Annotated in this window: 48 protein-coding genes (2 of these 48 running past the window's edge); 33 read left to right on the forward strand and 15 right to left on the reverse strand. The window is 57.5% G+C overall.

Annotated elements, in window-relative coordinates:
* Positions 1–2,370, reverse strand: the 5' portion of a protein-coding gene (locus tag BKD70_RS15635; RefSeq protein ID WP_047274332.1) for a DNA translocase FtsK. It extends 33 nt beyond the left edge of the window; only the first 2,370 of its 2,403 coding nucleotides appear in the window; it begins with the start codon at positions 2,368–2,370; its stop codon lies beyond the left edge, outside the window.
* A gap of 425 nt (positions 2,371–2,795) precedes the next feature.
* On the opposite strand from BKD70_RS15635, the gene aat reads away from it, so the two are divergent.
* From aat to infA, 3 genes are all read left to right on the forward strand, one after another.
* Positions 2,796–3,482: a leucyl/phenylalanyl-tRNA--protein transferase gene (gene aat, locus BKD70_RS15640; RefSeq protein ID WP_047274331.1), complete on the forward strand. Its 687-nt coding sequence runs from the start codon at positions 2,796–2,798 to the stop codon at positions 3,480–3,482.
* 108 nt (positions 3,483–3,590) lie between these two features.
* Positions 3,591–4,298, forward strand: coding sequence for an arginyltransferase (locus BKD70_RS15645; RefSeq protein ID WP_047274330.1), 708 nt, complete (start codon positions 3,591–3,593; stop codon positions 4,296–4,298).
* 100 nt (positions 4,299–4,398) lie between these two features.
* Positions 4,399–4,617, forward strand: coding sequence for a translation initiation factor IF-1 (gene infA, locus BKD70_RS15650; RefSeq protein WP_002553999.1), 219 nt, complete (start codon positions 4,399–4,401; stop codon positions 4,615–4,617).
* 120 nt (positions 4,618–4,737) lie between these two features.
* Here infA and clpA read toward each other — a convergent pair whose 3' ends face one another.
* Together clpA and clpS are read right to left on the reverse strand one after the other, a co-directional pair.
* The gene (gene clpA, locus BKD70_RS15655; RefSeq protein ID WP_047274328.1) at positions 4,738–7,008 is read right to left on the reverse strand and encodes an ATP-dependent Clp protease ATP-binding subunit ClpA; all 2,271 of its coding nucleotides are present in this window, start codon (positions 7,006–7,008) and stop codon (positions 4,738–4,740) included.
* Between the two features lie 29 nt (positions 7,009–7,037).
* Positions 7,038–7,400, reverse strand: a complete 363-nt coding sequence (gene clpS / locus BKD70_RS15660; protein ID WP_047274327.1) for an ATP-dependent Clp protease adapter ClpS — start codon at positions 7,398–7,400, stop codon at positions 7,038–7,040.
* A gap of 224 nt (positions 7,401–7,624) precedes the next feature.
* Between clpS and BKD70_RS15665 the strand changes: the two genes are divergently transcribed.
* Positions 7,625–7,897, forward strand: coding sequence for a cold shock domain-containing protein (locus BKD70_RS15665; protein WP_139047502.1), 273 nt, complete (start codon positions 7,625–7,627; stop codon positions 7,895–7,897).
* Positions 7,898–7,970: 73 nt separating this feature from the next.
* On the opposite strand, the gene icd is transcribed toward BKD70_RS15665, so the two are convergent.
* Complete coding sequence (icd, locus tag BKD70_RS15670) at positions 7,971–9,227, reverse strand: NADP-dependent isocitrate dehydrogenase (RefSeq protein ID WP_047274325.1); 1,257 nt, start codon at positions 9,225–9,227, stop codon at positions 7,971–7,973.
* Positions 9,228–9,693: 466 nt separating this feature from the next.
* Between icd and BKD70_RS15675 the strand changes: the two genes are divergently transcribed.
* The 27 genes from BKD70_RS15675 (at position 9,694) to BKD70_RS15800 (ending at position 41,686) form a co-directional block, all read left to right on the forward strand.
* Positions 9,694–11,916, forward strand: a complete 2,223-nt coding sequence (locus BKD70_RS15675; RefSeq protein ID WP_047274324.1) for an NADP-dependent isocitrate dehydrogenase — start codon at positions 9,694–9,696, stop codon at positions 11,914–11,916.
* 148 nt (positions 11,917–12,064) lie between these two features.
* Complete coding sequence (locus BKD70_RS15680) at positions 12,065–12,511, forward strand: NUDIX hydrolase (RefSeq protein ID WP_047274322.1); 447 nt, start codon at positions 12,065–12,067, stop codon at positions 12,509–12,511.
* A 59-nt stretch (positions 12,512–12,570) separates the two neighbouring features.
* Positions 12,571–13,704, forward strand: a complete 1,134-nt coding sequence (mnmA, locus tag BKD70_RS15685) for a tRNA 2-thiouridine(34) synthase MnmA (RefSeq protein WP_047274320.1) — start codon at positions 12,571–12,573, stop codon at positions 13,702–13,704.
* Positions 13,701–14,321, forward strand: coding sequence for a high frequency lysogenization protein HflD (gene hflD / locus BKD70_RS15690; RefSeq protein ID WP_047274318.1), 621 nt, complete (start codon positions 13,701–13,703; stop codon positions 14,319–14,321). Before mnmA ends, hflD begins: the two co-directional genes overlap by 4 nt.
* A 129-nt stretch (positions 14,322–14,450) precedes the next feature.
* Positions 14,451–15,821, forward strand: coding sequence for an adenylosuccinate lyase (gene purB, locus BKD70_RS15695; RefSeq protein ID WP_047274316.1), 1,371 nt, complete (start codon positions 14,451–14,453; stop codon positions 15,819–15,821).
* 83 nt (positions 15,822–15,904) lie between these two features.
* Positions 15,905–17,071, forward strand: coding sequence for a cupin domain-containing protein (locus BKD70_RS15700; protein ID WP_047274315.1), 1,167 nt, complete (start codon positions 15,905–15,907; stop codon positions 17,069–17,071).
* Positions 17,064–17,486 (forward strand): GNAT family N-acetyltransferase, encoded by a 423-nt coding sequence (locus tag BKD70_RS15705; protein WP_047274314.1) that lies wholly within the window; start codon positions 17,064–17,066, stop codon positions 17,484–17,486. Before BKD70_RS15700 ends, BKD70_RS15705 begins: the two co-directional genes overlap by 8 nt.
* Before the next feature lie 150 nt (positions 17,487–17,636).
* Complete coding sequence (locus BKD70_RS15710; protein ID WP_047274313.1) at positions 17,637–18,380, forward strand: secretin N-terminal domain-containing protein; 744 nt, start codon at positions 17,637–17,639, stop codon at positions 18,378–18,380.
* A gap of 231 nt (positions 18,381–18,611) precedes the next feature.
* Positions 18,612–19,937 (forward strand): isocitrate lyase, encoded by a 1,326-nt coding sequence (gene aceA, locus BKD70_RS15715; protein WP_047274311.1) that lies wholly within the window; start codon positions 18,612–18,614, stop codon positions 19,935–19,937.
* Positions 19,938–20,477: 540 nt separating this feature from the next.
* Positions 20,478–20,891, forward strand: coding sequence for an NADH-quinone oxidoreductase subunit A (locus BKD70_RS15720; RefSeq protein WP_003446990.1), 414 nt, complete (start codon positions 20,478–20,480; stop codon positions 20,889–20,891).
* A gap of 10 nt (positions 20,892–20,901) precedes the next feature.
* The gene (locus BKD70_RS15725) at positions 20,902–21,576 is read left to right on the forward strand and encodes an NADH-quinone oxidoreductase subunit B family protein (protein WP_019412096.1); all 675 of its coding nucleotides are present in this window, start codon (positions 20,902–20,904) and stop codon (positions 21,574–21,576) included.
* A gap of 73 nt (positions 21,577–21,649) precedes the next feature.
* Positions 21,650–23,434, forward strand: coding sequence for an NADH-quinone oxidoreductase subunit C/D (gene nuoC, locus BKD70_RS15730; RefSeq protein ID WP_047274306.1), 1,785 nt, complete (start codon positions 21,650–21,652; stop codon positions 23,432–23,434).
* 2 nt (positions 23,435–23,436) lie between these two features.
* Positions 23,437–23,934, forward strand: coding sequence for an NADH-quinone oxidoreductase subunit NuoE (gene nuoE / locus BKD70_RS15735; protein WP_047274305.1), 498 nt, complete (start codon positions 23,437–23,439; stop codon positions 23,932–23,934).
* The gene (gene nuoF / locus BKD70_RS15740; protein WP_047274304.1) at positions 23,931–25,286 is read left to right on the forward strand and encodes an NADH-quinone oxidoreductase subunit NuoF; all 1,356 of its coding nucleotides are present in this window, start codon (positions 23,931–23,933) and stop codon (positions 25,284–25,286) included. Before nuoE ends, nuoF begins: the two co-directional genes overlap by 4 nt.
* A 132-nt stretch (positions 25,287–25,418) precedes the next feature.
* A complete protein-coding gene (gene nuoG, locus BKD70_RS15745; RefSeq protein ID WP_047274303.1) occupies positions 25,419–28,133 on the forward strand; it encodes an NADH-quinone oxidoreductase subunit NuoG in 2,715 nt (904 codons plus the stop codon).
* A complete protein-coding gene (nuoH, locus tag BKD70_RS15750; RefSeq protein ID WP_047274301.1) occupies positions 28,130–29,137 on the forward strand; it encodes an NADH-quinone oxidoreductase subunit NuoH in 1,008 nt (335 codons plus the stop codon). Before nuoG ends, nuoH begins: the two co-directional genes overlap by 4 nt.
* A gap of 12 nt (positions 29,138–29,149) precedes the next feature.
* Positions 29,150–29,698 (forward strand): NADH-quinone oxidoreductase subunit NuoI, encoded by a 549-nt coding sequence (gene nuoI, locus BKD70_RS15755; RefSeq protein WP_016780194.1) that lies wholly within the window; start codon positions 29,150–29,152, stop codon positions 29,696–29,698.
* A 9-nt stretch (positions 29,699–29,707) separates the two neighbouring features.
* The gene (gene nuoJ / locus BKD70_RS15760) at positions 29,708–30,211 is read left to right on the forward strand and encodes an NADH-quinone oxidoreductase subunit J (protein ID WP_047274300.1); all 504 of its coding nucleotides are present in this window, start codon (positions 29,708–29,710) and stop codon (positions 30,209–30,211) included.
* A 1-nt stretch (position 30,212) separates the two neighbouring features.
* A complete protein-coding gene (nuoK, locus tag BKD70_RS15765; RefSeq protein ID WP_047274298.1) occupies positions 30,213–30,521 on the forward strand; it encodes an NADH-quinone oxidoreductase subunit NuoK in 309 nt (102 codons plus the stop codon).
* Complete coding sequence (gene nuoL, locus BKD70_RS15770; RefSeq protein WP_047274296.1) at positions 30,518–32,371, forward strand: NADH-quinone oxidoreductase subunit L; 1,854 nt, start codon at positions 30,518–30,520, stop codon at positions 32,369–32,371. The genes nuoK and nuoL overlap by 4 nt, the downstream gene beginning before the upstream one ends.
* Positions 32,372–32,409: 38 nt before the next feature.
* Positions 32,410–33,942: an NADH-quinone oxidoreductase subunit M gene (gene nuoM, locus BKD70_RS15775; RefSeq protein WP_047274294.1), complete on the forward strand. Its 1,533-nt coding sequence runs from the start codon at positions 32,410–32,412 to the stop codon at positions 33,940–33,942.
* Between the two features lie 7 nt (positions 33,943–33,949).
* A complete protein-coding gene (nuoN, locus tag BKD70_RS15780) occupies positions 33,950–35,419 on the forward strand; it encodes an NADH-quinone oxidoreductase subunit NuoN (RefSeq protein WP_047274292.1) in 1,470 nt (489 codons plus the stop codon).
* 433 nt (positions 35,420–35,852) lie between these two features.
* A complete protein-coding gene (locus tag BKD70_RS15785) occupies positions 35,853–36,704 on the forward strand; it encodes an alpha/beta fold hydrolase (RefSeq protein ID WP_047274291.1) in 852 nt (283 codons plus the stop codon).
* Positions 36,705–37,105: 401 nt separating this feature from the next.
* Entirely contained in the window at positions 37,106–37,237 is a 132-nt protein-coding gene (locus BKD70_RS25415; RefSeq protein ID WP_255164158.1) for a hypothetical protein, read from the forward strand.
* Between the two features lie 52 nt (positions 37,238–37,289).
* Positions 37,290–38,522 carry a YcaO-like family protein gene (locus BKD70_RS24365; RefSeq protein WP_080960320.1) on the forward strand — a complete coding sequence of 411 codons (1,233 nt, stop codon included), beginning with the start codon at positions 37,290–37,292 and terminating at the stop codon, positions 38,520–38,522.
* A gap of 4 nt (positions 38,523–38,526) precedes the next feature.
* Positions 38,527–39,483 carry a trans-aconitate 2-methyltransferase gene (locus BKD70_RS15795; protein WP_052892154.1) on the forward strand — a complete coding sequence of 319 codons (957 nt, stop codon included), beginning with the start codon at positions 38,527–38,529 and terminating at the stop codon, positions 39,481–39,483.
* Between the two features lie 85 nt (positions 39,484–39,568).
* The gene (locus BKD70_RS15800) at positions 39,569–41,686 is read left to right on the forward strand and encodes a TonB-dependent receptor domain-containing protein (protein ID WP_047274290.1); all 2,118 of its coding nucleotides are present in this window, start codon (positions 39,569–39,571) and stop codon (positions 41,684–41,686) included.
* On the opposite strand, the gene BKD70_RS15805 is transcribed toward BKD70_RS15800, so the two are convergent.
* Positions 41,683–42,765, reverse strand: coding sequence for an AI-2E family transporter (locus BKD70_RS15805; RefSeq protein ID WP_047274288.1), 1,083 nt, complete (start codon positions 42,763–42,765; stop codon positions 41,683–41,685). The two genes, BKD70_RS15800 and BKD70_RS15805, sit on opposite strands and share 4 nt — an antisense overlap.
* 160 nt (positions 42,766–42,925) lie before the next feature.
* Here BKD70_RS15805 and yegQ point away from each other — a divergent pair, with 160 nt between their 5' ends.
* On the forward strand, positions 42,926–44,281 hold the full coding sequence (yegQ, locus tag BKD70_RS15810) for a tRNA 5-hydroxyuridine modification protein YegQ (RefSeq protein WP_047274286.1): 1,356 nt from the start codon (positions 42,926–42,928) through the stop codon (positions 44,279–44,281).
* A gap of 30 nt (positions 44,282–44,311) precedes the next feature.
* On the opposite strand, the gene BKD70_RS15815 is transcribed toward yegQ, so the two are convergent.
* Together BKD70_RS15815 and htpG are read right to left on the reverse strand one after the other, a co-directional pair.
* Positions 44,312–45,040 carry a dienelactone hydrolase family protein gene (locus BKD70_RS15815; RefSeq protein WP_047274284.1) on the reverse strand — a complete coding sequence of 243 codons (729 nt, stop codon included), beginning with the start codon at positions 45,038–45,040 and terminating at the stop codon, positions 44,312–44,314.
* Positions 45,041–45,098: 58 nt separating this feature from the next.
* Positions 45,099–47,003, reverse strand: coding sequence for a molecular chaperone HtpG (gene htpG / locus BKD70_RS15820; protein WP_047274282.1), 1,905 nt, complete (start codon positions 47,001–47,003; stop codon positions 45,099–45,101).
* 336 nt (positions 47,004–47,339) lie between these two features.
* Between htpG and BKD70_RS15825 the strand changes: the two genes are divergently transcribed.
* Positions 47,340–47,618, forward strand: a complete 279-nt coding sequence (locus tag BKD70_RS15825; RefSeq protein WP_047274280.1) for a hypothetical protein — start codon at positions 47,340–47,342, stop codon at positions 47,616–47,618.
* Between the two features lie 67 nt (positions 47,619–47,685).
* Here BKD70_RS15825 and BKD70_RS15830 read toward each other — a convergent pair whose 3' ends face one another.
* The 8 genes from BKD70_RS15830 to BKD70_RS15865 all read right to left on the reverse strand — a co-directional run.
* Positions 47,686–48,087, reverse strand: coding sequence for an MAPEG family protein (locus BKD70_RS15830; RefSeq protein ID WP_047274278.1), 402 nt, complete (start codon positions 48,085–48,087; stop codon positions 47,686–47,688).
* Positions 48,084–48,824 (reverse strand): DUF599 domain-containing protein, encoded by a 741-nt coding sequence (locus tag BKD70_RS15835; protein ID WP_047274276.1) that lies wholly within the window; start codon positions 48,822–48,824, stop codon positions 48,084–48,086. Before BKD70_RS15835 ends, BKD70_RS15830 begins: the two co-directional genes overlap by 4 nt.
* Positions 48,825–48,976: 152 nt before the next feature.
* Entirely contained in the window at positions 48,977–50,290 is a 1,314-nt protein-coding gene (brnQ, locus tag BKD70_RS15840; protein WP_047274274.1) for a branched-chain amino acid transport system II carrier protein, read from the reverse strand.
* 577 nt (positions 50,291–50,867) lie between these two features.
* A complete protein-coding gene (sucD, locus tag BKD70_RS15845; RefSeq protein WP_047274272.1) occupies positions 50,868–51,749 on the reverse strand; it encodes a succinate--CoA ligase subunit alpha in 882 nt (293 codons plus the stop codon).
* Complete coding sequence (gene sucC / locus BKD70_RS15850) at positions 51,749–52,915, reverse strand: ADP-forming succinate--CoA ligase subunit beta (RefSeq protein WP_047274270.1); 1,167 nt, start codon at positions 52,913–52,915, stop codon at positions 51,749–51,751. Before sucC ends, sucD begins: the two co-directional genes overlap by 1 nt.
* Positions 52,916–53,141: 226 nt before the next feature.
* On the reverse strand, positions 53,142–54,578 hold the full coding sequence (gene lpdA / locus BKD70_RS15855) for a dihydrolipoyl dehydrogenase (RefSeq protein ID WP_047274268.1): 1,437 nt from the start codon (positions 54,576–54,578) through the stop codon (positions 53,142–53,144).
* A gap of 106 nt (positions 54,579–54,684) precedes the next feature.
* On the reverse strand, positions 54,685–55,905 hold the full coding sequence (gene odhB, locus BKD70_RS15860) for a 2-oxoglutarate dehydrogenase complex dihydrolipoyllysine-residue succinyltransferase (RefSeq protein ID WP_047274266.1): 1,221 nt from the start codon (positions 55,903–55,905) through the stop codon (positions 54,685–54,687).
* A 39-nt stretch (positions 55,906–55,944) separates the two neighbouring features.
* A protein-coding gene (locus BKD70_RS15865; protein WP_047274264.1) for a 2-oxoglutarate dehydrogenase E1 component crosses the window boundary here: on the reverse strand, positions 55,945–57,671 show its 3' portion. The gene runs 1,105 nt beyond the window's last position; only the last 1,727 of its 2,832 coding nucleotides appear in the window; its start codon lies off the right edge, out of view — the gene reads right to left on this strand; the stop codon is at positions 55,945–55,947.

Consider the following 57,671-nt stretch of genomic DNA (forward strand, 5'->3'; position numbering starts at 1 on the left):
ACGCGAGCCATTGGTGTTCATGGAGGTTACAACCCCGGCCATTTCCATGGATTCAATCATGCGGGCCGCGCGGTTGTAGCCGATTTTCAATTTTCGCTGAACGGCTGAAATAGAGGCGCGACGGCTTTCCAGTACAAACTGGACAGCTTCGTCATACAAGGCGTCGGTTTCTGCATCATCACCGCCTTCGCTACCACCGCCCTCAAAGCCGCTGCCTGCTTCTTCCACCCCGCTGAGGATGTCGTCGTTGTAATCCGGGCTGCCGCGCAGCTTCCAGGCTTCAACCACACGGTGCACTTCTTCGTCGGACACAAACGCGCCATGCACGCGAATCGGCAAGCTAGTGCCAGGCGGCATGTAGAGCATGTCACCGTGCCCCAGCAGTTGCTCGGCACCGCCCTGGTCGATGATGGTCCGGGAGTCGATCTTGCTCGACACCTGAAACGCCATGCGGGTCGGAATGTTGGCCTTGATCAGACCGGTGATCACATCCACAGAAGGACGCTGGGTCGCGAGAATCAAGTGAATGCCCGCCGCCCGGGCCTTTTGCGCAATGCGGGCAATCAGCTCTTCCACCTTCTTGCCGACGATCATCATCATGTCGGCAAATTCGTCGACCACCACGACGATGGTCGGCAATTTGGTCAGCAGCGGCGCTTCGTCGTGGATGCTTTCGCGCTTGTACAGCGGATCGGTCAACGGCTCGCCCGCTTCTTGGGCGTCCTTGATCTTCTGGTTGAAGCCCGCGAGGTTACGCACGCCCATCTTGGCCATCAGCTTGTAGCGACGCTCCATCTCCGCCACGCTCCAGCGCAAGGCGTTGGCGGCGTCTTTCATGTCGGTCACTACTGGGCACAGCAAGTGCGGGATGCCTTCGTAAATCGACAGTTCGAGCATTTTCGGGTCAATCATGATCAGCTTGGCGTCTTCCGGGCCCGACTTGAACAGGATCGACAGAATCATTGCGTTGACGCCAACCGACTTACCGGAACCCGTAGTACCGGCTACCAGCAAGTGCGGCATTTTCGCCAGATCGGTAATCACCGGTTTGCCGCCGATGTCATGCCCCAGGGCCAGGGCAACGGGCGACTTGGCATTATCAAATTCGGGGGTCGACAGCACTTCGCTGAAACGCACGATCTGGCGGTCTTCGTTAGGGATCTCGATACCCACGGTGGTTTTACCCGGAATGACTTCAACCACCCGCACGCTGGTTACCGCCAGAGAACGAGCAAGGTCCTTGGCCAGGTTGGCAATGCGACTGACTTTGACGCCTGCTGCGGGCTGAATCTCGTAACGGGTAATGACCGGGCCCGGGTGGATGGAGTCCACCGAGACCTCTACGCCGAACTCCTTGAGCTTGATCTCGAGCAGATGCCCCACCGCCGCCAGTGATTCAGGGGAGTAGTTGAGCTGCTTCTTTTCGGCCGGGTCGAGAATCGAGATCGGTGGCAGCGTGCCTTCAACCGCACTGTCGACAAACAGCGGCACCTGCTTCTCTTTCTGCACGCGCTTGCTGGGCTCCGGCGCCTTGGTGGGCACTGGGGTAATCACGGCCGGCACGTGTTTTTCACGTTCAGACATGTGCTTGCTCAGGGCCTGTTCGCGCTCGATCAGGCGCTCCTTGGCCTTGGCCTGCTCGCGCTTGTCGGAAACGCTGGGAGCCACCACTTCACTGACACGGGTGTCGACTTCTCGCAATTGCGCTTGCAGTTGCTTGCGTTCAGCACGATCTGACCACCAGCGATTGGCTGCGCCCTGAATCAACTCAAACAGATCAAGGGTGATCTTGCCCGTCAGATCCATCACCTTGAACCACGACAAGTCCGTGAATACGGTCAGGCCAAACAGGAACAACGCAATCAGCAGCAGCGTACTGCCCTGCACGTTCAACGCGTTCCTGGCCAGATCCCCCAGGCTTTCGCCCAGTGCACCACCGGCACCTGCCGGCAGGCCGGAAGCCGAGTGAAAATGAATGTGGGCCAGGGCCGCGCCGGACAGCACCAGAAACACCAGCCCGATCAGACGCCACGAAAACAGCCAGCCGCTCCACTGCCAGGGCTGATGCCGCTCACGGAAGATCTGGTAAGCCTTGACCGCCAGCAGCAGCGGAAAGATGTAGGCGAAGTAGCCCAGCACCATGAACAGGATGTCCGCGCTGTAAGAACCGGCAGGCCCGCCGAAGTTCTGCACATCCACCACGCGGCTGTTATGACTCCAGCCGGGATCGTCTTTGGCATAGGTCAGCAACGCCATCATCAGGAACAGGCAAAGGGCGCCAATCGCAATCAACGCACCTTCCTTGAGCCGGTAGTGCAATTGCTGACGCCAGAGAGGAACTTCTTTAGGTGCTGCTGTGGATTTCTTCAAAACGCGTGTTTTCCTGCGCCTGTGGCGCGCCCTACTATGGATTGACTGCAAAAATACTGCTCACGGCGAGCAGGTGACAAGTTCAGACATGAAACTGGACTAGCCTTACACACAGCCTTGTACTATTACGTGTTTTTTCATGACCAGCCCGCCATGTAAAACAGTGAATACTGTGCAGCTTAGAACAGCTCAAACAGGCGGGCCATTGTACGGGTTTGAGCCGCCGATGCCATGCTGGCACCCGAGGTTACAGAAATTGTCTTGTGCTACGCCCCAAAGCGCCAATTTGAGCATGCATTGCCTTGTGTGACAAAGACTTATAACAGGCGCCGCACAGCCCCTGAATTGACTGCCAGATCGACTGAGACCGCACTTGCGCGACAGAGTTGCAGCCGCCCTCCCCTTCTACTGTAAGACTCAATGCCATGCTGACCTGGTTGAAACGCGACTCCCTGACATTCCCCCCCTTGGCCAACGCCATGCGCGAGCCCAATGGTTTACTTGCCGCAGGCGGCGATTTGTCGGCCGACCGCCTGGTCCAGGCCTATCGTCATGGCTGTTTTCCGTGGTTTTCCGAAGGCCAGCCCATCCTGTGGTGGTCGCCAGACCCGCGCACGGTGCTATTTCCGGATGAGCTGCATGTTTCACGCAGTTTGGGCAAAGTGCTGCGCCAGCAGCGATACACCGTTACCTACGACCGGGATTTTGTGGCGGTCATCCAGGCCTGCGCGGCACCACGCGCCTACGCCGATGGCACGTGGATCACGGACGACATGCAAAATGCTTACATCGAACTGCACGAACGTGGACACGCCCATTCTGTTGAGGTGTGGGAGAACGATGAACTGGTGGGCGGGTTGTACGGCCTGGCGATGGGCCAGCTGTTTTTTGGCGAATCCATGTTCAGCCGCGCCGACAACGCGTCCAAAGTCGGATTTGCCGCCCTGGTCAAACAGCTTCAGGCCTGGGGATTTGTCTTGATTGACTGTCAGATGCCTACCCGCCATCTCGAAAGCCTCGGCGCACGCTCCATCCCGCGCGCGCAGTTCGCCGATTACCTGCACAACCATCTCGACCAACCGACAACCGCCTGCTGGCCCCGCCAAGCATGACCGTAGCGCAAAGTTGCCCGCGCCGAGTGCGGGAGAACACTCCAGGTTTAACGGGCGAGTTTTCCGAGCTGGCTTACACTTAATTCAAGGATTCACCGAGGGCCGATCATGACCGAGCTGGCGCGTTTGAAGTTTTATGCCACTCAACCTCACGCTTGCAGCTACCTGCCCGACGAACAAGCCACGACGCTGTTCCTCGATCCCAGCCAGCCGATGGACGTGCAGGTGTACGCCGACTTGTCCGAAATGGGCTTTCGCCGCAGTGGCGACCACCTTTACCGCCCACACTGCCTGCGATGCGATGCATGCACGGCAACACGCATCCCTGTGGCGCTTTTTAACCCGAGCCGTCAGCAAAAGCGCATCTTCAAGCGCAATGCAGACCTGCACGTGCAGGTGGCCAGGCCGGGGTTCAGCGAAGAACACTTCGACCTGTATCAGCGCTACATCGAGCAACGCCATGCCGATGGCGATATGTACCCGCCCAGCCGCGATCAATTTTCGACGTTTCTGGTGCGCGACCTGCCATTTTCCAGATTCTATGAATTCAGGCTCGACGGACGGCTGCTGGCAGTGGCCGTAACAGATGTGCTGCCTAACGGCCTGTCTGCGGTTTACACCTTTTATGATCCCGACGAAGAGCGGCGCAGCCTGGGCCGCTATTGCATCCTGTGGCAAATCACGGAAGCCGAGCGCCTTGGACTGGAAGCCGTTTACCTCGGTTACTGGATCAAAAACTGCAAAAAAATGAATTACAAGACCGAATACAGGCCTATTGAACTGCTGATTAACCAAAGATGGAGCACTCTTTACTGAACCCCCTTGGCGTGAACCCCACTTTTCGGGCACAATGCACGCCGCTTTTGCCTGGCGCAGTTGCACCGGGCCATTCACTGGACACCGAGGGCTTTACTGCATGTCGAAAGAAGACAGCTTCGAAATGGAAGGCACTGTCGTCGACACCCTGCCCAACACCATGTTTCGCGTGGAGTTGGAAAATGGGCACGTCGTAACCGCGCATATCTCCGGCAAGATGCGCAAGAACTACATTCGTATTCTTACCGGTGACAAAGTGCGCGTCGAGCTGACGCCCTATGACTTGAGCAAAGGGCGCATCACTTACCGCGCTCGCTAATCAAGTCAATACAAAACGCCCGGTTCTGCCGGGCGTTTTTGTTTGCCTGCGATTTGTCAGCATCCGGATCACCACGCCATAAAAAAAGCGCCTTTCGGCGCTTTTTTATGCTGGGCTGCTTTATGCCATTTCAACCGCGGTTTCAAACTCGAAGGTCAACTCGCCGTCTTTCAGGTCGATGTGAACCACTCCGCCATGATCGGCCAATTCGCCAAAGAGGATCTCTTCCGCCAGCGGGCGCTTGATCTTGTCCTGAATCAGACGCGCCATCGGGCGCGCGCCCATCAGCACATCGTAACCACCCGCTGCCAGCCAGCCACGTGCCGCGTCTGTGACATCAAGCTGCACGTGTTTGTCTTCCAGCTGCGCCTGAAGCTCGGTAAGGAACTTGTCCACCACACTTTTGATGACCTCGTGACTGAGGCGACCAAACTGAATAATGGTGTCCAGGCGGTTGCGGAACTCCGGCGTGAAGCTTTTCTTGATCGCTTCCATGGCATCGGACGAGTGATCCTGGAAGGTAAACCCGATCGAAGCCCTGGAAGCGGTCTCGGCCCCGGCATTGGTGGTCATGATAATGATCACGTTACGGAAGTCGGCCTTACGTCCGTTGTTGTCGGTGAGCGTCCCGTGGTCCATGACCTGCAACAAAAGGTTAAAGACTTCAGGGTGCGCCTTCTCGATTTCATCGAGCAGCAACACGCAATGCGGCTGCTTGGTGATTGCCTCCGTCAGCAACCCCCCCTGATCAAACCCTACGTACCCGGGAGGAGCGCCGATCAGACGCGAGACGGTGTGCCTTTCCATGTACTCGGACATGTCAAAGCGCACCAGCTCAACCCCCAGCGCCTTGGCCAGTTGACGGGCCGCTTCGGTTTTACCCACGCCCGTCGGGCCTGCGAACAGGAAGGAACCGACCGGTTTGTCAGGCGATTTGAGTCCTGCACGCGAGAGCTTGATAGCCGTCGACAACGAATCAATGGCCGCATCCTGACCAAATACGGTCAGTTTCAAGTCACGCTCAAGGTTGCGCAGGAGTTCTTTATCGGAACTGGACACATGCTTAGGCGGAATTCGGGCGATTTTCGCCACGATGTCTTCCACCTGCTCGACCTCGATACGCTTGACGCGCTTCTCAACCGGCTGCAGGCGCTGGTAAGCACCCGCCTCGTCGATGACATCAATGGCCTTGTCGGGCATATGGCGATCGTTGATGTAGCGTGATGCCAGCTCAGCCGCGGCACGCAGCGATTCGTCGCTGTATTCGATGCTGTGGTGCTGCTCAAAACGCCCTTTCAGCCCGCGCAGAATGCCGATGGTGTCTTCAACCGACGGCTCGGACACGTCCACTTTCTGGAAGCGACGCGCCAGTGCACGGTCCTTCTCGAAAATGCCACGAAATTCCTGGAACGTTGTGGAACCGATGCAGCGGATGTCCCCGGAAGACAGGAGCGGCTTGAGCAGATTGGACGCGTCCATCACGCCACCCGATGCAGCGCCAGCACCAATAATGGTGTGGATCTCATCGATAAACAGGATGGCTTGCGGGCGCTTCTTCAGCTCACCCAGCAACGCCTTGAACCGCTTCTCGAAATCGCCACGGTATTTGGTACCGGCCAGTAACGCACCCAGGTCCAACGAATAGACGATGCTATTGGCCAGCAAGTCCGGCACTTGATTATCAACAATACGCTTAGCCAGGCCTTCAGCAATTGCGGTTTTACCCACCCCGGCCTCACCGACCAGCAACGGATTATTTTTACGGCGACGCGCAAGGATTTGAGCCACGCGCTCGACTTCGTGCTCACGCCCAACCAGCGGGTCAATGCGACCCTGACGAGCCAGCTCGTTCAAGTTGCTGGCATAGGCGTCCAGCGGATTGCTCGAAGAGGAGGTTTCACCCCCTTCCTCATCTTGCATGTCCTGTTCGCCGTCGGAATGTTCACCGTGGCCCGGCACTTTGGAGATGCCGTGTGCAATGAAATTCACCACATCGATGCGGGCAACGCTTTGTTGCTTGAGCAGGAATACCGCCTGGCTTTCCTGCTCGCTGAAAATGGCCACGAGCACGTTGGCGCCGGTCACTTCACGCTTGCCCGAACTTTGGACGTGAAATACCGCACGCTGCAGGACCCGTTGAAAACCGAGCGTAGGCTGGGTTTCCCGGTCTTCATCGTGAACGGGGATCAGAGGGGTTGTGGAATCAATAAACTCTTGCAGGTCATGCTTGAGTTTGTCGAGGTTTGCGCCGCAGGCGCGTAGAACGGTTGCGGCTGCCTCATTATCTAAAAGCGCAAGAAGGAGGTGCTCAACCGTCATGAACTCATGACGCTTGGAGCGGGCTTCCTTGAAGGCAAGATTGAGGGTGACTTCGAGCTCGCGGTTTAACATGGCTTCACCTCATACCCAAGTGGTCGGCGTTAACCGTCCTTCTCGATTTCACAGAGTAGCGGATGCTGGCTTTCGCGTGCGTACTGATTTACCTGCATGGCCTTGGTCTCGGCAATGTCGCGGGTAAAGATGCCGCACACTGCCCGTCCTTCTGTATGAACGGCCAGCATGACCTTGGTCGCCAATTCGCGATTCAAGTTAAAAAACACCTCAAGTACTTCGACGACGAAATCCATGGGTGTGTAGTCATCGTTGAACAAAACCACCTTGTACATCGGCGGCGCCTGAAGTGCGGGCTTAGCCTCTTGCACAGCCAAGCCAGCGGAGTCGTCGTCATCAAAATCGGGTCGATCCTGATTGAATGTTAGTCGAATCTGGCTGATTGCATGCATGGAAAGAAAGGTTCGTCGTTGTGCGGTTACAGTGATGGAGGCAGGCGCGTCAAATTTCAACAGCGCCGCCGCGTGACCTTGACTATCGGTAAAACGGTGTTACAACCATTGGTACCCAATGTGGGGAGTAAAGGTCCGCACAGTCAACCACTTTCAGGGTCGATGTGCGAGTGAACTGGATGATACTCCAGTGATGGAGTCGTTTGCAGCAGAGGGATATGAGTATGCAAGGCACGGTCAAGTGGTTCAACAATGCCAAAGGCTTCGGCTTTATCAACACGGACGCCAAGGAAGGCAAAGATGAACAAGGAGACAAGATCGACTTTTTCGCCCACTTTTCAGCCATTGAAATGGACGGCTACAAGACGCTCAAAGCGGGCCAGCCAGTCAATTTCGAAATCACTCAAGGCCCCAAAGGCCTGCACGCAGTGAAGATCACCAGCAATAAAGTCACCTCCCCCACGACTGCGACAGAGGCCAACACCCTCTCGGTCTGACCCGCCGATCCCACAGTCAGTGCAAAAAAAGGCCGATTCACTCACATGAATCGGCCTTTTCTGTCATTGAACGCTACATATGAGCGATCAGCGCATCGCCAAAACCTGAAGACGACACCAACGTGGCGCCTTCCATCAGGCGTTCGAAGTCATACGTCACGGTTTTGGCCGAAATTGCACCATTGGTGCCTTTGATAATCAGGTCCGCTGCTTCGGTCCAGCCCATGTGTCGCAGCATCATTTCAGCAGACAGGATGAGCGATCCGGGGTTGACCTGATCCTTGCCCGCGTACTTGGGCGCCGTGCCGTGGGTGGCCTCGAACATTGCGATGGTGTCCGATAGGTTGGCGCCCGGCGCAATACCGATACCGCCCACTTCTGCTGCAAGCGCATCGGACAGGTAGTCACCGTTGAGATTAAGCGTGGCGATCACGTCATATTCGGCGGGACGCAGCAGAATCTGCTGGAGCATGGCGTCGGCAATGGCGTCCTTGACGATGACATTGCGCCCGGTTTTAGGGTTCTTGAATTGCATCCACGGGCCACCGTCGAGCAGGGTTGCACCGAACTCCTCGGCCGCCACTTCATAGGCCCATTCCTTGAAGGCACCTTCAGTGAACTTCATGATGTTGCCTTTGTGCACGATGGTCAGCGACTCGCGGTCGTTGTCCACCACATATTGCAAGGCTTTGCGCGCCAGACGCTTGGTGCCTTCTCGGGAGACCGGTTTGACGCCGATGCCGCAGTCCTGGTCGAAACGGATTTTGGTCACACCCATTTCTTCTTTCAGGAACTTGATCACCTTGTTCGCTTCAGGCGAACCGGCTTTCCATTCGATGCCGGCATAAATGTCTTCGGAGTTCTCGCGGAAGATGGTCATGTCGACGTCGCCCGGCTTTTTGACCGGACTGGGCACGCCTTCAAACCAACGCACGGGGCGCAGGCAGACATACAGATCGAGTTGCTGGCGCAGGGCTACGTTCAAGGAGCGAATACCGCCACCAACCGGCGTGGTCAGCGGGCCCTTGATCGACACGACGTATTCCTTGACCGCATCCAGTGTTTCCTGAGGCAGCCACGTGTCCTGATCGTAAACCTGAGTCGCCTTCTCGCCCGCATACACCTCCATCCAGGAGATGTTGCGCTTGCCGCCGTAGGCCTTGCTCACGGCAGCATCCACCACTTTGATCATGACCGGGCTGATATCGACACCGATGCCGTCACCTTCGATGTAAGGAATGATCGGGTTGTCGGGCACGTTCAGGGAGTGGTCTGCATTGACGGTGATTTTTTCACCTGCGGCTGGAACCTTGATCTTGTTGTATCCCATGCTGAACTCCATATGTGGGTTTAACATCTATGCCGCTCTCGAGCGTAACCCAGTTGAATGGGGACGCAAACCGAATGTTCTACATACCCGGTTACATGCCTGCCACAACCCTCCTGACAAGCCCGGATACAAAGGGGTTAGCGCCAAAATACAGGGCGATATGCGAACGCTTCTTAGACCAATGGATGACCGCTGATCCACCTCAGCCCTCGCCGGAACATTAGTGACCTATGTATACTGCGCCGGTGACCGCGGAGTCATCGCGAAGCACCACACTGCAATGAGTCTTTCAGGCCTAGAAAGGCTGAGCCGTTACCCCGGCTCGACCGCTTGACGCTCTACTGATGCATTCACATCACCGCGAAGAACCTCGACTTTCGGCTCATTGTTCACTGTGAACGAAAGCGCCTACCCTGCGCATCTCGAGAATCTGAGCACGCTCAGCAAAGAAGAGAGTTAATCCGAAATGCCCACCCGTTCGAAGATCATCTATACCTTCACCGACGAAGCTCCGGCCCTCGCCACCTATTCACTGCTGCCTATCATCGAAGCGTTCACCGCTCCGGCTGATATCGCTGTTGAGACGCGCGACATCTCTCTGGCAGGCCGAATTCTTGCCAGCTTCCCCGAGCAATTGGGTGCCAAGGCCGTAGCGGACCACCTCGCCGAATTGGGCGCCCTGGCCGTTACCCCTGAAGCCAACATCATCAAGCTGCCTAACATCAGCGCCTCGGTCCCGCAATTGCAGGCCGCGATCAAAGAACTGCAAGCGCAGGGCTTCGATATCCCGGATTACCCCGAGTCAGTCACCACTGATGCCGAGAAAGACGTCAAAGCGCGTTACAGCAAAGTCATGGGCAGCGCCGTAAACCCGGTACTGCGCGAAGGCAACTCCGACCGCCGCGCACCGCTGTCGGTGAAAAACTACGCACGCAAGCACCCGCACAAAATGGGCGCCTGGGCCGCAGACTCCAAGTCCCACGTGGCTCACATGAGCGAAGGCGACTTCTACGGCAGCGAAAAAGCAGCCCTGATTGAAGCCCCGGACAGCGTCAAAATCGAATTGATTGCTCAAGACGGCACGACCACCGTCCTGAAAGAAAAAACGGCCGTACAGGCCGGCGAGATCATCGATTGCTCCGTCATGAGCAAAAAAGCCCTGCGCCAGTTCGTAGCGGCCGAAATCGAAGACGCCAAGAAACAAGGCGTACTGTTCTCGGTTCACTTGAAAGCCACCATGATGAAGGTCTCCGACCCGATCATGTTTGGTCAGATCGTGGCCGAGTTCTACAAGGACGCGCTGGAAAAACACGCTGACGTCCTGAAAGAAATCGGTTTCAACCTGAACAACGGCATCGGCGACCTGTACGCCCGCATCAAGGCCCTGCCGGCGGACAAGCAAGCCGAAATCGAGGCGGACATCCAGGCGGTCTACGCCATTCGCCCTGCGCTGGCGATGGTTAACTCCGACAAAGGCATCACCAACCTGCACGTGCCGAGCGACGTCATCGTCGACGCGTCGATGCCAGCCATGATCCGTGACTCCGGCAAAATGTGGGGCACTGACGGTCAACTGCACGACGCCAAGGCCGTGATCCCGGATCGCTGCTACGCAACCATCTACCAGGCGGTTATCGAAGACTGCAAGCAACACGGCGCCTTCGATCCGACCACCATGGGCAGCGTGCCAAACGTTGGCCTGATGGCCCAGAAAGCCGAAGAGTACGGCTCCCACGACAAGACTTTCCAGATCAAGACCGATGGCGTGGTTCGCGTGAGCGACAGCAACGGCAACGTGTTGATGGAACAAAAAGTCGAAGCGGGCGATATCTGGCGCATGTGCCAGGCCAAAGACGCGCCGATCCGCGACTGGGTCAAACTGGCCGTCAACCGCGCTCGCGCCAGCAACACCCCTGCTGTTTTCTGGCTGGACCCGCAACGTAGCCACGACGGCGTGATGATCGAGAAAGTTCAGGCTTACCTGAAGGATCACGACACCAATGGCCTGGACATTCGCATCATGCCTCCGGTCGAGGCCATGGAGTTCACGCTGGAGCGCACCCGCAAGGGTCTGGACACTATCTCGGTGACCGGTAACGTTCTGCGCGACTACCTGACTGACCTGTTCCCGATCATGGAACTGGGCACCAGCGCCAAAATGCTGTCGATCGTTCCGCTGATGAATGGCGGCGGCCTGTTCGAAACCGGCGCAGGCGGTTCGGCACCCAAGCACGTGCAGCAACTGCTGGAAGAAAACTTCCTGCGTTGGGACTCGCTGGGCGAATTCCTGGCACTGGCTGCTTCCCTGGAGCACCTGGGCACGACCTACAACAACCCGAAAGCGTTGGTGTTGGCCAAAACCCTGGACCAGGCCACTGGCCAGTTCCTCGACAACAACAAATCGCCATCGCGCAAAGTCGGCAATATCGACAACCGCGGTAGCCACTTCTACCTGGCTCTGTACTGGGCACAAGCCCTGGCAGCCCAGACCGAAGACAAAGACTTGCAAGCCCAGTTTGCCCCAGTGGCAAACGCCATGGCCGAGAACGAAGCAACCATCGTTGCCGAACTCAACGCCGTTCAGGGCAAGCCGGTCGACATCGGTGGTTACTACCACGCCGATGCCGACAAGGTCAGCAACGTTATGCGCCCTAGCGCCACACTGAACGCGATCATCGCTTCGGTGTAAGAGCAACACCGCAACACCACAAACCCCGGCCCACGACGCCGGGGTTTGTGTTTTTGGGCTCCCCACTGCCGACACTTGCAGAGGTTGGGGTTGGCACACACTTTCTGTAGGATCCAGATCCCACCCTCCTTCAAGCCGAGCACATTTTATGGAATGGAAACCCCACATCACAGTTGCCACGGTCGTCGAAGACCATGGTCGCTTCCTGATGGTCGAAGAGCTCAAGCACGAGCGCGCTGTGCTTAATCAGCCTGCCGGGCATCTGGACCCCAATGAAAGCCTGATCCAGGCCGCGATTCGCGAGACCTTCGAAGAAACCGGCTATGACGTTGAATTGACTGGCGTGATCGGCATTTACCTGTACACCGCCCCCAGCAATGGTGTGACGTATCAGCGCGTGTGCTTTGCAGGCAAAGCGCTCAAGCATCACCCCGACTCACCGCTCGATACCGGGATTATCGGCCCGCGGTGGTTGACCCGCGACGAGTTACTCGCACAACGCGACCGCTGGCGCAGCGAACTGACCTTGCTGTGCATCGACGATTATCTGTCCGGCAAATTGTTTGACCTCTCGTTAATCCGCCCTTCGGTTTAGCCTTGAGCGCTCGGGCCTGCTAGAATCGCGTCCTTTTTCAAGACACTCATTGAAACCCTATGCGTGATCCAGCCTTAGTCGCCCCCGAAAAACAGCGCGTCATTGTCGGCATGTCCGGCGGTGTTGACTCTTCCGTTTCCGCCGTTCTGCTCATGGAGCAGGGCTATCAGGTGGAAGGCCTGTTCATGAAGAACTGGGAGGAAGACGACGGAACGGATTACTGCACCGCCATGGATGACCTGGCAGACGCCCAGGCCGTGTGCGACAAAATCGGCATCAAGCTGCACACCGCCAATTTTGCCGCCGAATACTGGGACAACGTGTTTGAACACTTCCTGGCCGAATACAAGGCCGGACGCACTCCTAACCCGGACATCCTGTGTAACCGTGAAATCAAGTTCAAAGCGTTTCTCGACTACGCCCTGATGCTTGGCGCCGACCTGATTGCCACCGGCCACTACGTGCGCCGTCGCGACATCGACGGCCGCACCGAGCTGCTCAAGGGCCTGGACCCAAACAAAGACCAGAGCTACTTCCTGCACGCAGTGGGCGGCGAGCAAATTGCCCGCACCCTGTTCCCGGTCGGTGAACTGGAAAAACCCGAAGTGCGCAAGATTGCCGAGCAACATGGCCTGGCGACCGCCAAGAAGAAAGACTCCACCGGTATTTGCTTCATTGGTGAGCGCCGTTTCAGCGATTTCCTCAAGCAATACCTGCCCGCTCAACCGGGCGAGATCAAAACCACCGACGGCGAAGTCATCGGCCGCCACCACGGCCTGATGTATCACACCATTGGCCAGCGGCAGGGCCTGGGTATCGGCGGCCTGAAAGACGCCAGCGACGAGCCGTGGTACGTGCTGCACAAAGACCTCGAAAACAACGAACTGATTGTCGGCCAGGGTAACGATCATCCCTGGCTGTTTTCGCGCGCCCTGCTCGCGTCGGAGATTTTCTGGGTCAACCCGATCAACCTCGACAGCCCGCTGCGCCTGACCGCCAAAGTGCGCTATCGCCAGAGCGATCAGCCCTGCACGCTGGAAAAAACCGCCAGCGGCTACCGCGCGACCTTCGATGACCCGCAACGCGCCGTTACACCCGGCCAGTCAGTGGTGTTCTACGATGGCGAAGTGTGCTTGGGCGGCGGCGTGATCGAAGTGGCCGAACCCTGGAACCACAAGGGCGAACAGGCATGAATGCCACCCAGGAACAACTGATCGCACTCGGCGGGGTTTTTCTGGCTGCCGTGCTGGTGGACAAAATCGCCCGCACCGGTCAGGTCGGGGAAGCGGATCTGGCCTGCATGCTTGGCACATTGCTGGTGCGCGACCCGAAAGACACGCTGGAAGTGTTTGGCGGTGACGACATCAACCTGCGCGAAGGTTACCGGGCCCTCATTGGCGCCCTTGAACGCGACCCCAATACGTTGCAGCGCGAGCCTTTGCGCTACGCCCTGTCGATGCTCAACCTGGAGCGCCAGCTGGCCAAGCGTGACGACATGCTTGAACTGATCGGCAAACGCTTGCCGCAGATCCAGTCCCAGGTCGAGCACTTCGGTCCGGCCCATGAAAACGTCGTGGCGGCCTGTGGCGCACTGTATCAGGACACCCTGAGCACGCTGCGCCAGCGCATTCAGGTCCACGGCGACATGCGCAACCTGCAACAACCCAGCAACGCCGCCAAAATTCGCGCACTGCTGCTGGCCGGGATCCGCTCGGCACGCTTGTGGCGCCAATTGGGCGGTCATCGCTGGCAACTGGTATTCAGCCGTCGCAAGCTGCTCAAAGAGCTTTATCCGATGCTGCGCGGCTAACACCCGCCAGAACGCACACCTTTGTAACGTCGCTTCGCGTATGACGCCGGTCACTTGGCAACGGACCGGCCGTTTTTTTCATGTATGATACGCGCCCCATTTCGTTGCCCGACTGTCCGAGAACACCCCATGAAGCTCTCTTCGCTCACTGCGGTTTCCCCTGTTGACGGCCGCTACGCCGGCAAAACCCAGGCCCTGCGCCCTATTTTCAGCGAGTACGGCCTGATCCGTGCCCGTGTATTGGTTGAAGTTCGCTGGCTCCAGCGCTTGGCTGCCCACGCGGCCATCCCGGAAGTCCCGGCCTTCTCCGCCGAAGCCAACGCCGTTCTGAATGAACTGGCCGAAAACTTCTCTCTGGAACACGCCGAACGCGTCAAAGAGATCGAGCGCACCACCAACCACGACGTCAAAGCCATTGAGTACCTGCTCAAGGAACAGGCTGCCAAGCTGCCGGAACTGGCCAATGTCAGCGAATTCATCCACTTTGCCTGCACCAGCGAGGACATCAACAACCTGTCCCACGCGCTGATGCTGCGCGAAGGCCGTGATGAGGTGATGCTGCCACTGATGCGTCAAACCGCTGAAGCCATCCGCGAACTGGCCATCCGCTTTGCCGACGTGCCGATGCTGTCGCGCACCCACGGTCAACCGGCGTCGCCTACCACCCTGGGTAAAGAACTAGCCAACGTGGTTTACCGCCTGGAGCGCCAGATCGCTCAAGTGGCCGCCGTACCGCTGCTGGGTAAAATCAACGGCGCCGTGGGCAACTACAACGCCCACCTGTCGGCCTACCCGCAGATTGACTGGGAAGCCAACGCCCGCGCCTTCATCGAAGACGAACTGGGCCTGGGTTTCAACCCGTACACCACGCAGATCGAACCGCACGACTACATTGCCGAGCTGTTTGACGCCATTGCGCGCTTCAACACCATCCTGATCGATTTCGACCGCGACATCTGGGGCTACATCTCCCTGGGCTACTTCAAGCAGCGCACCATCGCGGGCGAGATCGGTTCATCGACCATGCCGCACAAGGTCAACCCGATCGACTTCGAAAACTCCGAAGGCAACCTGGGGATCGCCAACGCGCTGTTCCAGCACCTGGCCAGCAAACTGCCAATCTCCCGCTGGCAGCGCGACCTGACCGACTCCACCGTGCTGCGCAACCTCGGCGTGGGCTTTGCTCACAGCGTGATCGCGTACGAAGCCAGCCTCAAAGGCATCAGCAAACTGGAGCTCAACGCCCAGAAAATCGCTGCTGACCTGGATGCCTGCTGGGAAGTGCTGGCGGAGCCGATCCAGACCGTCATGCGCCGCTACAACATTGAAAACCCGTACGAGAAGCTCAAAGAGCTGACGCGCGGCAAGGGCATCAGCCCTGAAGCACTGCAGACGTTCATCGATAGCCTGGAAATGCCGGAAGCGGCCAAGGCCGAGCTGAAGCTGCTGACCCCTGCCAATTACATCGGCAACGCGGTCGAACAGGCCAAGCGCATCTGAGTGCTGTAACGACCTACTAACGCCCGGCCGTGCCGGGCGTTTTTATTCCCGAATACAAAGCGCAACTTTTCAATAGGTTACACATGAATCCTGATCTTCCTCTTCAACTTCTGGGCGGCATGACTGCACGCGAATTCATGCGCGACTACTGGCAGAAAAAACCGCTGCTGATCCGACAGGCAATCCCTGACTTCGAAAGCCCGATCGATGCCGACGAACTGGCCGGTCTGGCACTTGAAGAGGAGGTCGAATCACGACTGGTCATCGAACACGGCGAACGCCCGTGGGAGCTGCGCCGCGGGCCTTTTGCCGAAGATGAGTTCGGCAAACTGCCTGAACGCGAATGGACCTTGCTGGTGCAAGCCGTCGATCAGTTCGTGCCCGAAGTGGGCGAGCTGCTGGAGCACTTTCGCTTCCTGCCGAGCTGGCGTATTGACGACGTGATGATCAGCTACGCCGCACCCGGCGGCAGCGTCGGCCCGCACTTCGATAATTACGACGTATTCCTGCTGCAAGGGGCTGGCAAGCGCCACTGGCAGATCGGCCAGATGTGCGACTCCGACAGCGCCCTGCTGGAACACGCCGACCTGCGCATCCTGGCAGACTTCCAGGCCACCGATGAGTGGACACTGGAACCCGGCGACATGCTGTATCTGCCGCCACGCCTTGCCCATAGCGGTGTAGCCGTGGACGACTGCCTGACCTACTCGGTCGGTTTCCGCGCCCCGAGCGCCGCTGAAGTACTGACCCACTTCACCGACTTCCTCAGCCAGTACCTGCCGGATGAAGAACGTTACACCGATGCCGACGCACAACCGGTCAGCGACCCGCATCAGATCCAGCGCGATGCGCTGGACCGCTTGAAAGGCTTGCTCGCTGAACACATGAGCGATGAGCGCATGCTCCTGACCTGGTTCGGCCAGTTCATGACCGAGCCACGCTATCCGGAACTCGTCGTAGGCCCCGAGCTCGAAGAAGAAGACTTGCTCGGCAGTCTCGACCAGGGCGCGGTATTGATCCGCAACCCGAGCGCCCGCCTGGCCTGGTCCGAGGTGGATGAAGACCTGCTTCTGTTTGCCAGCGGACAGAGCCGTCTGCTGCCGGGCAAACTGCGCGATCTCTTGAAAATGATCTGTGCCGCCGATGCCTTGCATGCCGAAAACCTCGGCCCGTGGCTGCCAGATGAAGATGGCCGCAACCTGCTGTGTGAATTGGTCAAACAAGGAAGCCTGGGGTTCGCTGATGAATAAAATTCGCGTACGTGTCGCCGACTGGCAAAAGGATAACGCCGAACTTCGACGCATCCGTGAAGCGGTGTTTATCAACGAACAGCACGTTCCGCCCGAGCTGGAGTGGGATTCGGACGACAGCAGCGCCGTACACTTTTTGGCCTTTGAGGGCGATTTCGCCATTGGCACGGCCCGACTCCTGGCGGATGGCCAGATAGGCCGTGTATCCGTCCTCAAGGACTGGCGCGGACTGAAAGTCGGCGACGCCCTGATGCAGGCCACCCTCGAACAAGCCGAAGAACGCGGCTTGAAAGAGGTGAAGCTGAGCGCACAGGTGCACGCCACGCCGTTCTATGAGCGGCTCGGGTTCAAGATCGTGAGCGACGAGTTTCTGGAGGCGGGCATTCCGCACGTGGACATGGTGCGCTGCGCCTGACACGCGTGAACGCTGCTCCTGAATAAAAAACGCCCTGCCATCGTCGGATCGCAGGGCGTTTTGCTGTGTGTCATTCAACCTCGCCACATTTAGGCCGACAAACTGGCACACTGCTTTCATCCCTTTTCAAGCCTTGCGGAGATAACAGACATGGTCTTACGCCCACTCATAGCCGGTCTGATGATGCTGTTGAGCCTCAGCGCCCTTGCCGATACCCAAGTCATCACACTGCAAAACCGCACCAACGCGGACTTACTGCCGGTGGCCCAGAACTTCATCGGCAAGGACGGCAACGTCACCGTTTACGGCAATCAACTCATCGTCGAGGCCCCGACCCAGAAAATCCAGGGCCTGGAAGACTTGCTCAGCCAGCTCGACACGCCTGCGCGCCGTTTGCTGATCACCGTCGATACCAGCGATACCAACCTGCCTGACAGCAACAGCAATACGCGGGTCTACAGCACCGCCAGCCGTGACGGCGGCGTTCAGCAGATTCAAGCCACTGAAGGTGTTCCCGCCTTGATCCAGACAGGCCAAAGCATTCCCCAGACAAGCACCCAGACCGATGCATACGGACGCCTCTCGGCACAAACCGCTTATCGCAACGTGACCAAGGGTTTTTACATCACCGCCAGCGTTACAGGTGAAACGGTACACCTGGCGATCAGCACCAACCGCGACCGCATGAGCCAGGAACAGCCGGATGTAGTGAACGTGCAAAGTACCGACACACAGGTCAGCGGCCCCCTCGGCCAATGGATCACAGTGGCGGGCATCAGCGGCCAGAATCTGGCTAGCCAGCAGGGCCAAACCCGCACCTACTCGACTCAAAGCCGGGATGACATGACATTGCGGGTCAAAGTCGACGCACTCGACCCAAAAGGCCAAAACTGACTGACGGGTCGTATTAGACCAAATATGTAGTGCCACATAAAAAGCACTACAAAACGTTTGACGACTCAAAAAAGCGAAGGCATGATGGCCCCGCTCCCGCCGATCAGAGCCCTGCAAAGCGCCCCTGACCGCTAGCGAGAAGCCATTCACGCACGTATACGAACAAAATGGTTGTGTGCCTGGTGGAGCAAAAATTTTTCAACCCAGACCTATGCGACGAGGTTTATCACCATGGCACTGACACGCGAACAGCAAATTGCAGCCCTCGAGAAAGACTGGGCCGAAAACCCACGCTGGAAAGGCGTGACTCGCGATTACTCCGCTGCTGACGTGGTCCGCCTGCGCGGCTCGGTTCAACCCGAGCACACCTTTGCAAAAATGGGCGCCGAAAAGCTGTGGAAACTGGTGACTCAGGGCGCACACCCGTCCTTCCGTCCTGAAAAAGATTTCGTCAACTGCATGGGCGCCCTGACCGGGGGCCAGGCAGTACAACAGGTTAAAGCCGGTATCCAGGCTATCTACCTGTCGGGCTGGCAAGTGGCGGCAGACAACAACTCTGCCGAATCCATGTACCCCGACCAGTCGCTGTACCCGGTGGACTCCGTTCCAACCGTGGTCAAGCGCATCAATAACTCGTTCCGTCGCGCCGACCAGATTCAGTGGAAATCCGGCAAGAACCCGGGCGACCAAGGTTATATCGACTACTTCGCCCCCATCGTGGCAGACGCTGAAGCCGGTTTCGGCGGCGTACTCAATGCCTACGAGCTGATGAAAAACATGATCGAAGCGGGCGCTGCAGGCGTTCACTTCGAAGACCAACTGGCGTCGGTTAAAAAATGCGGCCACATGGGCGGCAAGGTATTGGTTCCCACCCAGGAAGCCGTACAGAAGCTGACTGCGGCCCGACTGGCTGCCGACGTGGCGGGCGTACCGACCATCATTCTGGCCCGTACCGATGCTAACGCTGCCGACTTGCTGACCTCCGACTGCGATCCGTACGACAAGCCATTTGTCTCCGGCGAACGCACGAAGGAAGGCTTCTACAAAGTGCGCGCTGGCCTGGATCAAGCGATTGCCCGTGGCCTGGCCTACGCGCCGTATGCCGACCTGATCTGGTGTGAAACCGCCAAGCCTGACCTGGACGAAGCGCGCCGCTTTGCTGAAGCGATCAAAAAGGAATACCCGGACCAGATTCTGTCCTACAACTGCTCGCCTTCCTTCAACTGGAAGAAAAACCTGGACGACGCGACCATCGCCAAATTCCAGCGCGAACTGTCGGCAATGGGCTACAAGCATCAGTTCATCACCCTGGCTGGCATTCACAACATGTGGCACAGCATGTTCAACCTGGCGCACGACTACGCCCGTAACGACATGACCGCCTACGTGAAGCTGCAAGAGCAGGAGTTTGCTGACGCCGCCAAGGGTTACACCTTCGTTGCGCACCAGCAGGAAGTGGGTACCGGTTACTTCGATGACATGACCACCGTGATTCAGGGTGGCTCGTCCTCGGTCACCGCCCTGACCGGCTCGACCGAAGAAGAACAGTTCCACTGATTGCCCGGCAACCAGTGAAACGACGGCCATTGCCTCGCCTGTAAAGAACAAACGCAATGCCTTGAACATAACGCCCCGACTGGTTCGGGGCGTTTTTTTATCTGAATTTCGTAAAGATCCGTCCGCACGTCGACGAAAACCTGATCCAGGTCCATAAATCGAAAACAGAATCAGGTTAGAAAACCAAGTTCGAAACTTGCAATGGCTACATATATAAGCCAACTTGCGCAGGCAGGCTAAGCTGTAAAACAACAGATGCGGATTTAAACGATATTCATTATCATTTGGGCGTCGCATTGTTCATTGCAGCACAAACAAAACATCATCGCTGAAATAAGCTGTAATGCCCGTGCCACGTGGCCTACGTAGACTTTGGAGGAAGCTATACCACTAAAGGACTGAATTTATTCATCTTAGAAAATTTACTTGCTGGGTGTTTAGCCATAAAATCTCGCCCATCAATTGCGCTGCGACATATCGTCACTGCTTTATTACCTTTTTGAGCTCAGAGACATTGGCTCTCTGTTAAGGATTACCAGCATGCCCGAAGCGACAGGACTCATAGCCCACAACTGGGGCTTTGCCATTTTCCTTCTCGGCGTTGTCGGCCTTTGTGCCTTCATGCTTGGCGTCTCCAGCCTCCTCGGGTCAAAAGCCTGGGGCCGCAGCAAAAACGAACCGTTCGAGTCCGGCATGCTACCCACCGGTGGCGCCCGCTTGCGGCTCTCAGCCAAATTCTATCTGGTCGCGATGCTGTTCGTGATCTTCGATATCGAAGCCCTCTTTCTCTTTGCCTGGTCTGTGTCTGTTCGCGAAAGCGGCTGGACCGGATTCGTCGAAGCTCTCGTTTTCATAGCAATTCTGTTGGCAGGCCTTGTCTACCTATTTCGGGTGGGTGCTCTTGATTGGGCACCGGAAGCTCGTCGTAAGCGGCAGGCCAAGCTGAAACAATGAGGCTTTGGCGATGCAATACGAACTCACCAGGATCGACCCGGATGCTCCTAACGAGCAGTACCCGATCGGCAAACGAGAAACCGTTTCCGATCCGTTAGAAGATCAAGTCCACAAAAACATTTTCATGGGCAAGCTTGAAGACGTGCTGAACGGCACGGTCAACTGGGGGCGTAAAAACTCCCTGTGGCCGTACAACTTCGGCTTGTCGTGCTGCTACGTGGAAATGACCACCGCCTTCACGGCGCCCCACGACATCGCGCGCTTTGGCGCCGAAGTTATCCGGGCCTCGCCGCGTCAGGCGGATTTCATGGTTATTGCCGGTACCTGCTTCATCAAGATGGCGCCGATCATTCAGCGCCTCTACGAGCAAATGCTTGAACCTAAATGGGTCATTTCCATGGGTTCGTGCGCCAACTCCGGTGGCATGTACGACATCTACTCCGTGGTTCAAGGGGTGGACAAGTTTTTGCCCGTGGACGTTTACGTACCCGGCTGCCCACCCCGCCCGGAGGCTTTCCTGCAAGGCTTGATGCTCTTGCAAGAGTCGATTGGCCAGGAGCGTCGCCCACTTTCCTGGGTCGTTGGCGAGCAAGGCGTGTACCGCGCCGAGATGCCATCGCAAAAGGAACAGCGCCGCGAACAGCGTATTCAGGTGACCAACCTGCGCAGCCCCGACGAAGTCTGATCCAGCCCCGCTTCTTTTTATAGAACGAGACACTGGCTTCATTCTTTACGTTGAACGAAAGCGATAAAAAACCATGACTACAGGCTCCGCTCTGTACATCCCGCCTTACAAGGCTGACGACCACGATGTGGTTGTCGAACTGAATAACCGTTTTGGTCCTGATGCATTCACTGCCCAGGCCACGCGCACCGGCATGCCGGTGCTTTGGGTTGCCCGCGCCAAACTGGTCGAAGTCCTGACCTTCCTGCGCAACCTGCCAAAACCCTACGTCATGCTCTATGACCTGCACGGTGTCGACGAACGTCTGCGCACCAAGCGTCAGGGCCTGCCGTCGGGTGCCGATTTCACCGTCTTCTATCACCTGATGTCGCTTGAGCGTAACAGCGACGTCATGATCAAGGTGGCCCTGTCCGAAGGCGATTTGAGCCTGCCGACCGTGACCGGGATCTGGCCGAACGCCAACTGGTACGAGCGGGAAGTCTGGGACATGTTCGGCATCGACTTCGCCGGGCACCCTCACCTGTCGCGCATCATGATGCCGCCGACCTGGGAAGGTCACCCGCTGCGCAAGGACTTTCCTGCGCGCGCCACGGAGTTCGACCCGTACAGCCTGAGCCTGGCCAAAGTCCAGCTCGAAGAAGAAGCCGCACGCTTCAAGCCTGAAGACTGGGGCATGAAGCGTTCCGGCGAGAACGAGGACTACATGTTCCTCAACCTGGGCCCGAACCACCCTTCGGCTCACGGTGCCTTCCGCATCATCCTGCAACTGGACGGCGAAGAAATCGTCGACTGCGTGCCTGACATCGGCTACCACCACCGTGGCGCCGAAAAAATGGCTGAGCGCCAGTCATGGCACAGTTTCATTCCGTACACCGACCGTATCGATTACCTCGGCGGCGTGATGAACAACCTGCCGTATGTGCTCTCGGTAGAAAAACTGGCAGGCATCAAAGTGCCGGACCGGGTCGACACCATCCGCATCATGATGGCCGAGTTCTTCCGCATCACCAGCCACTTGCTGTTCCTGGGGACGTACATCCAGGACGTGGGCGCCATGACCCCGGTGTTCTTCACCTTCACCGACCGTCAGCGCGCCTACAAAGTGATCGAGGCGATCACCGGTTTCCGCCTGCACCCGGCCTGGTACCGCATCGGCGGCGTCGCCCACGACCTGCCAAATGGCTGGGATCGCCTGGTCAAGGAATTCATCGACTGGATGCCCAAACGTCTGGACGAATACCAAAAAGCCGCGCTGGACAACAGCATCTTGCGTGGCCGTACCATCGGCGTTGCCCAGTACAACACCAAAGAAGCCCTGGAATGGGGTGTCACCGGTGCTGGTCTGCGGTCTACCGGGTGCGACTTCGACCTGCGCAAGGCGCGTCCGTATTCCGGCTACGAGAACTTCGAGTTTGAAGTGCCGCTGGCGGCCAATGGCGATGCCTATGACCGTTGCATCGTGCGTGTCGAAGAAATGCGCCAGAGCCTGAAAATCATCGAGCAGTGCATGCGCAACATGCCGGCCGGCCCGTACAAGGCGGACCACCCGCTGACCACGCCGCCGCCCAAAGAGCGCACCTTGCAGCACATCGAGACCTTGATTACGCACTTCCTGCAAGTTTCGTGGGGCCCGGTAATGCCGGCCAACGAATCCTTCCAGATGATCGAAGCGACCAAGGGCATCAACAGTTATTACCTGACGAGCGACGGCGGCACCATGAGCTACCGCACCCGGATTCGCACCCCAAGCTTTGCCCATTTGCAGCAGATCCCTTCGGTGATCAAAGGCGAAATGGTCGCGGACTTGATTGCTTACCTGGGTAGTATCGATTTCGTTATGGCCGACGTGGACCGCTAAGCATGAACAGCACGCTTATCCAGACAGACCGTTTCGCCCTTAGCGAAACCGAGCGCTCGGCCATCGAGCACGAGATGCATCACTACGAAGATCCGCGCGCAGCGTCGATCGAAGCCCTGAAGATCGTTCAAAAGGAACGTGGCTGGGTGCCGGACGGCGCGATCTACGCCATCGGCGAGCTGCTGGGCATTCCCGCCAGCGACGTTGAAGGCGTGGCGACGTTCTACAGCCAGATCTTCCGCCAGCCGGTCGGTCGTCACATCATTCGCGTGTGTGACAGCATGGTCTGCTACATCGGTGGTCACGAGTCCGTGGTCAGCGAGATCCAGACCAAGCTGGGCATCGGCCTGGGCCAGACCACCGCAGACGGGCGCTTCACGCTGCTGCCGGTGTGCTGCCTGGGCAACTGCGACAAAGCGCCGGCGTTGATGATCGACGACGACACATTCGGTGATGTCCAGCCATCGGGCGTTGCCACGTTGTTGGAGGGCTACCCATGACCCTGACTTCTTTCGGGCCTGCCAACCGCATTGCGCGCACGGCAGAAACCCATCCGTTGACCTGGCGTCTGCGTGACGACGGCGAGCCGGTATGGCTTGACGAATATCAGGCCAAAAACGGCTACGCGGCGGCCCGCAAGGCATTCGCCGACATGGCTCAGGACGATATCGTCCAGACCGTGAAAGACGCCGGCCTCAAAGGTCGTGGCGGTGCAGGTTTCCCCACGGGTGTGAAGTGGGGGCTGATGCCCAAAGACGAATCCATGAACATCCGTTACCTGTTGTGTAACGCCGATGAAATGGAACCCAACACCTGGAAAGACCGCATGCTAATGGAGCAACTGCCCCATCTGCTGATCGAAGGCATGCTGATCAGTGCTCGCGCCCTGAAAACCTACCGCGGCTACATCTTCCTGCGTGGCGAATACACCACCGCGGCCGTGCACCTGCGCCGTGCCGTCGAAGAAGCCAAGGCAGCGGGCCTGCTGGGCAAGAACATCCTGGGTTCGGGGTTTGATTTCGAACTCTTCGTACACACCGGTGCCGGGCGTTATATCTGCGGTGAAGAAACCGCACTGATCAACTCCCTTGAAGGCCGTCGCGCCAACCCGCGTTCCAAACCGCCGTTCCCGGCGGCCGTGGGCGTTTGGGGCAAGCCGACCTGCGTGAACAACGTAGAGACCCTGTGCAACGTACCGGCCATCATCGGCAATGGCGTTGACTGGTACAAATCCCTGGCCCGCGAAGGCAGCGAAGACCACGGCACCAAGCTGATGGGCTTCTCCGGCAAGGTCAAGAATCCCGGGCTGTGGGAACTGCCGTTTGGCGTCACCGCTCGCGAGCTGTTCGAAGACTACGCAGGCGGCATGCGCGACGGCTTCACGCTCAAGTGCTGGCAGCCAGGCGGTGCCGGTACGGGTTTCCTGTTGCCCGAGCACCTCGACGCACAAATGTACGCCGGGGGTATTGCCAAAGTCGGTACCCGTATGGGTACGGGTCTGGCCATGGCCGTGGACGACAGCGTCAACATGGTTTCACTGCTGCGCAACATGGAACAGTTCTTCGCGCGCGAGTCGTGCGGGTTCTGCACCCCGTGCCGTGATGGCCTGCCATGGAGCGTCAAGCTGCTGATGGCCATCGAGAAAGGCGAAGGCCAGCCGGGCGACATCGAGACCCTGCTGGGTCTGGTGGGTTTCCTCGGTCCGGGCAAGACGTTCTGTGCTCACGCACCGGGCGCCGTGGAGCCACTGGGCAGCGCAATCAAGTACTTCCGTCCAGAGTTCGAAGCCGGCATTGCGCAAGCAAAACCCGGTGTTCCACCTCTGGCACGCCCGATTGTTATCGGCGCGTAACGTTCTGAATGGGGGCGGTCCGTGCCGCCCTCTGATCGTTCGATAACGCCGTAAGGCTGGGTTGCTTCGAACGAATAACAAGATTCCATTAGCCACGCCCGCTGACACCGGGCCAACGAAGACCTTTGAACCATGGCCACTATCCACGTAGACGGCAAAGAGCTCGAAGTCGATGGGGCAGACAACCTGTTACAGGCCTGTCTGTCGCTGGGACTCGATATTCCGTATTTCTGCTGGCACCCTGCCCTGGGCAGTGTTGGCGCCTGCCGCCAGTGTGCAGTCAAGCAATACACCGACGAGAACGACACCCGTGGTCGTATCGTCATGTCCTGCATGACCCCGGCCACTGACGGAAGCTGGATTTCCATCGACGACGAAGAAGCGAAAGTGTTTCGCGCCAGCGTTGTCGAATGGCTGATGACCAACCACCCGCACGACTGCCCTGTGTGCGAAGAAGGCGGTCACTGCCACCTGCAAGACATGACCGTGATGACCGGTCACAACGAACGCCGCTACCGCTTTACCAAACGTACCCACCAGAACCAGGAACTCGGCCCGTTCATCGCTCATGAGATGAACCGCTGCATCGCCTGCTACCGCTGCGTGCGCTTCTATAAAGACTATGCGGGCGGTACGGACCTCGGCGTTTTCGGCGCCCACGACAACGTGTACTTCGGTCGCGTTGAAGACGGCGTTCTCGAAAGCGAGTTCTCGGGCAACCTCACCGAAGTCTGCCCGACCGGTGTGTTCACCGACAAAACCCACTCCGAGCGCTACAACCGCAAGTGGGACATGCAATTTGCGCCCAGCATCTGCCACGGTTGCTCCAGCGGCTGCAACATCAGCCCGGGCGAACGTTATGGCGAGCTGCGCCGGATCGAAAACCGCTTCAACGGTTCGGTCAACCAGTACTTCCTGTGTGACCGTGGCCGCTTCGGTTACGGCTACGTCAACCGTAGCGACCGCCCACGTCAGCCGCTGCTGGCCGACGGCAACAAGCTGAGCGTCGACGCGGCCCTGGACAAGGCCGCCGAACTGCTGCGCGGTCGCAACATTGTGGGTATCGGTTCGCCTCGTGCCAGCCTCGAAAGCAACTACGCGTTGCGCGAGCTGGTAGGCGCCGAGCACTTCTACTCGGGTATCGAAGCCGGTGAGCTGGAGCGTATCCGCCTGGTGCTGCAAGTCCTCAAGGACAGCCCGCTGCCGGTGCCAAACCTGCGCGACATCGAAGACCATGACGCGATTTTCGTCTTGGGCGAAGACTTGACTCAGACCGCCGCTCGTATGGCGCTGTCATTGCGTCAGTCCGTCAAGGGCAAAGCTGAAGACATGGCCGATGCCATGCGCGTTCAGCCATGGCTTGACGCCGCGGTGAAAAACATCGGTCAGCACGCGCTGAATCCGCTGTTTATCGCCAGCCTGGCTGAAACCAAGCTGGACGACGTCGCTGAAGAATGCGTTCACGCTGCACCGGACGATCTGGCCCGCATCGGCTTCGCCGTGGCTCACGCCCTCGATGCCAGCGCGCCTGCTGTCGACGGTCTGGATGCCGAAGCCCAGCAATTGGCCCAGCGCATCGCAGACGCCTTGCTGGCTGCCAAACGCCCCCTGATCATTGCGGGTACGTCACTGGGCTCCAAAGCCCTGATCGAAGCGGCGGGCAACATTGCCAAAGCCTTGCACCTGCGCGAAAAAGCCGGCTCCATCAGCTTGGTCGTGCCGGAAGCCAACAGCTTGGGTCTGGCCATGCTCGGCGGCGAATCGGTAGACGCCGCACTGCAAGCCGTGATTGACGGCCAGGCAGACGCCATCGTGGTGCTGGAGAACGACCTGTTCACCCGCGTGGACGCCGTGAAGGTGAACGCTGCGCTGGACGCTGCCAAGGTCGTGATTGTTGCCGACCATCAGAAAACCGCCACCACCGACCGTGCCGATCTGGTATTGCCGGCCGCCAGTTTCGCTGAAGCCGACGGTACGCTGGTCAGCCAGGAAGGCCGCGCCCAGCGCTTCTTCCAGGTGTTCGACCCTCGTTATCTGGATTCCGCCAACCTGATCCATGAAGGCTGGCGCTGGTTGCACGCCCTGCGAAGCACCCTGCTGAACAAGCCGGTGGACTGGACGCTGCTGGATCACGTGACTCAGGCCACTGCCGCCTGCACGCCAGATCTGGCCGGCATCGTAGACGCTGCGCCTTCGGCCGAATTCCGCATCAAAGGCCTGAAACTGGCACGCGAACCGCTGCGTTACAGCGGCCGCACCGCCATGCGCGCCAACATCAGCGTTCACGAGCCGCGTACTCCGCAAGACCCGGACACCGCGTTCGCCTTCTCCATGGAAGGTTACTCGGGCTCCGTTGAGCCGCGTCAGCAAGTGCCATTTGCCTGGTCGCCGGGTTGGAACTCGCCACAAGCGTGGAACAAGTTCCAGGACGAAGTCGGCGGCCACATCCGTGCGGGTGATCCGGGCATTCGCCTGATCGAAAGCAAAGGTGATTCGCTGAACTGGTGCGCCAACATTCCAGGCCCGTTCAACCCGGCCCGTGGCACCTGGCACGTCGTGCCGTTCTATCACCTGCTGGGCAGCGAGGAGAACTCCTCGAAAGCCGCGCCGGTACAAGAACGCATCCCGGCCGCCTACATCGCGCTGGCCAAGTCCGAAGCCGATCGCCTGGGCGTCAATGACGGTGCGCTGCTCAGCCTGAACGTAGCCGGTGTGACCCTGCGCCTGCCGCTGCGTATCAATGAAGAGCTGGGGGCTGGCCTGGTGGCATTGCCTGCCGGTCTGGCTGGCATCCCGCCTGCGATCTTTGGTCTTACCGTTGACGGTTTGCAGGAGGCAGCCCAATGACCTGGTTCACGCCTGAAGTGATCGACGTGATTCTCTCGGTGGTCAAAGCCGTGGTAATCCTGCTCGCCGTGGTGGTGTGCGGTGCGCTGTTGAGCTGGGTCGAGCGCCGTTTGCTCGCCCTGTGGCAAGACCGTTACGGTCCGAACCGCGTCGGCCCGTTCGGCGCGTTTCAGATCGCCGCCGACATGATCAAGATGTTCTTCAAGGAAGACTGGACGCCGCCGTTTGCCGACAAGGTGATTTTCACCCTGGCACCGGTAGTGGCCATGAGCGCCTTGCTGATCGCCTTCGCGATTATCCCGATCACCCCGACCTGGGGTGTGGCAGACCTGAACATCGGCATCCTGTTCTTCTTCGCCATGGCCGGTCTGTCGGTGTACGCCGTGTTGTTCGCCGGCTGGTCGAGCAACAACAAGTTCGCCCTGCTCGGCAGCCTGCGCGCTTCGGCCCAGACCGTGTCGTACGAAGTGTTCATGGGCCTGTCGCTGATGGGCATCGTGGTTCAGGTCGGCTCGTTCAACATGCGCGACATTGTTGAATACCAAGCGCAAAACCTGTGGTTCATCATTCCGCAGATCTTCGGTTTCCTGACCTTCTTCATTGCTGGCGTCGCCGTGACTCACCGTCACCCGTTCGACCAGCCGGAAGCGGAGCAGGAACTGGCCGATGGTTACCACATTGAATATGCCGGCATGAAATGGGGCATGTTCTTCGTGGGTGAATACATCGGGATCGTGTTGATCTCGGCGTTGCTGGTGACTTTGTTCTTCGGTGGCTGGCACGGGCCGTTCGGCATCCTGCCGCAGATTCCGTTTATCTGGTTCGCCCTGAAGACTGCGTTTTTCATCATGATCTTCATCCTGCTGCGCGCCTCTATTCCGCGCCCTCGGTATGACCAAGTGATGGACTTCAGCTGGAAGTTCTGCCTGCCGCTGACCCTGATCAATTTGCTGGTAACCGCCGCAGTCGTGTTGTTGAACACGCCCGCCGGCGCGGTTCAGTGAGGATAGAGACCCATGTTCAAGTACTTGTTTGACATCGTGCATGGCACCTACACCCAGCTTCGCAGCCTGGTGATGGTGTTTGGCCATGCCTTCCGCAAGCGTGACACGCTGCAATACCCGGAAGAACCGGTCTACCTGCCACCGCGTTACCGTGGCCGGATTGTCCTGACCCGCGACCCGGACGGCGAAGAGCGTTGTGTTGCCTGTAACCTGTGCGCCGTGGCGTGCCCGGTGGGCTGCATCTCGCTGCAAAAAGCCGAAACCGAAGATGGCCGCTGGTATCCGGAGTTTTTCCGCATCAACTTCTCACGCTGCATTTTCTGCGGCCTGTGTGAGGAAGCCTGCCCGACCACCGCCATCCAGCTCACGCCGGATTTCGAGATGGCCGAGTTCAAACGTCAGGATCTGGTGTACGAGAAAGAAGATCTGCTGATCTCCGGTCCCGGCAAGAACCCTGATTACAACTTCTATCGTGTTGCGGGTATGGCCGTTGAAGGCAAGCCGAAAGGCGCTGCTCAGAACGAAGCCGAGCCGATCAACGTGAAGAGCTTGCTGCCTTAAGGAAGAACGATGGAATTCGCTTTCTATTTCGCATCGGGTGTCGCTGTCGTGTCCACGCTGCGCGTGATCACCAACACCAACCCTGTGCACGCCCTGCTCTACCTGATTATTTCGCTGATTGCCGTGGCGATGACCTTCTTCAGCCTCGGCGCGCCGTTTGCGGGCGTACTCGAAGTGATCGCCTACGCTGGCGCCATCATGGTGCTGTTCGTGTTTGTGGTGATGATGCTCAACCAGGGCCCGGCCTCGGTGACGCAGGAGCGCCACTGGCTCAAACCCGGCATTTGGATCGGACCGAGCATTCTGTCCGCCATCCTGTTGGCCGAATTGCTGTACGTGCTGTTTGCACAGCAGAGCGGCGCAGCCATCGGTCAAACCACCATTGATGCAAAAGCCGTCGGCATAAGCCTGTTCGGCCCGTATCTGCTGGTGGTCGAACTCGCCTCGATGCTGTTGCTTGCAGCAGCGGTGACGGCGTTCCACTTGGGCCGCAACGAGGCGAAGGAGCAATAAGATGCCTGGAATACCTTTGGAACATGGCCTTGCAGTAGCAGGTGTCCTGTTCTGCCTCGGTCTGGTTGGACTGATGGTTCGCCGTAACATTCTCTTCGTATTGATGAGTCTGGAAATCATGATGAACGCGGCTGCCCTGGCGTTCATCGTTGCCGGTGCACGCTGGGCGCAACCGGATGGACAAGTGATGTTCATTCTGGTGATCACCCTGGCAGCCGCCGAGGCCAGTATTGGCCTGGCGATCCTGCTGCAGCTGTATCGCCGCTTCCACACGCTTGATATCGATGCTACCAGTGAGATGCGCGGATGAACCTTCTCTTTCTGACTTTCGTATTCCCCCTGATCGGCTTTTTGCTGCTGTCGTTCTCCCGTGGACGCTTCAGCGAAAACCTCTCGGCCCTGATCGGCGTTGGCTCCATCGGCCTGTCGGCGCTGGTGGCCGCGTACGTGATCTGGCAATTCAACGTTGCGCCGCCTGAAGGCGGTCACTACACGCAAGTGCTGTGGCAATGGATGGCAGTGGGTGAGTTCAAACCGAACTTCGCCCTTTACCTGGACGGCCTGTCAGTCACCATGCTCGGCGTGGTGGTCGGCGTCGGCTTCCTGATCCACGTGTTTGCCTCTTGGTACATGCGCGGTGAAGACGGCTACTCGCGTTTCTTCGCCTACACCAACCTGTTTATCGCCAGCATGCTGTTCCTGATCCTGGCCGATAACCTGTTGTTCGTGTACTTCGGCTGGGAAGGCGTGGGCCTGTGCTCCTACCTGTTGATCGGTTTCTATTACAGCAACCGCAACAACGGTAACGCCGCACTCAAAGCCTTCATCGTGACCCGCATCGGCGACGTGTTCATGGCCATCGGCCTGTTCATTTTGTTCCAGCAGTTGGGCACGTTGAACATTCAGGAGCTGTTGGTTCAGGCACCGCTGAAGTTCCAGGCCGGTGATTTCTGGATCGTGCTGGCGACCCTGATGCTGCTGGGCGGCGCGGTCGGTAAATCGGCGCAATTGCCTCTGCAAACCTGGTTGGCAGACGCCATGGCAGGCCCGACGCCCGTGTCGGCACTGATTCACGCCGCCACCATGGTGACCGCCGGTGTTTACCTGATCGCTCGTACCCACGGCCTGTTCACCCTGGCACCTGAAATCCTGCATCTGGTGGGCATCGTGGGCGGCGTGACACTGGTACTGGCCGGCTTTGCGGCACTGGTGCAAACCGACATCAAACGTATCCTCGCCTACTCCACCATGAGCCAGATCGGCTACATGTTCCTGGCCTTGGGCGTCGGTGCATGGGATGGTGCGATTTTCCACCTGATGACCCACGCCTTCTTCAAGGCACTGCTGTTCCTTGCTTCCGGTGCGGTGATTGTCGCCTGCCACCACGAGCAGAACATCTTCAAGATGGGCGGCCTGTGGAAAAAACTGCCACTGGCTTACATCAGCTTCATCGTCGGTGGCGCGGCCTTGTCGGCCTTGCCTCTGCTGACCGCAGGCTTCTACTCCAAGGACGAAATTCTTTGGGAAGCCTTCGCCAGCGGTAACAACGAGTTGCTGTACGCCGGTCTGGTGGGTGCGTTCATGACCTCGCTGTACACCTTCCGCCTGATCTTCATCACCTTCCACGGTGAAGCCAAGACTGAAGCCCACGCGGGCCATGGTGTTTCGTACTGGTTGCCACTGAGTGTGCTGATCGTCCTGTCGACTTTTATCGGCGCAATGATCACGCCTCCACTGGCGGGCGTACTGCCACAAAGCGTTGGCCATGCCGGCGGCGAAGCCAAGCACAGCCTTGAAATCGCCTCGGGCGCCATCGCATTGGCCGGTATCCTGCTGGCCGCCCTGCTTTACCTGGGCAAACGTCGTTTCGTGACGGCTGTAGCCAACAGCGGCATCGGTCGTTTCCTGTCGGCCTGGTGGTTCGCCGCGTGGGGCTTCGACTGGCTGTACGACAAACTGTTCGTCAAACCGTACCTGTTGATCTGCCGCCTGCTGCGCAAGGACCCTCTGGACCAGACCATCGGCCTGGTACCGAAGATGGCCAAGGCCGGGCACAACGCCCTGAGCCGCAGCGAAACCGGTCAACTGCGTTGGTACGCTGCTTCCATGGCTGCCGGTGCTGTACTGGTCATGGGCGCCATCGTACTGGTAGCGGTCTGATATGAACCTTCGACATTGCGAAAGGAATTGAGCCCGTCATGATTCTGCCTTGGCTAATCCTGATCCCCTTTATCGGCGGCCTGCTGTGCTGGCTGGGTGAGCGCTTCGGCGCCACCCTGCCACGCTGGATTGCGTTGCTGACCATGTCCCTCGAACTTGCGCTCGGCCTTTGGCTGTGGGCGCACGGGGATTACCACCTTGCCCCCAACCCGGGTGCCGACCCGGTCTGGGCGCTTGAGTTCAAGCACGTCTGGATCGAACGTTTCGGCATCAGCGTGCATCTGGCACTGGACGGCCTGTCCCTGCTGATGATCTTGCTCACCGGCTTACTAGGTGTGCTGTCGGTCTTGTGTTCCTGGAAAGAAATCCAGCGTCACGTGGGCTTCTTCCACTTGAACCTGATGTGGATCCTGGGCGGTGTGGTCGGCGTATTCCTCGCCATCGACCTGTTCATGTTCTTCTTCTTCTGGGAAATGATGCTGGTGCCGATGTACTTCCTCATCGCGCTCTGGGGTCACAGTTCATCGGACGGCAAGAAAACCCGTATCTACGCAGCGACCAAGTTCTTCATCTTCACCCAGGCTTCCGGCCTGATCATGCTGGTGGCGATCCTGGGTCTGGTGCTGGTCAACTTCAATGAAACCGGCGTGCTGACCTTCAGCTATGCCGAGTTGCTGAAAACCAAGATGTCGCTCACCACCGAGTACATCCTGATGCTCGGCTTCTTCATTGCGTTTGCCGTGAAATTGCCGGTCGTGCCGTTCCACTCCTGGTTGCCGGATGCTCACGCACAAGCGCCTACCGCGGGCTCGGTCGACCTGGCCGGTATCTTGCTGAAAACCGCTGCGTACGGCCTGCTGCGTTTTGCCCTGCCGCTCTTCCCGAATGCTTCGGCCGAATTCGCGCCGATTGCCATGACACTGGGCCTGGTCGGGATTTTCTACGGCGCATTCCTCGCCTTCGCACAAACCGATATCAAGCGTCTGATCGCTTTTTCCAGTGTTTCCCACATGGGCTTCGTACTGATCGGGATTTACTCCGGCAGTCTGCTGGCTCTGCAGGGCGCGGTGATTCAGATGCTGGCGCACGGTGTATCGGCGGCGGCGCTGTTTATCCTCAGCGGTCAGTTGTACGAGCGCCTGCACACCCGTGACATGCGTGAAATGGGTGGTTTGTGGTCGAAGATCGCCTACCTGCCAGCCATTAGCCTGTTCTTTGCCGCGGCGTCGCTGGGCTTGCCGGGCACCGGTAACTTCGTTGGCGAGTTCCTGATCCTGATGGGCTCGTTCGCCAGCTTCCCTTGGGTCACGGCGATTGCAACGACCGGCCTGGTGTTTGGTTCGGTCTACTCGTTGATCATGATTCACCGCGCCTACTTCGGCCCTTCCAAGTCCGACGCCGTACTGGCCGGCATGGATGCACGTGAACTGATCATGGTGCTCGGTCTGGCGGTTCTGCTGATTTTCATCGGCGTGTATCCGCAACCGTTCCTCGACACCTCTGCTGCGACCATGAATGGCGTGCAGCAATGGCTCGGCACCGCCTTCACTCAACTCGCTTCGGCCCGGTAAGAGCGCTATGGAATTCACGATCCAACACTTTATCGCGCTTGCTCCACTGTTGATTACCAGCATCACCCTCGTTGTGGTGATGCTGGCAATCGCGTGGCGCCGCAACCACTCACAGACCTTCCTGCTTTCGGTGGCGGGTCTTAACCTGGCATTGCTGTCGATCTTCCCGGCGTTGAAAGTCGCTCCACTGGCGGTCACTCCGCTGTTGATGCTGGACAACTTTGCCTACCTGTACATCGGGCTGATTCTGGTCGCGACCCTGGCCTGCGTAACCCTTGCGCACGCTTATCTGGGTGAAGGCGGCACCGGTTACCCGGGCAACCGCGAAGAACTTTACCTGTTGATGCTGCTGGCAGCGTCGGGCGGTCTGGTACTGGTCAGCGCGCAACACCTGGCTGGCCTGTTCATCGGTCTGGAACTGCTTTCAGTGCCTGTTTACGGGCTTGTGGCTTATGCCTTTTTCAACAAGCGCTCACTGGAAGCCGGCATCAAATACATGGTGCTGTCGGCGGCCGGTTCTGCGTTCCTGTTGTTCGGCATGGCCTTGTTATATGCCGAAGCGGGTAGCCTGAGCTTCAGCGGTATTGGTCACGCACTGGCCGCCACTGGTGCTCCGAGCGCCATTGCCCAGCTGGGTTTGGGCATGATGCTGGTCGGTCTGGCGTTCAAGCTGTCGCTGGTTCCTTTCCATCTTTGGACACCAGACGTGTACGAAGGGGCGCCAGCTCCTGTGGCTGCATTCCTGGCCACCGCCTCCAAGGTCGCTGTCTTCGCAGTGATGGTGCGGTTGTTCCAGATCTCCCCGGCGGCCACCACCGGTGTGATGAGCGATGTACTGACCGTGATCGCGATCGCCTCGATCCTGTTTGGTAACTTGCTGGCCCTGACGCAAACCAACCTCAAGCGTCTGTTGGGTTACTCGTCCATCGCCCACTTCGGCTACCTGCTGATCGCTCTGGTAGCGAGCAAAGGCATGGCCATGGAAGCCATCGGCGTTTACCTGATCACCTACGTGCTCACCAGCCTGGGTGCATTCGGTGTGATCACGTTGATGTCCTCGCCTTACAAAGGGCGTGACGCGGATGCCCTGTATGAATACCGCGGCCTGTTCTGGCGCCGTCCGTACATGACTGCCGTACTGACCGTGATGATGTTGTCGCTGGCCGGTATTCCGCTGACCGCAGGCTTTATCGGCAAGTTCTACATCATTGCTACCGGTGTTCAGGCGCAGCAATGGTGGTTGGTCGCTTCCCTGATCCTGGGCAGCGCCATCGGCGTCTTCTACTACCTGCGTGTGATGGTCACCCTGTACCTGGTTGAGCCAAAACTGCATCGCCACGATGCCCCGTTGAACTGGGAGCAGAAGGCAGGCGGCGTCATGCTGCTGGCGGTGTCGATACTGGTGTTCGTGCTGGGCGTTTACCCTCAGCCGATGCTGGAACTGGTGCAACGCGCAACACTGGGCTTGCTGGGCTAAACACCCTTCGCTCGCCCCACTACCCCGTGTAAGCCTGGCTTTCACGGGGTATTTTTTTGTCTGCGCGTTATCACACCCCACGCCGCGCAGAGCCCTTAAAAATACACATCGACCCACCGACGACTGACAGTAAAAATGGCCATTTATTTAAGCCTTCTACCCTTTCGCTGATAACGCCTCTCACACGGTTTAACTGTGACTTCACGTCCAACTTACACACATGAATCAAACATCCTTTACCTATTTAAAACGTTGCATGTAAACACACCTTCTTACGTTTACAGCTTATAAAACATACCCAACAGAATCCTGATCAACGACGCATTGACAGTCATTGTCCCCCCTCATAAATTCATCAGCCTTTCACTTTCACGTTCAACCACCTACCTGAATTCACCCTTGCACTTCACGTATACACATACAGGAATACTTTATGCATCCCGCCATTGAACACAGCGGTCATTATTCGACGAGCGACGGTCATCAATTATATTGGGAGCGTCATGGAACCCCCCAAGGCGAGCCCATCTTCTTTCTCCATGGTGGGCCAGGCGGTTACTGCAACAACAAGCAACTGCTGTTCTTCGACCTTAATCATTTTGACGTTATTTTATTTGATCAGCGAGGCTGCGGACGCTCCACTCCCCAAGGCGAGTTAACAAACAACAACACCGATGCAGTGGTTCAAGACATAGACGATCTGCGGCACTATTTCGGTTTTGAGCGCATCAGCCTGCTCGGAGTGTCGTGGGGCAGTTGGCTGACGTTGAAATACCAGCACCGTTTTAAGCATCGGGTAAGACGCGGCGTTGCCGCCTCCGTATTTGTACCTGTCGATGAGGTTTTCGATACCTATGACCGGATACTTCAGCAGACCCTTGAACATTTGCCCGAGGCAGGACTGACCCTTCAGCGAACCTACAACACGTTATGCACCGGCACCCCGCAAGCCCGTCAGGCGGCGGCATTGAGCTGGAGCAAAGCGCATCTGGGAGAGTCCATGACGGATGAGCAACTGAACGCCTTTGTGGATCACTCAGCCATTGCCTCCATCCGCCTCGAACTGCATTACCACCTCAATCACTACTTTTTCACCCCTGCCGACATGCTCCTCAGGGTTAGCCCGAGGATGACCCTGATTCAGGGCATCGACGATACGTGCGGTATGGCCAGCCTTGACTGGCTTCGGAAACGGTCTCGCGCCTCAGTCGTACAGGTGAGGGCTGGCCACAATGCGCTTGAGCCAACCTTACTCAGTAAAATTCGCCACACACTGAATCCTTGAGGCTCGTGTAAGAAAATACCGACTAATGAAGTTGAATTCATCCTCATTTTTTAAAATCAATGAAAACCACTACACACGCCAGAAGATTTTCTACGCGGCGCAAACACCCTATTTAAAGTTCAACTCCAAACATCTTACACGCGCCACCTTGCACTCCAACTCAACTGCCTATTCCCTATCGGTCTGAAGCAGCACGCTAAACTGTGTGCTGCGTGACAGCACAGCGACGATATATTGAACAGTACCGAACAACTTTAAACATGTAGCCAAACATTGCCCTCAACTGAAATATTGAAAATGACGTTCATTGACATGAAATAACAGACACTACTAAATTCAACGTGTGCTTTGACAGTCAAAGCCAATTCAAACCCTCCATCCAATAAGAAAAGGTTTTCGATATGGGCTACTACATGGCAATGAACACCCAAGCGCTGCCTGATACAGAAACGCTTGACTCACAAACCGAGCAACAATATCTGGAACAACTTGAACTGACCGACGCTGAGAAAGAAGAACTCACCGCAGACTGATACTTCAAAGAGGGGACGTTTGTGACGTCCCCTCCTTAAATCGGAATGTCTTATGACTCACTCGATTATTGCGCACGAACGTGAGCTTTCATTAGCCGAGGCCTATGCCCGAGTGCTTCAAGAACTGGCCTGCCTCGGGCTTGTCGGCTCGGCTCACACGCTCGGGGAACGCGTCGTGAATACCCGCGTCACGCTGACTGACGCACACTCGACGCCCAAGGGGGCCGGTTCCGGAAAAGGCTATGCTGACAACGCCTTGGTAGGAGCCTACTTCGAGGCGCTGGAACACTACCTGAGCGAACACCATGAAATGCACGCGGGGATTGAGATGCGCCCTGCGAACCGTTACGCGCGCGACGGATTCTTTCACGACGACAGTCTTCTGGATTGCGTCATTCAACACACTGAAGCTCACATCGCCAGCCGCCAATATCACAGCCCCCTCGACACTTCGACCTTCTACTACCCGGTCGCCTTCAGCTTGCCCGCGTACAACGCCAGGCCGTTGGCCGGGGACACCTTCGACTACGCCGGTATTCGGCGTTACTTCAGCAACAGCGGCATCGCCATTGGCGCCACCTACAACGAAGCAGCACTGCACGCCATTAATGAATGCCTGGAGCGCGATGCGCTTTCACTTTTCCTGCTCAGACATTTTTATTATCAACAAGACCGGCCTCTACGCCGGGTGCAGCGCCCGCAACCTCCCCATTCACTGGCCACACTCTGGCAGGACGTTGAATCAGAGTTGGATGCAGACGTGGTTCTGCTCGACATCAGCAGTGAGTTTTGCGTTCACACCTACCTCGCCTTCAGCCTTGGCGATAACCGGCCTATTGGCCTTTTCGGCTGTGGAACTTCATTAAGCGCCCCCCATGCTGCCGAACGCGCCCTGACCGAACTGGTGCAATTGCGTTTGAGCGCAAGCCGTGCCGACACTGCCCGACACCTGGAACTGCAATGGCGTCACTTGGCATCGTTCCCCCGGCTCCAGCGTTGTCTGCGTCTGGATATAGACGACCTGATGAGCAAGTCCCGCCAGCAATGTGTGACGCTGCCAGCGGACTGCGAACACCGCACGCTGGACGAACAGATTCGCGTCATTGCCCATAACGTGCGCAGCCACAACCGCGAACTGGGGATCAGCATCCTCTATCAAACCGACAGCGGTACTACGTTGGCCAATGTGGTGATTCCGGGGCTTGAACGTTTTTATATCGTAAGCACCGGTAACGTTGTCATCCCGCAAGCCCGCGGACAGGCACTCAATGAGTGTTACGGGTGACCTTATGAATCATGGCCTGAGCGTCCACCACGAGCAGCACGTCATGCAGCAGATCCGTGAGATCTGCTGCATGAAGACCCACCAACACGCGTCGTGGACAGAACCCGTCGGTCCCGGGCTTAACAACCTGTTCATGCTTACTATCAAGGACACCCTTTGGGTGGGCCGTAAAACACTTACAACCGCCTTCGAAGGCAGACAGCACCTGTCTAGCCTGATCCAGCCGTCCATGTTGCTGGGACGTTTTACCCGTGTTGTTTATGAGAACGATGGCATCACCGTGCAGTTCATTACGGCGTGCGAGCAAGAAAAAACTCAGCTCTTTCTCCTGGCATCCAACCTGACGGACAGCGCGCTCTACTTCCCCTACCCTGTCCTCGATAACCGCGCACAGGAACACGTCATGCGCGAGGAGCACTGGCGCTTCAGCGAAGCACTGGCCCATACACTGGACAGGGATGAACAGCACTTTCGAGAGCATTGCATCGCCCTGCTGCAATCGCGACTCACGCCCGGTGCTCAACTCCTCGACCCCGCGTGTTCCACCGGTGCGTTCATGGCGTCCATTGCCCGCGCCCTGCCCCATACCCGTTGCACGGGGGCCGATTGCTCATCAAGCATGGTCGACCAGGCTCGCGCCCGCCATCGATTACCCAATCTGGAATTTCACCATCGTGCGGCCCAAGCAACGCTGGAGCCGGCGGCAGAATGCGATGTTATGTTTCTGCGCTTTCTCAACGCCGAGGTGATGAGTCGCGATCAAGCCCAACACCTGCTGGTGCTGCTTTTGAAGCAATTGAAGCCGGGGGCGATGGCAATCGTGTTCGGCCATACCCCGGTGCTACCCAATATGGGGTATTGGGCGGGCGTATTGGGCTTGAACCTCATGTCCTCCCTGGCCGCGCGGCCGGGCCAACTGGAGTTGTTTGAATGCTATGTGCTGCAATCACCGACTGATTAAACCTTCAGCCCCAAGTGCTGGTTGCGAGCGATTCTTGCCTTGTATAGGCTTGCGCGCCGCCCGACCACTCCTGGACCTGTCATACATGCGTTCTCTCTGTTATCCGCTACTGCCTTTGGCCCTTGCCTGTGCATCGCCCTCCTTCGCAGGGCCACTTGAGCTGGGGGAAGTTCAGGTTCGCAGTGAAGAAAGCAGCGAGTTGGACTTGGCCCGAGCCCGGATGAACGAAGTGCCCGGCGCCAGCAATGTGATTGACCTGAACACGGTTGAAACCGGACGAACAGGCAGCAATACCGATGTGCTCGCGTACCAGCCCGGCGTCTATGCGCAGTCAGCGGGCAATGACGGTGCCAAGGTTTCGGTGCGCGGTTCTGGCCTCAATCGGGTACCCGGCGCGCACGGTTCAGGTTTGTACGTGATGTTCGACGGGTTGCCGCTGACCGGTCCCGGTGGCACACCCTATGAGTTGTTTGAACCGTTATGGCTCAGCCGCGCCGAAGTCCTGCGCGGCGCCAATGGTTTTGACGCAGGAGCACTGGCACTGGGCGGCTCGATCAACTACGTCACCCATACCGGCTACGACGCCGCCCCGCTGCAAGTGCGGTATGAGGCAGGCAGTTACGGCTATCAAAAGCGCCAGATCAGTTCGGGGCAAGTACTGGGCGATCTGGATTACTACATTTCCCTGAATGACTCCGATACCAACGGTTATCAAGACCATACCCGTGGCAGCAGCAAGGGTATGGCGGCGAACATCGGTTATCGTTTCAGCCCGCAATTGGAGACGCGCTTTTATTTGCGTTATCGCGAGACTGATAACCAACTGGCAGGCCGGGTCACTAAAGATCAGATCAAGCATCATCCCCGCTCGGCCAACCCGGTCTATGTCGCCGGAGATTACAGCCGTCCTCAACCCGGCAGTACGTGGTTCGCCAACAAGACGACGATGTACCTGGACGACAATTCGCAACTTGAAGCTGCGATGGTGTATCACGACTACCCGATGGACCTGCGTGAAGGCCCTAACCGGCTGAAAGTCGCCTACACCGATGTGAGCGGCACCTTGAACTACAAGCGTCGTGACACGCTGTTCGGACAGCAAAGCAACACCACCGTGGGCTTGCGCAGTACCAAGCACCTGCCCAATAGCGGGGCTTCGGAGTATGTGCGAATTCCGGCGGGCAACACCGCAGCGTACCCTCCGGGTACAAAGATGCGTGACTTCAGCTACCAAGGCTCGGACACCGTGCTGCACGCCAGCAACGATCTGGAACTGATACCCGATGTATGGCTCACCACAGGCATGGCCCTGATCTATACCCGCCGTGAAAGCGAGGTGAGCTACCCCGAGAGCGGCGGCAAGGTCAGCCAGCATGATTGGGACTACGCGCCACGTATCGGCCTGCGTTATGAATTCAGTCCCCAATTACAGGTGTATGGCAATGTGAGTCGCTCCGTTGAGCCGCCTCACCCATGGTCAATGATCTGGGGCTCGCCCATCACCTTCCCCGTCGGGAATGGCCCTGCCACAGGCCGTCAAAGCACACCTGTTGCCTTACGCAATCAGACAGCCACGACTCTTGAGTTGGGGACACGCGGCGACTCATGGCTCGGCCAATGGGATCTCGCCTGGTACTACTCGGCCATTCGCCATGAATTACTCAGCGTCGAAACTCAGGCTGCAACCGCCACTCAAGCACCGATTGTGGGCGAATCCAACGCCAGCCCCACTGTTCATCAAGGGATTGAAGCCGGGCTCAACAGTCTGTTGTGGGAGAAAGACGGGATTGGCAACGTCTCTTTGCGACAGGCCTACACATTCAGTGACTTCCACTACCGAAACGACGATCGTTTTGGCAGTAACGCGCTGCCCGGCATTCCCCGCCATTACTACCAGGCCGAGCTTCGCTACAACCATCCGCGCGGGTTCTACGCGGGTGTCAACACGCAGGTGGCTTCACCCATGGCCGTGGATTACGCCAACTCGTATTACACCTCTTCGTACAGGCTGTGGGGCGCCACATTCGGGTATGCCTCACCCAAGAAAGACTGGCAAACCTGGCTCGACCTACGCAACTTGACCCGCCAGCGCTACGCCGCAACTGTCACGCCCGGTTATGACGATATGGGCAAGGACGCTGCGCGCTCGACCCCCGGCGAAGGCATGGGCGCCTACGTCGGGGTGTCTTACAACTTCCGCTAGTCGCGTGGCTGAATGTCAGCGGGCAGTCGCACTTTGCGACGCGTTCCGCTGAACAGTCCCCAGCTGGAGAGAAAAAGGGCTGCGATCAACGGCCCGATCACAAAGCCATTGAGACCAAAAATGGCCATGCCGCCCAAGGTGGAGATCAGGATCAGGAAGTCCGGCATTTTGGTGTCTTTGCCCACCAGAATCGGGCGCAGTACGTTATCCACCATGCCGATCACCAACACCCCATACAGCGCCAGAACCACGCCCTCCCACACCTGGCCCGTCACCAGAAAGTAGATGGCCACCGGGGCCCAGACAATACCGGCGCCGACGGCGGGCAGCAGCGACAGAAACATCATCAGCACCGCCCAGAACAACGAGCTGTGGATGCCCAGAAACCAAAACATCAGCCCGCCCAGAGCACCCTGTGTGATAGCGACTGCCAGGTTGCCCTTGACCGACGCCCGCACCACGCGACGCAGTTTGAGCTGCAGCAAACGCTTCTGCTGCTCAGCCAGCGGCACCGCATTACGAATGCTGCGCACCATCTGCTGGCCATCACGGATAAAGAAATACAGCAGGTACAACATGATGAAAAAGCTCACCACCAACTCGAAGGTACTCTGGCCAAAACTGAAGACCTGCGTGGCAAAGAACTGGCTGCCTTCCAACGCGCCTTTGGACACTTTTTCACTCAAACCGGCGATATTGCCCAGACCAAAGCGGTCCAGCCAATTCTGAACATTCATCGGCAAGATGTCTTTGAACTGCATGACGTAGCTTGCGACGTTGATCTTGCCGCTTTGCACGTCGTTGTAGAGCATCGCCACTTCCTGCACCAGCAGGGCGGTGGTGACGATGACCGGCAAAATGGCGATCACGGTACATATGCCCAAGGTGGCGAAGGTCGCCAGGTTGCGTTGCCCCTTGAGCTTGAGCAGTAATTTACGTTGCAAGGGGGCGAAGAGAATCCCCAGTGCGACTGCCCAGAAAATCGCGCCGTAGAACGGCAACAGAATCCAGATGAAAGCAATTGTGACCAAGGCCAACAATAACAGCAGGGTTTTGCGTTGCAGGCTTGTTTCGTTCATAGGCCGTCCATGTCAGTAAGGCGCACATTCGTCGGTTAGCGCCAGCTTAGTCCGCAAAGCGTCTGCCAAGTGCCATCGTTGCTGCATAAAGCATAGATCCAGATCAACATTCCACTGTTTAAGCTCGATTAACATCGCGCCCTTTGCGAATGGCTCGACTATGTCCCTTGCACCGCCCGAACTCCTCGCCCCTGCCGGCACTCTGAAGAACATGCGTTACGCCTTCGCTTATGGCGCCGATGCCGTGTACGCAGGCCAACCGCGCTACAGCTTGCGGGTGCGCAATAACGAATTCGACCACGACAACCTGGCCATCGGCATTAAAGAAGCGCAAGCCCAAGGCAAACGCTTTTACGTCGTGGTCAATATCGCGCCACACAATGCCAAGCTGCGCACCTTTCTCAAGGATCTGGAGCCGGTGATCGCGATGGCCCCGGATGCGTTGATCATGTCTGATCCGGGCCTGATCATGCTGGTGCGCACGCACTTTCCACACATGCCGATCCACCTGTCGGTGCAGGCCAATACGGTGAACTGGGCGAGCGTCGAATTCTGGCGCCAGCAGGGGCTGAGCCGAATCATCCTGTCCCGCGAATTGTCCCTGGAAGAAATCGAAGAGATTCGTCAGCAAGTGCCTGACATGGAGCTGGAGATTTTCGTGCATGGCGCGCTGTGCATGGCCTATTCGGGGCGTTGCCTGTTGTCCGGCTACATGAACAAGCGAGATGCCAATCAGGGCAGTTGCACCAACGCTTGCCGCTGGAAGTATGAAGCTGCGCCCGCCACCGAGAATGAATTGGGCAATATCGTCAACGTGGTTGACCCGTCTGTGGAGCCGACCCTGGGCATAGGCCAGCCGACCGACGAGGTGTTTATGTTGCATGAAGCCAATCGTCCTGAAGAGCCCATGGCGGCGTTTGAAGACGAGCATGGCACATACATCATGAACTCCAAGGACCTGCGCGCCGTTCAGCACGTGTCCCGACTGACGCACATGGGCGTGCATTCGCTGAAAATCGAAGGCCGCACCAAGTCGCACTTTTACTGCGCCCGGGCCACGCAGGTATACCGCAAGGCCATTGATGACGCCGTGGCAGGCCGTGATTTTGACCGAAGCCTGATGACTGACCTGGAGTCTCTGGCGCAACGCGGGTACACCGAAGGCTTCCTGCGCCGCCATGTGCATGACGAGTACCAGAACTACCTGCATGGCAGTTCACTGTCCCAGCGTCAGCAGTTCGTGGGCGAGCTGACAGGGGAACGGCGCAACGGCATGGCCGAGGTCAAGGTTAAAAACCGGTTTGCCGTGGGCGATCATCTGGAACTGATGACCCCGCGCGGCAACTACCACTTTGACCTTTATCAATTACGCAGCAGTGCCAACTTGCCAATCGAGGTTGCGCCCGGTGATGGCCACACGGTGTACCTGCCGATTCCCGATCAAGTGGACCTGGGCTATGCATTGCTGATGCGGGACCTGACCATCAGCGAGACGATCAAACACACAGCGCTGTAACAGCCAGCGTCATTGCTGCGGGTGAAGCGATCAATCCCTGAACACTTCATCCAGCAGGTTATGCATCGCGATAAAAGCGCGTTTCGCAGTTTTGGCGTCGTACATCATCTTGCCCGGGACGTTGGCGTGAGGGTCTGTGAACGAGTGCACAGCGCCACCATAGCTGAGCAACTGCCAGTCAACGCCCGCTGCATTCATCTCGTTTTCAAACGCCGGAAGTTGCTCGCGCGGTACCAAGGGGTCGGACGCCCCGTGCAGCACCAGAACGGCGCCCTTGATGCTGTTGGCATCAACAGGATTGGGGGTATCCAGAGTACCGTGGAAGGATACCGCTGCTTTCAACGGCGCTCCGCCACGGGCCAGCTCCAGCGAGCAACAGCCGCCGAAACAAAAGCCGAAGGTTGCGAGTTTGGCGCTGTCGACCTTGGCAAACGAGGTGGTACGCAAGTTATCGTAGGCGGCCCACATGCGTTTACGCAGCAAGGCACGGTCGTTTTTCAGCGGCATCATCGCCGCACCCGCCTCGTCAGCGTTCGAAGGACGGACACCCTGACCATACAAGTCGGCAATCAGTACAACGTAGCCCTGTTCGGCCACGGACTTGGCAATTTCTTCAGCCCCGGTACTGATACCCATCCAGTTGGGCGCCATCAACAACCCCGGCAACGGATCCGCTCGGCTCGAATCATAGGCAAGACGGCCCTCGTAGGGCTGGCCATCAATTTGGTAGATCACCGATTGGAGCGTTATTGATTCCATTTAAAACCTCTGAATTTGAAACAAAAAAAACCCGCCGAAGCGGGTTTTTATAGACGTCTTACACGGACAACTCAACTAACAACTTATTGAGTCTACGGACATAGGCCGCCGGATCTTTCAGGCTGTCGCCTGCCGCGAGTGCCGCCTGGTCGAACAAGATGTGCGACAGATCGCCGAAACGCTCTTCACTCTGCTCCGCATCCAGTTTTTCGATCAACGGGTGAGCCGGGTTGAATTCGAAAATGGGCTTGGAATCCGGCACTTTCTGACCGCTGGCTTCAAGGATCTGACGCATTTGCAAACCAAGATCCTGCTCGCCAATGGCCAAAATGGCCGGGGAGTCCGTCAAACGGTGCGATACACGCACTTCACTGACGCTGTCGCCCAAGGCCGTCTTGATGCGCTCTACCAAACCTTCTTTGGCCTTGGCCACTTCTTCTGCGGCTTTCTTGTCCTCTTCGGAGTCCAGATTGCCCAGATCGAGGTCGCCACGGGCCACGTCAACAAAGGTTTTACCGTCGAATTCGCTGAGGTAGCTCATCAGCCACTCATCAATACGGTCGGTCAACAGCAGCACTTCGATGCCTTTCTTGCGGAAAACTTCCAGGTGCGGGCTGTTTTTGACCTGAGCGTAGGTTTCACCGGTCAGGTAGTAGATCTTGTCCTGGCCTTCTTTGGCACGCTCAAGGTATTGCGCCAGGGAAACCGTCTGCTCGCCGCCTTCTTCGTGGGTAGAGGCGAAGCGCAGCAGACCGGCGATTTTTTCTTTGTTGGCGAAATCTTCAGCCGGGCCTTCTTTCATCACCTGACCGAAGTTTTTCCAGAAGCCCTGGTATTTCTCGGGCTCGTTCTTCGCCAGTTTTTCCAGCATGTCCAGGACACGCTTGGTCAGCGCCGACTTCATGGAGTCGATGATCGGGTCTTTTTGCAGGATTTCACGCGACACGTTCAACGAGAGGTCGTTGGAATCGACCACGCCTTTGATGAAGCGCAGGTAAAGCGGCAGGAAGGACTCAGCCTGATCCATGACGAATACGCGCTGTACGTACAGCTTCAGGCCTTTAGGCGCTTCACGCTGGTACAGGTCAAACGGAGCGCGGGCAGGCACATAGAGCAACGAGCTGTATTCCAGCTTGCCTTCGACCTTGTTGTGGCTCCAGGCCAGCGGGTTTTCGAAGTCATGGGCGATGTGCTTGTAGAACTCCTGATATTCCTCGTCCTTGACTTCAGTGCGAGGACGGGTCCACAAGGCGCTGGCGCGGTTAACGGTTTCCCATTCCAGCGCAGGCGTTTCTTCGCCTTCTGCAGCGGCCTGTTCTTTTGGCAGCTCGATCGGCAAGGCGATGTGGTCAGAGTACTTTTTAATGATGTTGCGCAGGCGCCAGCCATCGGCGAACTCTTCTTCGCCGGACTTCAGGTGCAGAACGATCTTGGTGCCGCGCTCAGGTTTTTCGATCGTGGCAACTTCAAACTCGCCCTCGCCTTTGGACGCCCAGTGCACGCCTTCGCTGGCAGGTGTACCGGCACGACGACTGAACACGTCGACTTTGTCAGCGACGATAAAGGCGGAGTAGAAACCCACGCCGAATTGACCGATCAAGTGCGAATCTTTCTTTTGATCGCCCGAGAGGTTTTTCATGAAATCGGCTGTGCCGGACTTGGCAATCGTACCCAAGTGGGTGATGACGTCGTCACGGTTCATGCCGATACCGTTGTCTTCGAGGGTGACGGTCTTGGCGTCCTTGTCGAAGCTCACACGGATTTTAAGTTCATCGCCGCCTTCCAGAAGTTCTGGCTTGGACAGCGCTTCAAAACGTAATTTGTCGACAGCGTCGGAGGCGTTCGAGATCAATTCGCGAAGGAAGATTTCCTTGTTGGAATACAGCGAATGGATCATGAGGTGCAACAGTTGCTTGACCTCGGTCTGGAAGCCCAGGGTTTCCTTTTGAGTTTCCACGCTCATTGTTATAAAACTCCAATTTGATGGCATGAGCCACGCCCTAGAGGGTTGGCGGCGGGATGTCATGAACGTTGGGGCTGGCATCGAAATTTCAAGGCCTGTGTTTTGAATCAAAACGGACCCATTGCTTTTCGCCGGTTATTGCACCGTGTCGGGCCCCTCTATACAGGGCATTACGACGATATTACCGGGCCATTACTAATGTGCTTGGCTTGTCCGCCGGTGACTGCGTAGAATTCGCGCGCGGCGTGCATTTATATATCTGCACACCCAAGGAACTTAAGCTATCGGCCTGTGCTCAAACGGCCGGTAGATATACTCAATAAGGAGAAACACCCCATGCGTAAGACTTTCGCTGTTGCCTTGATGTTGGCTGCTTCCCTCGGTCTCGCTGCTTGCGACAAAAAATCCGAAGACAAAGCACAAGATGCTGCTCAACACTCCGAGCAAGCTCAAGAAAAAATGAATGAAGCACAAGACAAAGTAAACGAAGCAGCAAAAGAGAACGCTGAAGCGGCTAAAGCTCAAGCTGAATCGAACAAAGCTGCTGCTGAAGAAGCCGCTCCGGCTGCTCCAGTTGCACCGGCTGCTCCAGAAGCCGCTCCTGCTACCAAGTAATTCCTTTACTTGGCTGCAAAAGAAAGCCCGCTTGATGCGGGCTTTACTTTGTCTGCAATTTGACCGATCAGAGCAACAGCGTCTTGAACGTCGGGCTCAACATTAACAACAGCGTGCAAAGCATTCCGACCACCCAGGCCACGGAGCGTTGCCACGCCAGATCTGCCCAATAGCACAGCAAAAACACACACCGCGCACAGACAAAAACGATGGCCAAAGTGTCAATCACAAAGCCCTGAGTCTGGGTGGTGTGTGCCATCAATACAGCGGCGGCAAACAGCATGAAGGCTTCAAAACTGTTTTGATGCCCCGCCAGAGCCCGAGCCCCCAAACCGGTCAAACGTGCCTGTTGTTCACGGGGCAATTGGTTGTCATAACCGCCCTGCTCTTTCATGGCTTTTGCTACGGGTATGCGTGCAATAAAAATCAGCAACGCGCTGATAAACACACACCAGAACGGAATACTCATGGGGTTGCGTCCTTGTTTGGCTCAGGCAATAGCGCCTCAGTCGGGGTGTAGACCATGACACTCAACACGTCGGAATGAAACTCGCGTCGGTATAAAACCACGACGACACCCGCACTCATGAGCATGAATAACCACGGGCTGACGAACCACGCCAGCATGGTCATGCCGAAGTAATACGAACGCAGGCCAAAGTTGAACTGGTTGGCCGCCATCGAAATCACTTTGGCGGCGCGCAAGGCAAACGCCTTGCGCTCTTGTTCCGCCACATCGCGCTCGCCAATCATGGGCGCCGAGCCAATGAGGATGGCGGCAAAGTTGTATTGGCGCATGCACCAGCTAAAGGTGAAAAAGGCATAGACGAACACCAGTGCCAGGCACAACAACTTGATTTCAGACATGCCCTGCGACGCTTGTTGCACCATCGGGATGTCGGCCAACAGGGACACTGCCCGCTCCGATGCACCCAGCACGGTCAGAATACCCGCCAGGATGATCAACGTGCTGGAAGCAAAAAACGATGCATTACGCTCCAGATTGCCAATCACGCTGGCGTCGGCAATGCGGTTGTCGCGCAGCAGCATGCGGCGCATCCAGTCCTTTCGATACAAGTGCAGCACACTGGCCAGACAAGCCGTGTCGCGCGCTTTCCAGGTGGCATAGCGGGTGTAGCCACCCCAGCACACGACAAACCAGAGAGCGGCTAAAAGATGAGTCCAATTTGACTGAATGAACGACATGGGGTTTCCCGAAGCGCACGTGAAGGTGAGAGTTATGCACGTTCGTTCGACGCTTTGGCCAGCAAAAAGGCACGCCCATAAAAAATGCCCTGTATCAAATTGATACAGGGCATTTTGATCGGTTCATCGCCCGCTTTTGGCGGACTGAACAATCACGCCAAGGCTTCGTGACGCTTGCCCAGCATGCGGTCGCAAATCACCGCCCCGAGCAGAACGACCAGCGAAGGCACCAGCCACGCCAGACCTTGCTCACTGAACGGCATGTTGACCAGTTGGGTCGGAATCCAGCCCGCCATGCCAGCGCCTTTGAGTGCGTCAATGGAACCGAAGATGAACGACACCAGCATGACCGGGCCTACAATCCTGGCTTGAGCATGCCACAGGCCTTTGCAGAAACTCAGCGCCACCAGCACGATGCACGGCGGGTAGATCGCTGTCAGCAACGGTATGGAGAACGCGATCAACTGCGTCAGGCCCAAGTTGGACACGCCCAGCGAGAACAAGGCCAGTATGACCACCAGAGCCTTATAGGACAGTGGCAGAACAGTACTGAAGTACTCGGCACAGGCACAGGTCAGACCCACTGCTGTCACCAGGCAAGCCAGTGCAATCAACACGGCAAGGAAGCCACTGCCCAGCGAGCCGAAGGTGTGCTGAACGTACGCGTGCAGCACCGCCGCGCCGTTGGTGGCGCCGGCGGCAACTTCATGACTGCCCGAGCCGAGACGGAACAGGCTGACATACACCAGTGCCAAACCGACGCCTGCAATCAGGCCCGCAATGATGGCATAGCGGGTAATCAGCTTGGGCGATTCCACGCCACGGGAGCGGATGGCGTTAACGATCACGATGCCGAATACCAGGGCGCCCAGCGTGTCCATGGTCAGGTAACCATTGATGAACCCTTGGGAGAACGGCGCTGCAACGTATTCCGGGGTGGCCACGCCAATGTCGCCCGCCGGCAATGCAAATGCAGCGATACCGAGGATCGCCAGCGCGATGATTTTCAGCGGCGCCAGAAAACGCCCCACGGTGTCCAGCAGACGGCCTGGGTACAGTGAAACGAAAAACACGATAAGGAAGTACACCGAGCTGTACAGGAACAGCGCGAGCGGGCTTTCCCCGGTCAGGGGCGCAAGACCGACTTCAAACGATACAGTGGCCGTACGCGGGGTCGCGAACAGCGGACCTACCGCCAGGTACGCAACAGCAGCCAACAAGCCACCGGCGATTTTACCGATCGGACTGCTCAGCGCATCCATGCCACCGCCGACTTTCGCCAGCGCCACAACGGTGATGACTGGCAGGCCTACAGCGGTGATCAGAAAGCCCAACGCGGCAATCCAGACATTCGGTCCGGCTTGCAGGCCAACGATCGGCGGGAAAATGATATTGCCAGCCCCAACGAACAGGGCAAACGTCATAAACCCAAGTGCCAGGATGTCCTGGCCTTTCAATACTTTCATTACGGAAATACCACACTACTGAATCGGAATTTAGAGGGGGAATTTCCCGTGCGGATGTGGGAAATGCTGTCGAACTGTATAAGTCCAACCCGTCTAGCGCGTGGCTTCCTTGTGGGATGCGAACGCAGAATTGGCCGTCAGATTACCCATTTTTTTCCTGCAACGCACTGTTGCAGGGCGTTCTGTCCGATGAACGCATGCAGTTGTCGCTTTGATGACATCGAAATTCGCCTTGGTGTGCTTTTCCTACATGGCAGCACACAACAACCTACGCACCCATTCACTAAACGACTGGGAGTCCGGCAACAGGTTGTACGGGATTTGTCGCTGATGGCGATCAGCACGACGCTGCTTCAAGGGAACTTCGCCCCGTCAAAGACGCTATTGAACGCCTCAATCGAACGCAATGCCTGGGAGGTAGCATTCCTGTGCAGCCGAACCTGAAGCGACCAGCCCCCACGAAGGCTACAGCCTGACGTCTGATTAACGGCGGCTTTTCAAAGTACCGGGGCCTGAACGCACAAAGGCCACCCGAAGGTGGCCTTTGTCTGGTGTAGCACTCAATCAAGCACGTGGCTTATTTGATAGCCCAGCCAGTCAGCTCGGACAGAGCCTTGCCAATGTCTGCCAGCGAACGCACGGTTTTAACACCTGCGTCTTCCAGAGCAGCAAACTTCTCGTCTGCAGTGCCCTTGCCGCCGGAGATGATTGCGCCCGCATGGCCCATGCGCTTGCCTGCAGGGGCAGTCACACCGGCAATGTAGGAAACAACCGGCTTGGTCACGTTTGCCTTGATGTAGGCAGCCGCTTCTTCTTCAGCCGAACCGCCGATCTCACCGATCATCACGATCGCTTCGGTCTTCGGGTCTTCCTGGAACAGCTTCAGGATGTCGATGAAGTTGGAGCCAGGAATCGGGTCACCACCGATGCCCACGCAGGTCGACTGACCGAAACCGGCGTCAGTGGTCTGCTTGACGGCTTCGTAAGTCAGGGTGCCGGAACGCGACACGATGCCTACTTTGCCTGGCAAGTGGATGTGACCTGGCATGATGCCGATTTTGCATTCGCCCGGCGTGATCACGCCTGGGCAGTTAGGGCCGATCAGGGTCACGCCCAGCTCGTCGCACTTAACTTTAGCGTCCAGCATGTCCAGGGTAGGAATGCCTTCAGTGATGCACACGATCAGCTTGATGCCAGCGAACGCCGCTTCAAGGATGGAGTCCTTGCAGAACGGAGCCGGTACGTAGATAACGCTGGCTGTTGCGCCAGTCGCCGCTACTGCTTCTTTTACCGTGTTGAAAACAGGCAGGTCCAGATGAGTGGTGCCGCCTTTGCCCGGCGTCACACCGCCGACCATTTTGGTGCCGTACTCAATGGCTTGCTGGGTGTGGAAGCTGCCCTGCGAACCGGTGATGCCTTGGCAGATAACTTTGGTGTCTTTATTGATCAGGACGCTCATTACTTGCCCTCCGCAGCTTTGACAACTTGTTGAGCAGCGTCGGTCAAGCTGGTAGCAGCGATGATGTTCAAGCCGCTTTCTGCCAGTACTTTAGCGCCCAGTTCAGCGTTGTTGCCTTCAAGGCGCACAACCACCGGGATTTTAACGCCGACTTCTTTCACTGCACCGATGATGCCTTCGGCAATCATGTCGCAACGAACGATGCCGCCGAAGATATTGACCAGTACTGCGGCAACATTGCTGTCGGACAGAATGATCTTGAACGCTTCAGTCACGCGTTCTTTGGTAGCACCGCCGCCAACGTCGAGGAAGTTGGCAGGTTTGCCGCCATGCAGGTTGACGATGTCCATGGTGCCCATGGCCAGGCCAGCGCCGTTAACCATGCAGCCAATGTTGCCTTCCAGCGCTACGTAGTTCAGTTCGAACTGGGCAGCGTGCGCTTCGCGCGGATCGTCCTGAGACGGATCGTGGAAAGTTTTCAGCTTCGGCTGACGGTACATGGCGTTAGCGTCGATGTTGATTTTCGCATCGAGGCAGTGCAGATCGCCGTCAGTCTTGATAACCAGCGGGTTCACTTCCAGCAGGGCCAGATCGTGGTCCTGGAACAGTTTGGCCAGACCTACGAAGATCTTGGCGAACTGGGAAACCTGCTTGCCTTCCAGACCCAGCTGGAAAGCCAGCTCACGACCCTGGAATGGCTGAGCGCCAACCAGTGGATCAATCGTGGCTTTAAGAATTTTTTCAGGAGTGTCGTGCGCGATTTTCTCGATGTCCACGCCACCTTCGGTGGAAGCCATGAACACGATACGGCGGCTCGAACGGTCAACGACAGCGCCCAGGTACAGCTCTTTAGCGATATCAGTGCACGATTCAACCAGGATCTTGGTGACCGGCTGACCATTGGCGTCAGTCTGGTAGGTCACCAGACGCTTGCCCAACCACTGTTGTGCGAATGCTTTAGCGTCTTCTTTGCTGCGAACCAGCTTTACACCGCCCGCTTTACCGCGACCACCTGCGTGAACCTGGGCTTTTACAACCCATTCGGTCCCGCCGATTTTGTCGCATGCTTCTGCGGCCGCTTCCGGGGTGTCTACTGCATAACCCTTGGATACTGGCAGGCCGTATTCAGCGAACAGCTGCTTACCCTGATACTCGTGAAGATTCATGCTTTTTACCGTCTTCGTTAGGTACTGCGCATTCGGCGCTGCACTTTTATTAGTGCCGCACCACCTGTGACTGCTGCTTGCACTGTTTCAACAAACCCGACACCCGCGTGGGCGGAGTCGGGCCTGATTGAAACGGGACAAGACTGCGTCCGGCGGAAGTTCCGCGGTGAGGCTTGCGAGCAAGGCTCACGACGGGCAAACCGCCGTGGTTTCTTATTGTCTGGTCTTAACGTTTCTTACGGTTGGCAATGTGGATGGCGCCGCCATTCACTGCCAGCGCTGCTTCGTGCAACGCTTCGGACAGGGTTGGATGGGAGAAAACCATCATGCCCAGATCCTCGGCACTGGTGCCGAATTCCATACCGATAGCGCCCTGCTGTACCAGTTCTGCTGCGCTCGGGCCAATCACGTGGACGCCCAGTACGCGGTCAGTTTTGGCATCAGCAATGACTTTTACAAAGCCACCGGTGTCGTTTGCTGCCATGGCACGGCCACTGGCGGCGAACGGGAAGGTGCCGACGTTAACTTCAACGCCTTCAGCTTTCAAGGCCTGTTCGGTTTTACCGACCCACGCGATCTCTGGGTGAGTGTAAATAACCGATGGAATCAGGTCGTAGTTCATCTCGGTCTTGTGACCTTTGATGCGCTCGACAACCATGATGCCTTCTTCGGAAGCCTTGTGAGCCAGCATCATGCCGCGCACTACGTCACCAATGGCGTAAACGCCCGGTACGCTGGTGGCGCAATGATCGTCAACAAACACGAAACCGCGCTCGTCAATGGTCACGCCGCTGTCGGCTGCCAGCAGCTCGGTGGTCACCGGACGGCGGCCTACCGCTACGATCAGCTTGTCGAAGGTGATGGTCTGTTCGCCGTTGGCGTCGGTGTAGGTCACAACGACTTCTTCGCCGTTAACCTTGGAACCGGTAACGCGGGCGCCCAGTTTGATGTCCAGACCTTGCTTGGTCAGGGTTTTGTAGGCTTCCTTGGACACAGCAGCGTCAGCCGCCATCAGGAAAGTATCCAGGGCTTCAAGAACCGTCACCTGAGCACCCAGACGCGACCATACCGAACCCAACTCCAGACCGATCACACCAGCACCGATCACGCCAAGACGCTTGGGTACGGACTGGAATTCCAGGGCGCCGGTCGAATCAACGATGACGTTGTTATCAACTGGAGCTGGCGGAATGTCGATCGGGCGCGAACCCGAAGCCAGAATCACGTTCTCGGCTTCGATGATTTCAACGCTGCCGTCAGGCTTGGTCAGTTCAACTTTCTTGCCGGCCAGCAATTTGCCGTGACCTTGCAGGGACGTCACACCGTTGGCCTTGAACAGGGTTGCAACGCCGGAAGTCAGACCTTTAACGATGTTGGCCTTACGGCCTACCATCGCTGGCACGTCCATCTTCACTTCACCGGTGCTGATACCGTGGATGGCGAATGCATCCTTGGCTTCGTGGTACTTCCAGGAGCTGTCCAGCAGCGCCTTGGATGGAATGCAGCCAACGTTCAGGCAGGTACCGCCCAGCGCCAGTTTGCCTTCCTTGTCGGTGTATTTTTCGATGCAAGCAGTCGAAAGGCCCAGTTGAGCGGCCTTGATGGCTGCAACGTAGCCACCAGGGCCCGCACCAATCACTACAACGTCAAATTTCTGAGACATGTAAAAGAATCCTCTTTTAGCGACAAGCTTCAAGCCGCGAGCTGCAAGCCAAAGCCAAGTCGCGAACGACCGCAGGCTTCAGACTTGCAGCTCATGGCTGCTTCTATCAGATATCCAGCAGCAGACGCGCTGGATCTTCCAGCAGGTTTTTGATTGCTACCAGGAAACTTACAGCTTCTTTGCCGTCGATCAAGCGGTGATCGTAAGACAGAGCCAGGTACATCATCGGACGGATGACAACCTGACCGTTGACGGCCATAGGACGCTGAAGGATGTTGTGCATGCCCAGGATCGCAGCTTGCGGCGGGTTAACGATCGGGGTCGACATCATCGAACCGAAAGTACCACCGTTGGTGATCGTGAACGTACCGCCGGTCATTTCGTCGATCGACAGTTTGCCGTCACGGGCTTTTTTGCCGTAGGCAGCGATGCCGCCTTCGATTTCCGCCAGACTCATCAGCTCTGCGTTACGCAGAACAGGCACTACCAGGCCGCGGTCGCTGGACACGGCAACGCCGATGTCTGCGTAGCCGTGGTAAACGATGTCGGAACCGTCGATCGAAGCGTTGACAGCCGGGAAGCGTTTCAGCGCTTCAGTGGCGGCCTTCACGAAGAACGACATGAAGCCCAGACGCACGCCGTTGTGGGACTTCTCGAACAGGTCCTTGTACTTCGAACGCAGTGCCATGATTTCAGTCATGTCCACTTCGTTGAAGGTGGTCAACATCGCCATGTTGGATTGCGCTTCAACCAGACGCTTGGCCACAGTGGCACGAACGCGGGTCATCGGAACGCGTTTTTCAACGCGGTCGCCAGCAGCGAATACCGGTGCAGTTGCAGCAGGCGCAGCCGCTTTGGCAGGTGCAGCAGCAGGCGCGGCTTTTTTGGCCGCTACAGCAGCAACGACGTCTTCCTTGGTCACACGACCACCTTTGCCAGTACCGGCAACGGAAGCGATGTTGATGCCGTTTTCTTCAGCAATTTTGCGCGCAGCCGGTGCAGCGATCGGGTCATCTTCGCCATCAGCAGCAGGTGCAGCGGCCTGAGCGGCAGGAGCAGCAGCGGCCGGTGCAGCTGGAGCCGCCGCGCCGCCTTCAACGATAGAGCCCAGCACTTCGTCGGACAGAACGGTGTCGCCTTCGTTCTTGACGATTGCGCCCAGTACGCCATCAGCGGTGGCCAGTACTTCCAGCACAACTTTGTCGGTCTCGATATCAACAATCAGGTCATCACGCTTTACAGCGTCGCCCGGTTGCTTGTGCCAGGTGGCAACGGTGCCGTCGGCAACCGATTCCGGAAAAGTTGGGGCTTTAATCTCGATAGCCATGTTCGTGGTTCCTTTAATTCGGTTCAGTGCGCGAAGGCGTTAAACAGTAAACGCGTCTTGCAACAGTTTGGCCTGTTGCTCGGCGTGCATCGATGCATAACCACAAGCAGGTGCAGCAGAAGCGTCACGGCCCGCGTACTCAAGTACGAGCGACTTGTCGTGACCGCCAATGATGCGGCGCATGTGATGCTGGCTGCAGTACCAGGCACCCTGGTTCATCGGCTCTTCCTGACACCAAACAATGTGTTTGACGTTTTTGTACGGAGCCAGGACTTCAATCAAGTCGTCCTCAGGGAACGGATACAGCTGCTCAAGACGCACGATGGCGATGTCTTCACGACCTTCGGCACGGCGTTTTTCCAGCAGGTCATAGTAGACCTTGCCGCTACACAGGACGATGCGCTCGACGTTCGCCGGATCCTGCGCGTCGATTTCCGGGATAACGGTCTGGAACGAACCTTCTGCCAGATCTTCGAGGGTCGACACGGCCAGTTTGTGGCGCAGCAACGACTTCGGCGTCAGTACCACCAGCGGCTTGCGCAGCGGACGGATGACCTGACGACGCAGCAGATGGTAGATCTGTGCCGGAGTGGTCGGTACGCACACCTGAATGTTGTGCTCGGCGCACAGCTGCAGGTAACGCTCAAGACGTGCCGAGGAGTGCTCGGGGCCCTGACCTTCATAACCGTGTGGCAGCAACATGGTCAGACCGCACAGGCGACCCCACTTGTGCTCGCCGCTGGTGATGAACTGGTCGATCACAACCTGTGCACCGTTGGCGAAGTCGCCGAACTGGGCTTCCCAGATCACCAGCGCGTTTGGCGTGGTGGTCGAGTAGCCGTATTCAAACGCCAGTACCGCTTCTTCCGACAGCAACGAGTCGTACAGGTCAAAGCGAGGCTGACCTTCGTACAGGTGCTGCAACGGAATGTAGGTGCTGGCGTCTTTCTGGTTGTGCAACACGGCGTGACGGTGCGAGAACGTACCGCGGCCGATGTCCTGACCCGTCATGCGGATCGGGTGACCTTCGAACGCCAGGGTCGCGTATGCCATGGTTTCGGCATAACCCCAGTTGATCGGCAGGCCACCGGCTTGCATTTTTTGACGGTCTTCGTAGATCTTCGACACCTGACGCTGCATGACGAAGCCTTCTGGAATTTCCAGCAGCTTGGCCGACAGCTCTTGCAGGGTTTTGAGATCAAAACGCGTGTCGTGACGCGCAGTCCAGGCATGGCCCAGGTACGGACGCCAGTCTACGAACAGCTCTTTGTTAGGCTCTTTGACCAGGCTTTTCACCACATGCAGACCGTTGTCCAGCGCGTTGCGGTATTCGTCGATCTTGGCCTGAACGCGATCTGTGTCAACCACACCTTCCTGAGTCAGACGGTCGGCATACAGTTCACGGGTGGTGCGCTGTTTGGCGATCTGCTGATACATCAGCGGCTGAGTGCCGTTTGGCTCGTCGGCCTCGTTGTGACCGCGACGGCGGTAGCAGAACAGGTCGATCACGACGTCACGCTTGAACTGCATGCGGTAGTCGATAGCCAGCTGGGTCACGAACATGACGGCTTCCGGATCATCACCATTGACATGGAGGATCGGCGCTTGAATCATTTTCGCGACGTCGGTGCAGTACTCGGTGGAACGCGAGTCCAGCGGGTTGCTGATGGTGAAGCCCACCTGGTTGTTAATCACCAGGTGTACGGTACCGCCAGTCTTGAAGCCGCGTGTTTGCGACATCTGGAAGGTTTCCATGACCACGCCCT

The sequence above is a fragment of the Pseudomonas sp. BS-2016 genome, from assembly GCF_001806145.1.
Taxonomy (GTDB): domain Bacteria; phylum Pseudomonadota; class Gammaproteobacteria; order Pseudomonadales; family Pseudomonadaceae; genus Aquipseudomonas; species Aquipseudomonas lundensis.

Excerpts from the sequence above, each read along its gene's own strand:
- aat (WP_047274331.1), top strand. The coding sequence starts at position 2,796 with ATGCTGACCTGGTTGAAACGCGACTCCCTGACATTCCCCCCCTTGGCC.
- BKD70_RS15645 (WP_047274330.1), top strand. The coding sequence starts at position 3,591 with ATGACCGAGCTGGCGCGTTTGAAGTTTTATGCCACTCAACCTCACGCT.
- infA (WP_002553999.1), top strand. The coding sequence starts at position 4,399 with ATGTCGAAAGAAGACAGCTTCGAAATGGAAGGCACTGTCGTCGACACC.
- clpA (WP_047274328.1), bottom strand. The coding sequence starts at position 7,008 with ATGTTAAACCGCGAGCTCGAAGTCACCCTCAATCTTGCCTTCAAGGAA.
- clpS (WP_047274327.1), bottom strand. The coding sequence starts at position 7,400 with ATGCATGCAATCAGCCAGATTCGACTAACATTCAATCAGGATCGACCC.
- BKD70_RS15665 (WP_139047502.1), top strand. The coding sequence starts at position 7,625 with ATGCAAGGCACGGTCAAGTGGTTCAACAATGCCAAAGGCTTCGGCTTT.
- icd (WP_047274325.1), bottom strand. The coding sequence starts at position 9,227 with ATGGGATACAACAAGATCAAGGTTCCAGCCGCAGGTGAAAAAATCACC.
- BKD70_RS15675 (WP_047274324.1), top strand. The coding sequence starts at position 9,694 with ATGCCCACCCGTTCGAAGATCATCTATACCTTCACCGACGAAGCTCCG.
- BKD70_RS15680 (WP_047274322.1), top strand. The coding sequence starts at position 12,065 with ATGGAATGGAAACCCCACATCACAGTTGCCACGGTCGTCGAAGACCAT.
- mnmA (WP_047274320.1), top strand. The coding sequence starts at position 12,571 with ATGCGTGATCCAGCCTTAGTCGCCCCCGAAAAACAGCGCGTCATTGTC.
- hflD (WP_047274318.1), top strand. The coding sequence starts at position 13,701 with ATGAATGCCACCCAGGAACAACTGATCGCACTCGGCGGGGTTTTTCTG.
- purB (WP_047274316.1), top strand. The coding sequence starts at position 14,451 with ATGAAGCTCTCTTCGCTCACTGCGGTTTCCCCTGTTGACGGCCGCTAC.
- BKD70_RS15700 (WP_047274315.1), top strand. The coding sequence starts at position 15,905 with ATGAATCCTGATCTTCCTCTTCAACTTCTGGGCGGCATGACTGCACGC.
- BKD70_RS15705 (WP_047274314.1), top strand. The coding sequence starts at position 17,064 with ATGAATAAAATTCGCGTACGTGTCGCCGACTGGCAAAAGGATAACGCC.
- BKD70_RS15710 (WP_047274313.1), top strand. The coding sequence starts at position 17,637 with ATGGTCTTACGCCCACTCATAGCCGGTCTGATGATGCTGTTGAGCCTC.
- aceA (WP_047274311.1), top strand. The coding sequence starts at position 18,612 with ATGGCACTGACACGCGAACAGCAAATTGCAGCCCTCGAGAAAGACTGG.
- BKD70_RS15720 (WP_003446990.1), top strand. The coding sequence starts at position 20,478 with ATGCCCGAAGCGACAGGACTCATAGCCCACAACTGGGGCTTTGCCATT.
- BKD70_RS15725 (WP_019412096.1), top strand. The coding sequence starts at position 20,902 with ATGCAATACGAACTCACCAGGATCGACCCGGATGCTCCTAACGAGCAG.
- nuoC (WP_047274306.1), top strand. The coding sequence starts at position 21,650 with ATGACTACAGGCTCCGCTCTGTACATCCCGCCTTACAAGGCTGACGAC.
- nuoE (WP_047274305.1), top strand. The coding sequence starts at position 23,437 with ATGAACAGCACGCTTATCCAGACAGACCGTTTCGCCCTTAGCGAAACC.
- nuoF (WP_047274304.1), top strand. The coding sequence starts at position 23,931 with ATGACCCTGACTTCTTTCGGGCCTGCCAACCGCATTGCGCGCACGGCA.
- nuoG (WP_047274303.1), top strand. The coding sequence starts at position 25,419 with ATGGCCACTATCCACGTAGACGGCAAAGAGCTCGAAGTCGATGGGGCA.
- nuoH (WP_047274301.1), top strand. The coding sequence starts at position 28,130 with ATGACCTGGTTCACGCCTGAAGTGATCGACGTGATTCTCTCGGTGGTC.
- nuoI (WP_016780194.1), top strand. The coding sequence starts at position 29,150 with ATGTTCAAGTACTTGTTTGACATCGTGCATGGCACCTACACCCAGCTT.
- nuoJ (WP_047274300.1), top strand. The coding sequence starts at position 29,708 with ATGGAATTCGCTTTCTATTTCGCATCGGGTGTCGCTGTCGTGTCCACG.
- nuoK (WP_047274298.1), top strand. The coding sequence starts at position 30,213 with ATGCCTGGAATACCTTTGGAACATGGCCTTGCAGTAGCAGGTGTCCTG.
- nuoL (WP_047274296.1), top strand. The coding sequence starts at position 30,518 with ATGAACCTTCTCTTTCTGACTTTCGTATTCCCCCTGATCGGCTTTTTG.
- nuoM (WP_047274294.1), top strand. The coding sequence starts at position 32,410 with ATGATTCTGCCTTGGCTAATCCTGATCCCCTTTATCGGCGGCCTGCTG.
- nuoN (WP_047274292.1), top strand. The coding sequence starts at position 33,950 with ATGGAATTCACGATCCAACACTTTATCGCGCTTGCTCCACTGTTGATT.
- BKD70_RS15785 (WP_047274291.1), top strand. The coding sequence starts at position 35,853 with ATGCATCCCGCCATTGAACACAGCGGTCATTATTCGACGAGCGACGGT.
- BKD70_RS25415 (WP_255164158.1), top strand. The coding sequence starts at position 37,106 with ATGGGCTACTACATGGCAATGAACACCCAAGCGCTGCCTGATACAGAA.
- BKD70_RS24365 (WP_080960320.1), top strand. The coding sequence starts at position 37,290 with ATGACTCACTCGATTATTGCGCACGAACGTGAGCTTTCATTAGCCGAG.
- BKD70_RS15795 (WP_052892154.1), top strand. The coding sequence starts at position 38,527 with ATGAATCATGGCCTGAGCGTCCACCACGAGCAGCACGTCATGCAGCAG.
- BKD70_RS15800 (WP_047274290.1), top strand. The coding sequence starts at position 39,569 with ATGCGTTCTCTCTGTTATCCGCTACTGCCTTTGGCCCTTGCCTGTGCA.
- BKD70_RS15805 (WP_047274288.1), bottom strand. The coding sequence starts at position 42,765 with ATGAACGAAACAAGCCTGCAACGCAAAACCCTGCTGTTATTGTTGGCC.
- yegQ (WP_047274286.1), top strand. The coding sequence starts at position 42,926 with ATGTCCCTTGCACCGCCCGAACTCCTCGCCCCTGCCGGCACTCTGAAG.
- BKD70_RS15815 (WP_047274284.1), bottom strand. The coding sequence starts at position 45,040 with ATGGAATCAATAACGCTCCAATCGGTGATCTACCAAATTGATGGCCAG.
- htpG (WP_047274282.1), bottom strand. The coding sequence starts at position 47,003 with ATGAGCGTGGAAACTCAAAAGGAAACCCTGGGCTTCCAGACCGAGGTC.
- BKD70_RS15825 (WP_047274280.1), top strand. The coding sequence starts at position 47,340 with ATGCGTAAGACTTTCGCTGTTGCCTTGATGTTGGCTGCTTCCCTCGGT.
- BKD70_RS15830 (WP_047274278.1), bottom strand. The coding sequence starts at position 48,087 with ATGAGTATTCCGTTCTGGTGTGTGTTTATCAGCGCGTTGCTGATTTTT.
- BKD70_RS15835 (WP_047274276.1), bottom strand. The coding sequence starts at position 48,824 with ATGTCGTTCATTCAGTCAAATTGGACTCATCTTTTAGCCGCTCTCTGG.
- brnQ (WP_047274274.1), bottom strand. The coding sequence starts at position 50,290 with ATGAAAGTATTGAAAGGCCAGGACATCCTGGCACTTGGGTTTATGACG.
- sucD (WP_047274272.1), bottom strand. The coding sequence starts at position 51,749 with ATGAGCGTCCTGATCAATAAAGACACCAAAGTTATCTGCCAAGGCATC.
- sucC (WP_047274270.1), bottom strand. The coding sequence starts at position 52,915 with ATGAATCTTCACGAGTATCAGGGTAAGCAGCTGTTCGCTGAATACGGC.
- lpdA (WP_047274268.1), bottom strand. The coding sequence starts at position 54,578 with ATGTCTCAGAAATTTGACGTTGTAGTGATTGGTGCGGGCCCTGGTGGC.
- odhB (WP_047274266.1), bottom strand. The coding sequence starts at position 55,905 with ATGGCTATCGAGATTAAAGCCCCAACTTTTCCGGAATCGGTTGCCGAC.